The sequence below is a fragment of the Candidatus Njordibacter sp. Uisw_056 genome (assembly GCF_047730085.1).
In the GTDB taxonomy this organism is placed as follows: domain Bacteria; phylum Pseudomonadota; class Gammaproteobacteria; order Pseudomonadales; family Balneatricaceae; genus Njordibacter.
This window is the reverse complement of record NZ_CP159830.1, coordinates 2,369,509-2,426,149: the sequence shown is the minus strand read 5'-3', so window position 1 is coordinate 2,426,149 and position 56,641 is coordinate 2,369,509. Positions and strand designations below refer to the sequence as shown.

Annotated in this window: 58 protein-coding genes and 1 pseudogene (2 of these 59 running past the window's edge); 42 read left to right on the top strand and 17 right to left on the bottom strand. The window is 45.5% G+C overall.

What is annotated here, in order from left to right; all coding sequences use genetic code 11:
• From ABXT60_RS11645 to ABXT60_RS11595, 11 genes and pseudogenes are all read left to right on the top strand, one after another.
• Positions 1–455 carry the 3' portion of an adenosylcobinamide-GDP ribazoletransferase gene (locus ABXT60_RS11645; protein WP_443630308.1) on the top strand. The gene continues 349 nt to the left of window position 1, outside the view, so 455 of the gene's 804 nt are visible here — the last part of the coding sequence; its start codon lies off the left edge, out of view; the stop codon is at positions 453–455.
• A 129-nt stretch (positions 456–584) separates the two neighbouring features.
• A complete protein-coding gene (locus tag ABXT60_RS11640) occupies positions 585–1,430 on the top strand; it encodes a methylenetetrahydrofolate reductase (RefSeq protein ID WP_443630307.1) in 846 nt (281 codons plus the stop codon).
• A gap of 47 nt (positions 1,431–1,477) precedes the next feature.
• Positions 1,478–2,167, top strand: a pseudogene (gene queC / locus ABXT60_RS11635) (7-cyano-7-deazaguanine synthase QueC); the annotation flags it as partial.
• Complete coding sequence (gene queE, locus ABXT60_RS11630; RefSeq protein WP_443630306.1) at positions 2,167–2,817, top strand: 7-carboxy-7-deazaguanine synthase; 651 nt, start codon at positions 2,167–2,169, stop codon at positions 2,815–2,817. The pseudogene queC and the gene queE, both read left to right, overlap by 1 nt.
• Positions 2,817–3,173 (top strand): 6-carboxytetrahydropterin synthase QueD, encoded by a 357-nt coding sequence (gene queD, locus ABXT60_RS11625; RefSeq protein WP_046483914.1) that lies wholly within the window; start codon positions 2,817–2,819, stop codon positions 3,171–3,173. The genes queE and queD overlap by 1 nt, the downstream gene beginning before the upstream one ends.
• Before the next feature lie 3 nt (positions 3,174–3,176).
• Positions 3,177–3,590 (top strand): CoA-binding protein, encoded by a 414-nt coding sequence (locus tag ABXT60_RS11620; protein WP_443630305.1) that lies wholly within the window; start codon positions 3,177–3,179, stop codon positions 3,588–3,590.
• Between the two features lie 312 nt (positions 3,591–3,902).
• Positions 3,903–4,292, top strand: coding sequence for an MAPEG family protein (locus ABXT60_RS11615; RefSeq protein WP_443630304.1), 390 nt, complete (start codon positions 3,903–3,905; stop codon positions 4,290–4,292).
• Positions 4,293–4,356: 64 nt separating this feature from the next.
• Positions 4,357–5,163 carry a helix-turn-helix transcriptional regulator gene (locus ABXT60_RS11610; RefSeq protein WP_443630303.1) on the top strand — a complete coding sequence of 269 codons (807 nt, stop codon included), beginning with the start codon at positions 4,357–4,359 and terminating at the stop codon, positions 5,161–5,163.
• Between the two features lie 90 nt (positions 5,164–5,253).
• Positions 5,254–5,808: a YbhB/YbcL family Raf kinase inhibitor-like protein gene (locus ABXT60_RS11605; RefSeq protein WP_443630302.1), complete on the top strand. Its 555-nt coding sequence runs from the start codon at positions 5,254–5,256 to the stop codon at positions 5,806–5,808.
• A gap of 127 nt (positions 5,809–5,935) precedes the next feature.
• Positions 5,936–6,538, top strand: coding sequence for a flavin reductase family protein (locus tag ABXT60_RS11600; protein ID WP_443630301.1), 603 nt, complete (start codon positions 5,936–5,938; stop codon positions 6,536–6,538).
• Positions 6,539–6,643: 105 nt separating this feature from the next.
• Complete coding sequence (locus ABXT60_RS11595; RefSeq protein WP_443630300.1) at positions 6,644–7,018, top strand: hypothetical protein; 375 nt, start codon at positions 6,644–6,646, stop codon at positions 7,016–7,018.
• A gap of 48 nt (positions 7,019–7,066) precedes the next feature.
• On the opposite strand, the gene ABXT60_RS11590 is transcribed toward ABXT60_RS11595, so the two are convergent.
• Together ABXT60_RS11590 and ABXT60_RS11585 are read right to left on the bottom strand one after the other, a co-directional pair.
• Positions 7,067–7,924: a PA4780 family RIO1-like protein kinase gene (locus ABXT60_RS11590; RefSeq protein WP_443630299.1), complete on the bottom strand. Its 858-nt coding sequence runs from the start codon at positions 7,922–7,924 to the stop codon at positions 7,067–7,069.
• A 51-nt stretch (positions 7,925–7,975) separates the two neighbouring features.
• The gene (locus ABXT60_RS11585; protein WP_443630298.1) at positions 7,976–8,671 is read right to left on the bottom strand and encodes a GNAT family N-acetyltransferase; all 696 of its coding nucleotides are present in this window, start codon (positions 8,669–8,671) and stop codon (positions 7,976–7,978) included.
• 211 nt (positions 8,672–8,882) lie between these two features.
• On the opposite strand from ABXT60_RS11585, the gene prfB reads away from it, so the two are divergent.
• From prfB to ABXT60_RS11565, 4 genes are all read left to right on the top strand, one after another.
• Positions 8,883–9,981 (top strand): peptide chain release factor 2 gene (gene prfB, locus ABXT60_RS11580; RefSeq protein ID WP_443630297.1). Its coding sequence is split into 2 segments (ribosomal slippage): positions 8,883–8,957 and positions 8,959–9,981, totalling 1,098 coding nucleotides; the frame shifts between segments, so codons are not numbered across the junction.
• Between the two features lie 61 nt (positions 9,982–10,042).
• Positions 10,043–11,539, top strand: coding sequence for a lysine--tRNA ligase (gene lysS / locus ABXT60_RS11575; protein ID WP_443630296.1), 1,497 nt, complete (start codon positions 10,043–10,045; stop codon positions 11,537–11,539).
• 15 nt (positions 11,540–11,554) lie between these two features.
• Positions 11,555–12,304 (top strand): uracil-DNA glycosylase, encoded by a 750-nt coding sequence (gene ung, locus ABXT60_RS11570; protein ID WP_443630295.1) that lies wholly within the window; start codon positions 11,555–11,557, stop codon positions 12,302–12,304.
• Positions 12,305–12,345: 41 nt separating this feature from the next.
• The gene (locus ABXT60_RS11565; RefSeq protein WP_443630294.1) at positions 12,346–12,717 is read left to right on the top strand and encodes a hypothetical protein; all 372 of its coding nucleotides are present in this window, start codon (positions 12,346–12,348) and stop codon (positions 12,715–12,717) included.
• A gap of 6 nt (positions 12,718–12,723) precedes the next feature.
• On the opposite strand, the gene ygfZ is transcribed toward ABXT60_RS11565, so the two are convergent.
• Positions 12,724–13,680, bottom strand: coding sequence for a CAF17-like 4Fe-4S cluster assembly/insertion protein YgfZ (ygfZ, locus tag ABXT60_RS11560; RefSeq protein ID WP_443630293.1), 957 nt, complete (start codon positions 13,678–13,680; stop codon positions 12,724–12,726).
• Positions 13,681–13,784: 104 nt separating this feature from the next.
• On the opposite strand from ygfZ, the gene ABXT60_RS11555 reads away from it, so the two are divergent.
• Together ABXT60_RS11555 and ABXT60_RS11550 are read left to right on the top strand one after the other, a co-directional pair.
• Positions 13,785–14,051, top strand: a complete 267-nt coding sequence (locus ABXT60_RS11555; RefSeq protein ID WP_443630292.1) for an FAD assembly factor SdhE — start codon at positions 13,785–13,787, stop codon at positions 14,049–14,051.
• Positions 14,023–14,466, top strand: a complete 444-nt coding sequence (locus ABXT60_RS11550) for a hypothetical protein (protein WP_443630291.1) — start codon at positions 14,023–14,025, stop codon at positions 14,464–14,466. The genes ABXT60_RS11555 and ABXT60_RS11550 overlap by 29 nt, the downstream gene beginning before the upstream one ends.
• On the opposite strand, the gene nadB is transcribed toward ABXT60_RS11550, so the two are convergent.
• Positions 14,447–16,051 (bottom strand): L-aspartate oxidase, encoded by a 1,605-nt coding sequence (nadB, locus tag ABXT60_RS11545; RefSeq protein ID WP_443630290.1) that lies wholly within the window; start codon positions 16,049–16,051, stop codon positions 14,447–14,449. The genes ABXT60_RS11550 and nadB overlap by 20 nt on opposite strands.
• Before the next feature lie 213 nt (positions 16,052–16,264).
• Between nadB and rpoE the strand changes: the two genes are divergently transcribed.
• From rpoE to ABXT60_RS11525, 4 genes are all read left to right on the top strand, one after another.
• Positions 16,265–16,867 (top strand): RNA polymerase sigma factor RpoE, encoded by a 603-nt coding sequence (gene rpoE / locus ABXT60_RS11540; RefSeq protein ID WP_443630289.1) that lies wholly within the window; start codon positions 16,265–16,267, stop codon positions 16,865–16,867.
• Positions 16,868–16,956: 89 nt separating this feature from the next.
• Complete coding sequence (locus ABXT60_RS11535; protein ID WP_443630288.1) at positions 16,957–17,814, top strand: MucB/RseB C-terminal domain-containing protein; 858 nt, start codon at positions 16,957–16,959, stop codon at positions 17,812–17,814.
• Positions 17,815–17,842: 28 nt separating this feature from the next.
• A complete protein-coding gene (locus ABXT60_RS11530) occupies positions 17,843–18,343 on the top strand; it encodes a SoxR reducing system RseC family protein (RefSeq protein ID WP_443630287.1) in 501 nt (166 codons plus the stop codon).
• Between the two features lie 136 nt (positions 18,344–18,479).
• A complete protein-coding gene (locus tag ABXT60_RS11525; protein ID WP_443630286.1) occupies positions 18,480–19,904 on the top strand; it encodes a DegQ family serine endoprotease in 1,425 nt (474 codons plus the stop codon).
• A gap of 69 nt (positions 19,905–19,973) precedes the next feature.
• Here ABXT60_RS11525 and pyk read toward each other — a convergent pair whose 3' ends face one another.
• The gene (gene pyk, locus ABXT60_RS11520; protein ID WP_443630285.1) at positions 19,974–21,422 is read right to left on the bottom strand and encodes a pyruvate kinase; all 1,449 of its coding nucleotides are present in this window, start codon (positions 21,420–21,422) and stop codon (positions 19,974–19,976) included.
• A gap of 56 nt (positions 21,423–21,478) precedes the next feature.
• A complete protein-coding gene (gap, locus tag ABXT60_RS11515; RefSeq protein WP_443630284.1) occupies positions 21,479–22,498 on the bottom strand; it encodes a type I glyceraldehyde-3-phosphate dehydrogenase in 1,020 nt (339 codons plus the stop codon).
• 140 nt (positions 22,499–22,638) lie between these two features.
• On the opposite strand from gap, the gene edd reads away from it, so the two are divergent.
• From edd to pgi, 3 genes are read left to right on the top strand one after another with little or no spacing between them, the layout of a single operon-like run.
• Positions 22,639–24,441 carry a phosphogluconate dehydratase gene (gene edd / locus ABXT60_RS11510; RefSeq protein ID WP_443630283.1) on the top strand — a complete coding sequence of 601 codons (1,803 nt, stop codon included), beginning with the start codon at positions 22,639–22,641 and terminating at the stop codon, positions 24,439–24,441.
• Positions 24,442–24,453: 12 nt separating this feature from the next.
• Entirely contained in the window at positions 24,454–25,455 is a 1,002-nt protein-coding gene (gene glk / locus ABXT60_RS11505) for a glucokinase (RefSeq protein WP_443630282.1), read from the top strand.
• Complete coding sequence (gene pgi / locus ABXT60_RS11500; protein ID WP_443630281.1) at positions 25,442–27,082, top strand: glucose-6-phosphate isomerase; 1,641 nt, start codon at positions 25,442–25,444, stop codon at positions 27,080–27,082. Before glk ends, pgi begins: the two co-directional genes overlap by 14 nt.
• 71 nt (positions 27,083–27,153) lie before the next feature.
• Here the strand turns inward: pgi and ABXT60_RS11495 are convergent, their stop codons facing one another.
• Genes ABXT60_RS11495 through zwf form a run of 3 tightly spaced genes read right to left on the bottom strand, consistent with a single transcriptional unit; the run spans position 27,154 to position 30,037 of the window.
• Positions 27,154–27,819, bottom strand: a complete 666-nt coding sequence (locus ABXT60_RS11495; protein ID WP_443630280.1) for a bifunctional 4-hydroxy-2-oxoglutarate aldolase/2-dehydro-3-deoxy-phosphogluconate aldolase — start codon at positions 27,817–27,819, stop codon at positions 27,154–27,156.
• The gene (gene pgl, locus ABXT60_RS11490) at positions 27,820–28,533 is read right to left on the bottom strand and encodes a 6-phosphogluconolactonase (protein WP_443630279.1); all 714 of its coding nucleotides are present in this window, start codon (positions 28,531–28,533) and stop codon (positions 27,820–27,822) included.
• Positions 28,523–30,037, bottom strand: a complete 1,515-nt coding sequence (gene zwf, locus ABXT60_RS11485) for a glucose-6-phosphate dehydrogenase (protein ID WP_443630278.1) — start codon at positions 30,035–30,037, stop codon at positions 28,523–28,525. The genes pgl and zwf overlap by 11 nt, the downstream gene beginning before the upstream one ends.
• Positions 30,038–30,176: 139 nt before the next feature.
• Between zwf and hexR the strand changes: the two genes are divergently transcribed.
• Positions 30,177–31,040, top strand: a complete 864-nt coding sequence (gene hexR / locus ABXT60_RS11480) for a transcriptional regulator HexR (RefSeq protein WP_443630277.1) — start codon at positions 30,177–30,179, stop codon at positions 31,038–31,040.
• Positions 31,037–31,225, top strand: a complete 189-nt coding sequence (locus ABXT60_RS11475; protein ID WP_443630276.1) for a DUF6726 family protein — start codon at positions 31,037–31,039, stop codon at positions 31,223–31,225. The genes hexR and ABXT60_RS11475 overlap by 4 nt, the downstream gene beginning before the upstream one ends.
• 97 nt (positions 31,226–31,322) lie before the next feature.
• Here the strand turns inward: ABXT60_RS11475 and ABXT60_RS11470 are convergent, their stop codons facing one another.
• On the bottom strand, positions 31,323–31,706 hold the full coding sequence (locus ABXT60_RS11470; protein WP_443630275.1) for a DUF3461 family protein: 384 nt from the start codon (positions 31,704–31,706) through the stop codon (positions 31,323–31,325).
• A 364-nt stretch (positions 31,707–32,070) separates the two neighbouring features.
• Here ABXT60_RS11470 and parC point away from each other — a divergent pair, with 364 nt between their 5' ends.
• Complete coding sequence (gene parC, locus ABXT60_RS11465; RefSeq protein WP_443630274.1) at positions 32,071–34,365, top strand: DNA topoisomerase IV subunit A; 2,295 nt, start codon at positions 32,071–32,073, stop codon at positions 34,363–34,365.
• Between the two features lie 8 nt (positions 34,366–34,373).
• On the opposite strand, the gene ABXT60_RS11460 is transcribed toward parC, so the two are convergent.
• A complete protein-coding gene (locus ABXT60_RS11460; RefSeq protein WP_443630273.1) occupies positions 34,374–35,969 on the bottom strand; it encodes a hypothetical protein in 1,596 nt (531 codons plus the stop codon).
• 127 nt (positions 35,970–36,096) lie between these two features.
• On the opposite strand from ABXT60_RS11460, the gene serB reads away from it, so the two are divergent.
• Entirely contained in the window at positions 36,097–36,999 is a 903-nt protein-coding gene (gene serB / locus ABXT60_RS11455; RefSeq protein ID WP_443630272.1) for a phosphoserine phosphatase SerB, read from the top strand.
• Here the strand turns inward: serB and epmB are convergent.
• Positions 36,996–38,039, bottom strand: a complete 1,044-nt coding sequence (gene epmB, locus ABXT60_RS11450; protein WP_443630271.1) for an EF-P beta-lysylation protein EpmB — start codon at positions 38,037–38,039, stop codon at positions 36,996–36,998. The two genes, serB and epmB, sit on opposite strands and share 4 nt — an antisense overlap.
• A gap of 42 nt (positions 38,040–38,081) precedes the next feature.
• On the opposite strand from epmB, the gene efp reads away from it, so the two are divergent.
• A complete protein-coding gene (gene efp / locus ABXT60_RS11445) occupies positions 38,082–38,648 on the top strand; it encodes an elongation factor P (protein ID WP_046486158.1) in 567 nt (188 codons plus the stop codon).
• Between the two features lie 14 nt (positions 38,649–38,662).
• Positions 38,663–39,643 carry an EF-P lysine aminoacylase EpmA gene (gene epmA / locus ABXT60_RS11440; protein WP_443630270.1) on the top strand — a complete coding sequence of 327 codons (981 nt, stop codon included), beginning with the start codon at positions 38,663–38,665 and terminating at the stop codon, positions 39,641–39,643.
• A 12-nt stretch (positions 39,644–39,655) separates the two neighbouring features.
• On the opposite strand, the gene asd is transcribed toward epmA, so the two are convergent.
• A complete protein-coding gene (gene asd / locus ABXT60_RS11435) occupies positions 39,656–40,507 on the bottom strand; it encodes an archaetidylserine decarboxylase (protein WP_443630269.1) in 852 nt (283 codons plus the stop codon).
• Between the two features lie 9 nt (positions 40,508–40,516).
• Positions 40,517–41,554 (bottom strand): small ribosomal subunit biogenesis GTPase RsgA, encoded by a 1,038-nt coding sequence (rsgA, locus tag ABXT60_RS11430; protein WP_443630268.1) that lies wholly within the window; start codon positions 41,552–41,554, stop codon positions 40,517–40,519.
• 95 nt (positions 41,555–41,649) lie between these two features.
• Here rsgA and orn point away from each other — a divergent pair, with 95 nt between their 5' ends.
• Complete coding sequence (gene orn, locus ABXT60_RS11425) at positions 41,650–42,198, top strand: oligoribonuclease (RefSeq protein ID WP_443630267.1); 549 nt, start codon at positions 41,650–41,652, stop codon at positions 42,196–42,198.
• A gap of 42 nt (positions 42,199–42,240) precedes the next feature.
• Here orn and nudC read toward each other — a convergent pair whose 3' ends face one another.
• The 3 genes from nudC to queG form a co-directional block, all read right to left on the bottom strand.
• The gene (nudC, locus tag ABXT60_RS11420; RefSeq protein WP_443630266.1) at positions 42,241–43,092 is read right to left on the bottom strand and encodes an NAD(+) diphosphatase; all 852 of its coding nucleotides are present in this window, start codon (positions 43,090–43,092) and stop codon (positions 42,241–42,243) included.
• Between the two features lie 166 nt (positions 43,093–43,258).
• Complete coding sequence (locus ABXT60_RS11415; protein ID WP_443630265.1) at positions 43,259–43,711, bottom strand: GNAT family N-acetyltransferase; 453 nt, start codon at positions 43,709–43,711, stop codon at positions 43,259–43,261.
• Positions 43,712–44,023: 312 nt separating this feature from the next.
• Positions 44,024–45,196 (bottom strand): tRNA epoxyqueuosine(34) reductase QueG, encoded by a 1,173-nt coding sequence (gene queG, locus ABXT60_RS11410; protein ID WP_443630264.1) that lies wholly within the window; start codon positions 45,194–45,196, stop codon positions 44,024–44,026.
• A 147-nt stretch (positions 45,197–45,343) separates the two neighbouring features.
• Between queG and tsaE the strand changes: the two genes are divergently transcribed.
• From tsaE to ABXT60_RS11355, 11 genes are all read left to right on the top strand, one after another.
• Positions 45,344–45,817, top strand: coding sequence for a tRNA (adenosine(37)-N6)-threonylcarbamoyltransferase complex ATPase subunit type 1 TsaE (tsaE, locus tag ABXT60_RS11405; RefSeq protein WP_443630263.1), 474 nt, complete (start codon positions 45,344–45,346; stop codon positions 45,815–45,817).
• Positions 45,814–47,184 (top strand): N-acetylmuramoyl-L-alanine amidase, encoded by a 1,371-nt coding sequence (locus ABXT60_RS11400; protein WP_443630262.1) that lies wholly within the window; start codon positions 45,814–45,816, stop codon positions 47,182–47,184. Before tsaE ends, ABXT60_RS11400 begins: the two co-directional genes overlap by 4 nt.
• A 32-nt stretch (positions 47,185–47,216) precedes the next feature.
• Entirely contained in the window at positions 47,217–49,091 is a 1,875-nt protein-coding gene (gene mutL / locus ABXT60_RS11395) for a DNA mismatch repair endonuclease MutL (protein ID WP_443630261.1), read from the top strand.
• A 3-nt stretch (positions 49,092–49,094) separates the two neighbouring features.
• Entirely contained in the window at positions 49,095–50,051 is a 957-nt protein-coding gene (gene miaA / locus ABXT60_RS11390; RefSeq protein ID WP_443630260.1) for a tRNA (adenosine(37)-N6)-dimethylallyltransferase MiaA, read from the top strand.
• Between the two features lie 100 nt (positions 50,052–50,151).
• Entirely contained in the window at positions 50,152–50,385 is a 234-nt protein-coding gene (gene hfq, locus ABXT60_RS11385; protein WP_046482115.1) for an RNA chaperone Hfq, read from the top strand.
• A gap of 65 nt (positions 50,386–50,450) precedes the next feature.
• Positions 50,451–51,761, top strand: a complete 1,311-nt coding sequence (gene hflX, locus ABXT60_RS11380) for a ribosome rescue GTPase HflX (RefSeq protein WP_443630259.1) — start codon at positions 50,451–50,453, stop codon at positions 51,759–51,761.
• Between the two features lie 33 nt (positions 51,762–51,794).
• On the top strand, positions 51,795–52,973 hold the full coding sequence (gene hflK / locus ABXT60_RS11375; protein ID WP_443630258.1) for an FtsH protease activity modulator HflK: 1,179 nt from the start codon (positions 51,795–51,797) through the stop codon (positions 52,971–52,973).
• 1 nt (position 52,974) lies between these two features.
• A complete protein-coding gene (gene hflC / locus ABXT60_RS11370) occupies positions 52,975–53,847 on the top strand; it encodes a protease modulator HflC (RefSeq protein ID WP_443630257.1) in 873 nt (290 codons plus the stop codon).
• Between the two features lie 186 nt (positions 53,848–54,033).
• The gene (locus tag ABXT60_RS11365) at positions 54,034–54,228 is read left to right on the top strand and encodes a DUF2065 domain-containing protein (RefSeq protein ID WP_046482060.1); all 195 of its coding nucleotides are present in this window, start codon (positions 54,034–54,036) and stop codon (positions 54,226–54,228) included.
• A 33-nt stretch (positions 54,229–54,261) separates the two neighbouring features.
• Positions 54,262–55,458 carry an ATP phosphoribosyltransferase regulatory subunit gene (locus ABXT60_RS11360; protein ID WP_443630256.1) on the top strand — a complete coding sequence of 399 codons (1,197 nt, stop codon included), beginning with the start codon at positions 54,262–54,264 and terminating at the stop codon, positions 55,456–55,458.
• Positions 55,459–55,542: 84 nt separating this feature from the next.
• Positions 55,543–56,641 carry the 5' portion of an adenylosuccinate synthase gene (locus ABXT60_RS11355; RefSeq protein ID WP_443630255.1) on the top strand. It continues 197 nt past the right edge of the window, so only the first 1,099 of its 1,296 coding nucleotides appear in the window; it begins with the start codon at positions 55,543–55,545; its stop codon lies off the right edge, out of view.

The following is a 56,641-nucleotide window of genomic DNA, read 5'->3' as shown; positions in this document are numbered from 1 at the left end:
ACCCCACCTGTGGCCCAAGTGCCGTAGTCGTTTTAGTGTTAACGTTATTGCTAAAGTGGCTGGCGTTAAGCGAGGTGATTGCTCAGGGCCAAGGGGCAAACACATACTGGTGGATACTACTGGTGTTGGTGCCTGTTTTGGCACGTTTTCAAGTGATGCTTTTAGTAGCGCATACGCCCTACGTTAGAGGCAAAGGTTTGGGTACGCAGCTTAAGAGGCAAGCGCAGGCCAAGTGGGTTTGGTTTTGGCTGTTATCATTAATTGCATTCATGCTATACCAAAATCTGTGGTTGTCATTTTCTTTGGTGTTAACGGTGGGTCTAGGTTACTACTTTATGCGCCGTTTAATGTTGCAGCGTATAAATGGTTGGACTGGCGATACGGCAGGTGCAAGCATTGAGGTAACCGAATTACTGGTATTATTAGTCATGGCTATGGCTGTTTCAATGGGTTAACAAACCTTAGTTAATAGCACCGTAACTTGAATTTTATTCATCTTTAGTATAAATCTCTCACCCAGCAGTCTATTCTAAACTGGCATAATAGTGGCCCCCTGATGTGTTATATCAATGCTGGAGCCTGCTTTGACTGGTCGTTATTCTTTTGAATTTTTCCCACCTAAATCTAGTGTCAGTAGCTTGGCCTTAGACACTTGCCTTGCGCACTTAGAGCCTTGGCAACCACAATTTTGTTCAATGACATACGGTGCCGGCGGTTCAAGCCAGACCGAAAGCTTTAGCGCTATTCAACGCTTACAAAAACGTGGCCATGTTGCTGCCGCGCACATTACCGCCGTGGGTGCGAGTAGAGGCCAAGTAAATCAGGCCGCTAAAGCCTTTATTGAAGCTGGCGTAGATCACTTGGTGGCCTTGCGTGGTGATAGCCCAAGTGGAGAGTTTATTTCCCACCCACAGGGCTATGCCTATGGTGCCGATTTAGTGGCAGGGCTGCGACACTGGTTTAATGGCACTATTTCTGTGGCTGCCTACCCAGAAACACACCCAGAGGCCAGCAGTGCTGCTGCAGACATGGGGCATTTGGCCGCTAAGGTAGCAGCTGGGGCTAGCCAGGTAATGACCCAGTATTGTTATAACACAGACGCCTTACTAAGGTTTGCCGAGCGTATGCGTGGGCACGCTATTAATGTGCCCATAGTGGTTGGCGTAATGCCTATTCATGATATACAGGCCATTCAACGTTTCTCAGCACGCTGTGGCGCTTCGGTGCCAAACAAAATTGTAGCCCAGTTTGAAAAGCTAAGTGACTCTGATGACCAATTTCAACTGGCTGTAGAAATTGCCTTAAAGCAAATCGATCAATTAGCCGAGCATGGGCTTGATCAAGTGCATTTGTATACTTTAAATAGACCCCAGTGGGTGCAAGGAATTTTGTGCGGCCTAGGCGGACCTAGGTTAGCTAAAAGTGCGTAAACACCCTGCATAAGGTATACTGCGCGGCTTAATTATTTGCATTACAGACTAGCCGCACCATGACCTTAAAAGCCAAACCCAAAGCCGTTGTCATTTATTCTGGTGGCATGGACTCCTACACCGTATTGCACCTTGCTTTGCAGCAGGGGTACGATGTTTTTGCGGTGTCTTTTAACTATGGTCAGCGCCACAGTAAAGAGCTAGATGTGGCAGCAAAAGTGTGTGCCAGCTTAGGGGTGCCTCATAAGTTAGTAGATATTACCGCCATTAATCAGTTGTTGCAGGGCTCTTCGCTTACGTCTACAGACATTGATATACCCACAGGCGAATACGAAGAAGACAACATGAAGTCTACTGTGGTACCCAACCGCAATATGATCTTGTTGTCATTAGCCATTGGTTACGCTGTGTCTTTAGGCTCTACCGAAGTATTTTATGGTGCCCATTCTGGTGACCACGACATTTACCCCGACTGCCGGCCAGAATTTGTAGACGCCATGAACATTGTGTCTGCCATTGCCAACTACGATGATGTACAAATTATTAGCCCCTTTTTACACCAAAGTAAGTTAGCTATTTTGCAGGCAGGTTTAAACATGGGCCTAGACTACGGCCAAACTTGGACTTGCTACCTAGGCCAAGAAAAAGCCTGTGGTAAGTGTGGCTCTTGTGTAGAACGTTTAGAAGCGTTTGCTAAAGCGGGCCTCACAGACCCCGTGCCCTACGTGGCCTTATAATGTTGTATTCCGTTAAAGAAATTTTCTACACCTTACAAGGTGAAGGCAAACAAGCAGGGCGACCTGCGGTGTTTTGTCGTTTTGCGGGCTGCAACTTGTGGACAGGCAGTGAAGCACGCCGTGGCACAAGTATTTGCGATTTTTGTGACACAGATTTTGTAGGCGTAGATGGCACCTTAGGGGGCCGTTATAAGGCGCAAGAGTTGGCTCAGCTAATTGCTAGCTGCTGGCCAGAAGGTTTGCCGGGCCACCCACTTGTGGTGCTTACAGGTGGTGAGCCCATGCTGCAGGTAAACGAGACCTTAGTGCATGAATTACATGACCAAGGGTTTGAAATAGCCATAGAAACTAACGGCACCTTGCCCGTACCTGCTAGTATAGACTGGATTTGTGTAAGCCCTAAGGGCAGCTCTAAAATTGTACAACTAACTGGCCACGAACTTAAGCTGGTATACCCACAGCGTTTGGCCATGCCAGAACAGTTTATAGATTTAGATTTTGAAAACCACTACCTACAACCGTTAGATAAGTCGTATATTGCAACCTCTAACGACGACGACAACTACGTGCAACAAACCATCGATTATTGCATGCAACACCCCCAATGGCGTTTGAGTTTGCAAACCCATAAAATTACAGGCATTCGTTAATGGAAATCTATAAAGACTTTAGTTTTGATTCAGCCCACTTTTTACCCAATGTGCCAGCAGGGCATAAGTGTGGTCGCTTGCATGGCCACACCTTTCAATTACGCATTGTTGTTTCTGGCCCAGTGGGTGAGACAACAGGTTGGATTATGGATTTTGGTGACATTAAAAAGGTATTTAAGCCACTTTACGAACAGTTAGACCATAACTATTTAAACGATATTAAAGGTCTGGAAAACCCTACCAGTGAGGTAATGGTGCAGTGGATCTGGCAGCAACTTAAGCCGCTATTACCCCAGCTTTCGCGCTTAGAGCTAAAAGAAACCTGCACTTCTGGCTGTGTTTATATAGGTTCCTAACCCATGGCTATTGATGGTTTAACCAATGACGACATTAAGCATATTCGTGATGAAGTAAAAACTATCGCTGTGGTTGGCTTGTCTCCCAAGCCCCACCGTGCCAGCCATCAGGTGGCCTTGTATTTGCAACAGCAGGGCTACCAAATTATTCCTGTTCACCCGCAGCATAAAATTATTTTGGGTTTAACCTGTTATGCAACCCTTGCTGCCATCCCTATAAATGTAGACATGGTAGATTGTTTTCGTGCCGCTGAAGCCATGCCGGCCTTAGCAGATGAAGTGATTGCCATAGGCGCCAAGGTTATGTGGATGCAGCTAGACATTTACCATGCCGATGCTGCAGCCAAGGCAAGAGACGCTGGTATTATGGTAGTCATGGATCGCTGCCCTAAAATTGAGTTCCCTAAGCTTAATTAACCCCTATCCATTAGTCTGCACTATCGCCTTTTTATCCTTGCCTTTAGTACCTATTAAACAGAAACACTGCCCTTAGCTGCTCAAAAATAACACACATTAAGGAAGTGGTGCTCCTGTATCAACATGTTATATTGTTTATCTTGGCCCCTAATTATATGTATAATTTCAACGCATGAGATTAAAATTTTTGTGCAAGCCGTTTTATAACAAAATAATGAAGAATTGTGCAGGAAAAGAAAAGGCATGGACTGGGTCCGCTGACAGCCGCCTTTAATCAAGCGCCTAAACCCCTACATTAAATAAGGAAAAATGATGACCATTGCATATTGGTGCATACTTTTAGCATGTTTATTACCCTGGTTCTCTATTGGCTATGCTAAATTTTTAGCACCTAAGGCTGCGTTCAGTGAGTTTGATAATGAAGCCCCAAGAGACTTCTTATCACAGCTTGAAAATGACCGTAAGCGAGCAGTTTGGGCGGAAAAAAACACCTATGAAGCACTGCCACTATTTATTGCAGCTGTTTTGGTGGCTCACCAAGCTGGGGCTGATCAATATTTAATTAATGTCTTAGCGGCGCTTTTTGTTGTGCTACGGGTCATTTATATTGGCCTTTACATAGCTAATTTAGCGACTCTAAGAACTGTGGTTTGGGTGTCTGCAATAGGGTGTTCTGTTGGCATGTTCTTAATAAGCATATAAGGCTTAGTAGGGCGCTAAACTTACATAAAAATATAGGCTATATAGCGGCACTGCAGGTTAAAGCATGAACAATTTAAGCACTAGTATTAAGCAAATATTTTCTGAATCTAAGGTGCTACCCTTTTCGGTGTATACCTCTGTACATGTGCAAAAGCTGTTGAATGTGCCTATTTTAAAGCCACTGTTAATTGTTGTCATTAGTGGCGACAAAATGCTGGGAAAAAATAACGAGATTATCTGTCATTCAGGCCAGTTTATTTTTTTGTCAGATAGCACATCTATCAACATGCGCAACATCCCTAAACACAATTCATATTTTGCGATGTTAATTGAGTTTAATTATGAAGACTTTGAAGGCATTCCAAATCATCATGCAAACAAACCAGACTATTTTATAGGCAACACCACGCTAGCACTTAAGCACTGTTTACAGCAGTTTGTAGAAAGTTCAGCCTGGGCGCCAGAAGAAATAATAGCCATAAGAAAAAGAGAAATTCTAACCCTGCTTTATCATCTGGGTTATACAGAAGTGGTGTCAATGAAGGGCCAGCAAAAAATCAGCCAGCGCCTGCATGACTTGTTCTATGAGAAAAATTTCCACAAGGTTACTATGGACTATATCTGTCAACAGTTAGCGATGAGTGAATCTACCTTGCGCCGCAAGCTGGCCGCAGAAGGGACCAGCGTAAAAGCTATTAAAGGCAGGGCAAGGTTGGGGCTAAGTTTGCACCTGCTGCAAACCACAAGTGATGGCATAGGCCTAATTGCAGAAAAGTGTGGTTATCACTCGCAGTCTCGCTTCACCCAAAGGTTTAAAGCGCATTTTGGGTTAACCCCCTCTGAACTAAGGAAAACTAAAGTGACGGATTAAGGCGAATAGTTGAACGTTTTTGCTCTAAACGAAGCCGCAAGTTGGTATTAAACTGGGGCTTCAATTAATAACGCATTTACAAGGCTCGTCATGAAAAACATGTTAAAACTCTTTTCAGCTGCAACACTTATGGTCTCTTTGCCTGCTTTAGCAGGCTCTTTCACTTTGTCTAGTAATGATATTGCTCAGGGCGAATTTATGGACAAACAACAAGAATTTGGTGGTTTTGGTTGTTCTGGTGAAGATCTGTCGCCTCACCTTAAGTGGTCTAATGCACCCGAAGGTACCAAAAGCTTCGCAATCACAGCGTATGACCCAGATGCACCTACAGGCAGCGGCTGGTGGCACTGGCAGGTTGTTAACATCGCTGCAAATGTAACCGAGACAGCAACCAACGCTGGCAGCGCAATGGAAGATCTAGCGCCTGCTGGCAGCACACAAATACAAAATGATTATGGTGTAGCTGCTTTTGGTGGCGCTTGCCCACCAGAGGGGCATGGCGTGCATCATTACCGCTTTACTGTACATGCGCTTTCTGCCGAAACACTTGAATTACCAGAAAATGCTTCTGGAGCATTGGCAGGCTATATGATTAATGCCTACACCATCGAATCCAGCACTATTGAATCTCTTTACGAACGATAATCTAGCTATCTATTAGCCAAAAACGGGACCTAAAGCGCTGCTTTGGGTACCGTTTAGTTCGGGATTAGCTGTAAACTAAGCGGCAAGAAAAATGTCCTTAAATTGCAGTACCACGAGAAAAAAGAAAATGATTTTTGATGTTTCTGAACTAGCCGCCCAAGAAAAATACCGCCTATTAAATGGTGGCGTAACACCTAGGCCTATTGCGTGGATTAGCACGCGTTCAAGCGATAACATTGATAATTTGGCACCTTATTCTTTCTTTACTGTTGCCAGTTGCAACCCGCCTGTACTTTTGTACACCCAAGTAACGCAACGAAGTGGTGTGGATAAAGACACTCTGCAAAATTTAATAGCAACAGGTGAGTGTGTTATTAATATAGTAAACGCTCCGCTGTTAGAGAAAATGAACATGACCAGTGCAGGCCTGGCTATTGATAAAAGCGAATTTAATTTTGCTAACGTCCAAAGCTGTTCTAGTCACAACGTTCTGCCTTTGTCTGTCAAAGACTCACCTATTCGTTATGAGTGCTCCTTAAGGGACATTATTACCATTAGTGATTTACCAGCGGGTGGACAAGTGATACTCCTGGATGTGAAATGTATCTATGTACACGACACCTTGTATGAAAACGGCACTATAAACCAAGCTTTAGTAAATTCTGTAGGAAAAATGGGTGGTGACTACTTTAGTCTAACCACTGAACGTGCAGAGCTTACACGGCCTTAACTATTTTAGTGAGTAGTGCACTAAGTAGCGGCTAAACATCCCACGGTTCAGTTTTAGTTTATGTTAATACGCGATAGTATTAAAAAAATATGATTAAGGGGTTATATGGCGTTATATAAATCAACATTCTCAGTAATAGGTACGCTTGCAATTTTAGCACTAGTGCTTGGGCTGTTTATGGATGTAAAAAATGTAGATAATACACAAGGTGGATACGAGTATCCCTTTCAAGGATGGAGTGGAACACCAATAGATTTTTCGGTCATGTATCAAACCAAAGAAGGCCTGTTTAAAAAAGGCTATGTTGTTGATCAACTATTTAACTGTAATACTGGACTAATTACTTGGGAAGTATTCGGGGTTATCAAAGGCCAATTTAGATTGTTTTCTGAAAGAGCTATTGTCGTTCATAAACCCCAGGATGAGTGCAAAGCTAGAGGCTTTAATCCTAACTCTTGGGCCAAAAGCGACCTACTTTAAGGTATGTTTTTACATGCCTTAATAGTATACGCATACTCTAGGTTAACTCTAACCTGCAGATTCGGCGTCTTTAATGCGCTCCAGCCTGCTTTGCTCTTCAAGAAACGCCTGTTTAATTTCTTCTAGCACAGTATCCACATCTGCAGACGCAGTGTCTTCTTCAAAGTACCCAGTGAGCTGCGTGTCTGGTTGCAGTTCGCCTGCTTCAAACAAGGCCCACATTTCTGGGCCATAGCGGGTGTGGCTTAGTTGGGGTGCATATTGGGCATAGTAGTTAGTAATGTTTTCTACATCGCGCTGGTGCATGCTTTGTGCATTATTATTCGCGGCGGCATCCACCGCTTGTGGCAGGTCTATAATCACTGGGCCATGGTCGTCTACCAGCACATTAAATGGTGAAAGGTCTCCATGCACTAACCCTGCGCACAGCATGCGCATAACATCGTGCATAAGGGTTTCATGGTCTGTTAATGCTTGTTCTTGGGTCATAGACACATCGTTTAAACGAGGGGCAACATCGCCATCGCCATAGGTGATCAGCTCCATTAACAACACGCCATCAAAACAACCGTAGGGTTTGGGTACACGAACCCCAATGTCGGCCAGCTTGTAAAGTGCAGTTACCTCAGCAGATTGCCACACTTCTTCTTGTTGTTCGCGGCCAAATTTTGAGCCTTTGCCCATCGCCCGGGTTCTGCGGCTGTTGCGAACTTTTCGCCCTTCTTGGTAGGTTACAGCCTGTTTAAATGCACGTTTTTCAGGTGCTTTATAAATTTTTGCACAACGGATTTCTGACCCACAGCGCACCACAAAAACATCGGCTTCTTTGCCACTCATTAAAGCTCGGATCACTTCATCTACTAAGCCGTTTTCAACAAGTGGAAGTATTCGTTTTGGAATTTTCATAGTGCTATTGTACATTAGTTAAATAGGGATGGAATACAGAAGTTGTGCCCCTTATATACTTAATTTGCTTAGCTGCATGCCATCAGCAGAAAAGTTTTCTGTGGCCAACCAACGCTCATACTCTGCCTGTATGGCAGGCCAATGCGTATCAAGGACAGAGAACCACGCGGTATCTCTATTGCGGCCTTTGTACACTGCTGCTTGTTTAAACAGGCCGTCAAAGCTAAAACCAAGGCGTTGGGCGGCTTTTTTAGAGCCTGAGTTTAAATTATCACACTTCCATTCATAGCGGCGGTAGCCTAAGTTAAAGGCGTTTTTCATCATTAAGTACATGGCTTCTGTTGCTGCTGTGGTGGCCTGCAGGGCGGGGGAGTAGTTAATGTGGCCCACCTCAATAACCCCTGCTGCTGGCTGAATACGCAAATAGGTTGCTATACCCACCGCTTTGCCATTAGAGGCGCTCACTATGGCGTAAAATAGAGGGTCTTGGGTTTCACTATGGCCAGTTAACCACTGTTTAAGTTCGGCTTGTGTGGTGAAGGGGCCATAGGGTAGGTAAGTCCAAATGCGGTCTTGCGTGTCTGCACTATAGGCCTGCCATAAATCTTCGCCATGGCATGTTGCATCAAGCGGTTCTAGGCGGCAATAGGCCCCTACCATGATTTTTTTGGCTGGCTCTGGGCAGGTGTTCCAAGTAGGCAACATACAGCCAATTTCTTGGCCTAAAGAATTGAGACGAGCAGACATAAACACACCTAAATAATGGAAACTTAGGTCATATTAGGTGATCTTAAGATAAAAACAAATGACTTTAATGGTCATCTAATATGTTGGTGAAAAATGCCCTCTCAGAGCAGCTTATAAAGGCACAGGGAAACGGTGCCAAAAATGGCCACTATCGGGTATAATGCTGTGATTATTTTGCACTCACTTGTGCCACCGCTTTTCGGTAACTTTAATGTTTGAAATCAATCCTTACATCCTGTCCATGAAAGACCTAGCTGAGCGCACCCATGTGCTTAGGGGGTACCTTTGACTATGTTGGCAAACAAGAACGCTTAGTTGAAGTAGAGCGAGAACTAGAGCAGCCGGACGTATGGAACGACGCAGAGCGAGCGCAAGCCTTAGGTAAAGAACGCAGTTTGCTTGAAGGCGTAGTCAACACCATAGACACCATGGACAGTGGTTTGATAGATGCCCGTGAATTACTAGACCTTGCCGTAGAAGAAAACGACGAAGACACCCTAAACGAAGTGCAGCCAGAACTTGATGCCCTAACGGATAGTTTAGAAAAGCTTGAGTTTAGGCGCATGTTCTCTGGGGAAATGGATCCCAACGCGGCCTTCCTAGACATTCAATCAGGGTCTGGTGGCACAGAAGCACAAGACTGGGCCAGTATTATTTTACGCATGTACCTGCGCTGGGGTGAGCAAAAAGGCTTTAAAGTAGAGCTGATGGAAGTCAGTGACGGTGACGTAGCTGGTATAAAAAGTGCCACTATTCGGTTTGAAGGTGACTATGCATTTGGTTGGTTACGCACAGAAACAGGCGTGCATCGTTTGGTGCGTAAGTCGCCGTTTGATTCCAGCAGCCGCCGCCATACCTCCTTTGCTTCGGTATTTGTGTCGCCAGAAATTGACGATGATATTGATATAGAAATTAACCCATCCGACGTGCGAGTAGACACCTACCGTGCTAGTGGTGCTGGTGGTCAACACGTTAACAAAACAGATTCTGCAGTGCGCTTAACCCATGGGCCATCTGGTATTGTGGTGCAGTGCCAAAACCAGCGTTCGCAACATCAAAACCGTGATTCGGCTATGAAACAGTTGCGTGCTAAATTGTATGAGCAAGAAATACATAAGCGCCAGGAAGCCTCTCAAGCCCTAGAAGACACTAAATCTGACATTGGTTGGGGTAGCCAAATACGCTCCTATGTTTTAGATGATCAGCGCATTAAAGACCTGCGCACCAACGTGCAAACTGGTGGTTGTGATAAGGTGTTAGATGGAGACTTAGATCAATTTATTGTAGCCAGCTTAAAAGCGGGTTTGTAAGCACTAACTTAAACTTAACGACTCAGTAAAAAAACATTACCCAATTGTAGAACCCACACCTATGAATGATACAAACGACAGTTTAATCCAAGACGACAACAAGCTTATTGCCGAGCGTCGTGCCAAATTGGCCAAGCGCAGAGAAGCAGGAAACGCGTTTCCTAATGATTTTCGCCGAGACAGCTACGCCCAAGATCTTCAAGATACCCATGGCGAAAAAGATAAACCAGAGTTAGAAATCTTGGCCCTTCCGGTGAAAGTGGCAGGTCGTATTATCCGTAATCGCGGTGCGTTTATGGAGATTCAGGATGTGTCTGGTCGTATTCAGCTTTATGTTAATCGTAAAGGTTTAGCACCAGAGCAATTGGCCGAAATTAAAACCTGGGACCTAGGTGACATTGTAGGTGTGGTGGGTGTGTTACAGAAATCGGGTAAAGGCGATTTGTTTGTGGACATGACGGATCCACAGTTGTTAACTAAAGCGTTGCGCCCGTTACCTGACAAGCACCATGGCCTTGCAGACCAAGAGATGCGCTATCGCCAGCGTTATGTAGACCTCATTGTTAACGAAGAGTCTCGTAAAACGTTTATTATTCGTACCCGTGTTGTAGAAGCGATTAGGCAGTACTTAATTGCCCGTGAGTTCATGGAAGTAGAAACCCCCATGATGCAGGTGATCCCTGGTGGTGCATCTGCGCGCCCCTTTATTACCCATCACAATGCCTTAGACCGTGACATGTACTTGCGTGTTGCTCCAGAACTTTACCTAAAGCGTTTGGTGGTAGGTGGTTTTGAGCGAGTGTTTGAAATTAACCGTAACTTCCGTAACGAAGGTTTGTCTACTCGCCATAATCCAGAATTTACCATGTTAGAGTTCTACTGGTCTTATGCCGACTTCCGCGACCTAATGGACTTAACAGAAGGCATGTTGCGCCACATTGCAGAGTCTGTATTGGGCAATAGCAAAGTAACTTACCAAGGAAGTGAGTATGACTTTGCTCAGCCATTTACCCGTATATCTGTATTTGATTCTATCTTGCATTATAACCCCAGCATTACAGCCCAGCAGTTGGCTGATGAGGCCGGTGCGCGCGCTATTGCTGAAGGCCTTGGCATTCCACTTAAGCCCTACTATGGTTTGGGCAAGGTGCAAATTGAAATCTTCGAAAAAACGGTAGAAGATCGCTTAGACCAGCCCACTTTTATTACTCAATACCCAGCAGAAGTGTCTCCTTTGGCGCGCCGTAATGACCTAGATCCATTTGTCACAGACCGTTTTGAATTCTTTGTTGGTGGCCGTGAAATTGCTAATGGTTTCTCAGAGCTTAACGATGCTGAAGACCAAGCCGAACGTTTCTTAGCCCAGGTGGCTGAGAAAGACGCTGGTGATGACGAAGCCATGCATTATGATGCAGACTACATCGCAGCTCTAGAGTACGGCATGCCGCCTACCGCTGGTGAAGGTATTGGTATTGATCGCTTGGTGATGTTGTTTACCGACGCTGCTTCTATTCGAGACGTGTTGTTGTTCCCACACATGCGCCCTGAAACTAAATAGCACCGCTATATAATAATGGCCCATCCCATTTGGCAAAATGCACACCTAAACCAGCTTGATGAAGGCTGGCGCAAGGTGTTGCAGCCTTGTTTCAGATGCCCACAAGTTGAAAATTTAGCCATATTCCTTCAAGGTAAACTCGATCAGCAGGTTATTCTGCTACCACTTCAAAAAGATTGGTTTAATGCGTTTAAATTAACCCCTTTTAACGAGGTTAAAGTGGTTATTTTGGGTCAAGATCCATACCATGGGTTCGACCAAGGGGAGCCCCAGGCCCATGGCCTAAGTTTTTCCGTTAACAAAGGCACTAAAACGCCGCCCTCATTGCGTAATATTCTTAAAGAACTAAGCACAGACTTAGCTATACAGCCGGCTGCCCATGGTGATTTGTCCCAGTGGGCAAAGCAGGGCGTATTGCTGTTAAATACGGTGCTCACTGTAGAGCAAAGCCAAGCAGGTGCTCACCAAGGTAAAGGTTGGGAAAGCCTCACTAATGAAGTGATCAAAGCGCTCAGCGAACAACGTTCGGGGCTAGTTTTTATGCTATGGGGTAAGCCTGCGCTAGCAAAGGCTGCGCTGATCGATGCAAACAAACACTACGTGCTTGAGGCGGTTCACCCGTCGCCTTTATCAGCGTATAGAGGTTTTTTTGGATGTGGCCATTTTTCTAAAGCTAATGACTATATAGTGCGCCAGGGTGGCCATGTTATTAACTGGCAGCGCACACCTCTGCTAGCAGAGGCTAACCAAATCCAATTATTGTAAAATCTGCTAAGCTAATAGTAGTGAAAATACAGGGCTTAAACATGGCAGACACACCAGAATATCGCGGTTGGCTCTATTCCGTGCTCATTGCAATTGATCAGTTAGGTAATGCCTTGGCTGGTGGTTATGCAGATTCAACCATTTCTGCACGGGTGGGCTACAATGCGCGGCATTCAGCTTCTGTGAGGAAAAATTACTGGCGTTTATTAGAATGGGTTATAGATTATACCTTCTTGCCCTTGGATGGCCCGAACCACTGCTATCAAGCTTATTTGGCGGGTAATAAAACCCACTACAGAGACGGCAGCGATGCTATGCGAGTTGTTTTAAGTACCTTAATCTTATTTTGGGCTATGCCTATTGCCTTAGCTACTCGCATTTTGGCACAGCGCAAACACGCAAATAAGCCCTAATGCTATTTATAGCTTAATACGTTCGAACACTTGGGGATCTATTTCATAAGGTAACGGCAAAAGGGAAATGCTAGCGTCCTCTTGCTCGTTTAGGTGCAGCTGATCTTCTTGTGCCTCTGTGCAATTAATCACTGCGGTAAAGGCATAAGCATTTTTGCCTGTGCACGCAATGCTGGTAATTTTGCCGACATTTTTTCGTTTGCTGGCATTAATTTGTTGGCCTACTTCTAAGGCCTCAAGGGAGGTCACTTGGCCAATAAATATGTGGCGTTTGAGTTTTCCTAGGTATTGCATCCGTGCCACAACTTCTTGGCCGGTGTAGCACCCCTTTTTAAAGTTAATGGCCCCAGTGGCCTGTAAATTAAGCATTTGAGGTACGTAGCTATCGCTTATGTCGGGGGTCACATAAATTAACCCCTGATTAATTTGCCTAGCGTCCCAAGCAGATATTTTGGCTAAACTAGCCCCATGTTTTAGGCTGGCTATTACACCTTCTTTTGCAGTGGCGCGGCAATAAACAATAAATTCATTATTTTCGGCATTATTACTCCAAACTAAGCACTCTTCGTTTTGAATGGCACCAAGACGGGTATCGGGCACAAAACCAAACGTCGCCTTAATGCAGGCTGCGGCGTGGTCACCCCATACTACAAAACGGCACCAATCACTGCTGGCATCGTAGAGCTTAGCTTTAGAAAAAACAATGTACTTAGCCATGGCCTGTTGCATAGTAGCTACCATACTCAGGGGCATGTGCAGCAGCAAAGTGTCTTTATGGGACACTAGGTCAAAATTGGCAATAACGTTACCTTTTGGGGTGCAGTAAGCTCCTGCTTGCCCTTGGCTCTTTGTAACTTCATTAACGTCGCAGGTTATCTGGCCTTGCAGGAATTTTTGAGCGTCTTGGCCAGTTAAGCCTAGACTACCAAAATGATCTAATGGGCAAAAATAAGTGTGTTTCATGGTGTTAAATGATCTAAATGTGAATGCCTAGCAGGCATATGTTGATAGTTTGCGCTAAAATTAAACCCTAGTATATAGGGTATGGGTTAAGACAGAGGAATTCAATGTTGAATGAAACAGAATTAAAACGACAGGTTTGGCATAGTCGCCGTGGCATGCTGGAATTAGACGTTTTATTAGGGCCATTTGCCCTGCATGCGTTGCCATTAATTAGTGCTGATGAGCAGCAAGTATATGTGCGCTTACTAAGTCAGCAAGACCCAGACTTGTTTGCTTGGTTTATGGGCCATGGCGTTAGTGATGACCAAACCATGGTGGCTATGGTTAAAAAAATAAAAGACTATGCTCAGTCGAGCCAAATTCCAGCTTAAGGCCTCTGCACACCTTAGTTATGTATGTGCTGTGGTTTGGTCGGTATTAAGCCTATGTGGCTTGGGCATAACGGGTTGGTCTTGGTTTTGTCTTGCTTATGTGGTGTTTGCAGCTGCGGTGCTAGGTCATTGGGTTTGGCGTTGGGCTTGGCTTAAGTCTAGCACTAGTATGGTCGCTATAAGCTGGACACCCAACGAAGTGTGTTGCTATTTAAAAAATGGTGACCAGGTAAATGGCGTTATTATGGCGAAGTCAGCCTTTAACCCCTACTTTATTACGTTGCACATTAAAACCACACAGGGGCATATATTCTGGTGGCCACTTATGGCGGACAGTGGGCCTGCAGATATGCTGCGTAAATTAAGAGTCTTTGGCCGTTGGCACAGCCAATCCCTTACTGCCAATCAAAATTAGACGGTGTCATAATAGTGTTGCGCGCTATTTGCAGTGTTTCAGGATAATCTAACGTGTAGTGCAGCCCTCGGCTTTCTTTGCGTTGCTGAGCGCTGTGAATAATAATAGATGCCACAAGAGCTAAGTTTCGCAGCTCTATTAGGTCTGCACTTACGCGATAGTTACTATAAAACTCATTAATTTCACTGAGCAATAGCTCTACTCGGTGCTGCGCACGAGTGAGGCGTTTGTCTGTGCGCACAATGCCTACGTAATCCCACATAAAGCGGCGTAATTCGTCCCAGTTGTGGGAAATAATAACGTCTTCATCAGAATCCTTTACCTGGCTTTCATCCCACGCTGGAATAGCGATGTTTGGTGAGGCTTGGGCCCAGTGGGTTTCAATGTGTCTTGCTGCAGCATGGCCATACACAAAGCATTCTAGCAATGAATTGCTCGCCAAGCGGTTAGCTCCATGCAAACCTGTGAAGGCTGTTTCGCCTACAGCATAAAGGCCTTCTATATCCGTCATGCCATCTTGGTTAGTAATAATGCCACCGCAGGTATAATGGGCGGCAGGAACAACGGGAATAGGATCTTTGGCAATGTCTATGCCAAGGTTCATGCAGCGTTGATAAATATTAGGAAAGTGAGACTGAATAAACTCGCGGCCACGATGGCTTATGTCTAGGTACACACAGTCATCACCGAGGCGTTTCATTTCGTGGTCTATAGCGCGTGCCACTATGTCTCTTGGAGCTAGCTCTAGGCGCTCATCAAAACGCTGCATAAATGGTTCGCCATTAGCTAATACTAGCTTGCCACCTTCACCACGTATGGCTTCAGTGATCAAAAACGATTTAGCTTCTGAATGATAAAGGCAGGTGGGGTGGAATTGGTTAAATTCCATATTTGCTACTCTACAACCTGCTCGCCAAGCCATGGCAATACCATCGCCAGATGAACCGTCTGGGTTGCTGGTATAGAGGTAAACCTTGCTGGCTCCACCGGTTGCTAAAATGACACATTGAGCCTTAAATGCGTTCACGTGTCCCGTTTCTTGGTCTAATACATACGCGCCTACGCAGCGGTTGCCCGGCAAGCCTAATTTTGCATTAGTAATTAGGTCTACAGCCACCTGATGGTGCAATAGATGTAGATTTGGGGCTTCTGTGGCGCGTTCGAGTAGGGTGGTAGTTACCGCAAGGCCTGTCCAGTCTGACGCGTGAATAATACGCCTGTGGCTATGGCCTCCCTCTTTAGTAAGGTGGTAGCCGGTAGGGTCTTCGTGGTCTTGGGTAAAAGGCACTTTCTGTTCAATAAGCCAGTCTACACTAGCCTTAGCTTGCTCTACTGTAAACTGTATGGCTTCTGGGTCACCAAGGTGAGCGCCTGCAATAAGGGTGTCCTGGATATGGTTGTCTATACGGTCTTGTTGATCTAACACCGCAGCAATGCCACCTTGCGCCCAAGCCGAGGAGCCAGCATCTAATTCATCTTTGCTGATAACAGCTACTTTTTTGGTCGTTGCTAAGCGTAAACCCAAACTAAGCCCAGCCGCGCCTGAACCGATAATAAGCACATCGTATTGAAAGTCTTGTTGCATAGGGAAGTTGTAACACGTCACTTTGATAATTTATTATAGCTTGTACAGACACTAAGGTGAAACGCTAATTACAGTGCGATATGTGTTTTAACTGACTAGATTTGGTCTGAACTTAGTGCCAGTTGAGTTAATCTGCTGTACTCTTATTATATTATTTAATTGGAGGTGTATTGTTAATTGTATACCTACAGCAGTCTAGATAAGGAAATCTAAGTGCCTAATGAAAAGGCCTTGCCGACACCTGCCCCATCTGATCAACAGCTTGTTGAGCGAGTTCAAGCTGGGGATAAGCGTGCATTTGATTTGCTAGTGCTTAAATATCAGCACAAAATTATTAGCTTAGTGGGCCGCTACGTTAAGGATCATCATGAGGCCATGGATGTAAGCCAAGAGGCCTTCATAAAAGCCTACCGTGCGCTGGCAAATTTCCGAGGTGATAGCCAGTTTTACACATGGCTTTACCGTATTTCCATTAATACGGCAAAAAACTATTTGGTAGCGCGTAATAGAAGGCCACCTGATGTAGATGTAGAGGCTAATGAGTATGGCGACTACGGCAGTGCAGATGTTATGGCAGACATTGATACCCCCGAAAATCTAATGGCGCGGGACCAATTACAAGACAAGGTATTTGCTACCCTAGAAAAATTGCCAGATGACTTAAGAACTGCCCTAACCCTAAGAGAATTTGAAGGCATGAGCTATGAGGAAATTGCTCAAGTGATGGATTGCCCTGTGGGCACGGTTCGGTCACGTATATTTCGTGCCCGAGACGCCATAGACAAAGAAGTGGCTAAGCTTATGGACCGTGATTAGTGAGCTAGCTTAAGCCTCTAAAAATAAAATTGAACCAAATGGCCCTGTTGACGTCCAACTTGGGTAAGTTAAATTTAGGAAACTACATTTTGGCATCTACTCATACTAACGCCCAGTCGATACGCGAATCATTATCTGCAGTAATGGATGATGCTGCCCAGCCACTAGAGCTGGAGCGTGTGCTTAAAGCGAGTCAAGGCGACGAGCAAGTCAGGTTGCAATGGGCTCGCTATCAGCTTGCCAGTGCTGCCCTAAAGCGCGAAGCAACCCAAGCCTCGTTAGGCATGGAATTAGCTCAGCGGGTGCGCAAAGCTGTTGATGCAGAGCGGACCCACTCCTACTCTGCCCCTGGCGCTAACGCTGGTTCAAACTTTAGCTATCTGAACCGCTTTTGGCAACCTATTGCGGGCTTAGCAGTAGCTGCAAGTGTAACTATGGTGATGGTTTTGGGTGCCCAACAAATGGGTGTGTCATTGCAGCCACAAGTTATTATCGCACAGCAAGGTGTGGTTTTATTAGAACCAAGAAATAGCAACAATAGTATTGCCTTAGTTAGTGCAGGTGCATCTAGCACTGTGATGGCTAACACTAATGATATTATTCGTTTACCTGCGCCTGTAGAAGCAATTAATGCAGCAGAAGCCGGTTGGTTGGTAGCAACTTTGCCTGTGGGGTTTGTATTAACTCAGCGTAGTTTAGATGTGTCCAGTCCAGTACCCAGAGAAATTCTCACCTACAGCGATGGTGAGGCTAGTTTTACGCTTTATGTTGAAGCGTTGAACGGGCGTACCATTGCTGAAGGCTATGCTTTTGCAGGTTCTAATTTAGTGTTGGGTCAGTCTATGGTTCATGATGGTGAACAGATGTTTGTGACCTTAGTTGGGCAATTAAGTTTAGCGCAAGGCGAGCAAGTGGCCAGCTCTGTGGTATCCTTAGCCATTAAATAAACGCCTAGTAAGATCCTAAGGCTGCATCATGTCTAATACACAAGACTCTATGATTGAGCAAGCTGCTCATGTCCACTCTATTGATCAAACCACGGTTTGGCTAGACACCCTGCGCCTGAGCACCTGTAATTCTTGCAGTATGAAAAGTGGTTGTGGCCAGCGTTTAATGAACCAAGCCACAGACTGCAAGCGTTCGCGTATAGCATTGCCAGTACCCAGTACTATGTCGCTAAGTGTGGGCGATGAAGTGGTATTGGGTATCCCTCAAAAAGCCTTTATTAAAGCCAGTTTGTTAACCTTTGCCATGCCGTTAATAGTGATGCTGGCATTTGCTTTACTGGCCCAGTGGGGGGCTCTGTCTGAGCCACTAACCGTAGTGACTGCATTGGCTGGATTAGGCTTTGGTTTGTTAGTGTTACGGTGGTACAGCCAAAGTGATGCGATGTTAAGCTCTAATCAATGGCAGCCTGTTATTTTGCGTCAGCAATATATAGACCAAGCAGAGGTGCTTCACTTTACGCCAGAATAAGTGTTTTGCTAACAAATCCTGTAAAAAGGCTGTATTAACTGCAAAACTTTGTAAAGGGCGGCTAGTATTGAATCTGAATCGTCCAAACTACCGTATGCTTTAGCACTATCCAATTTGGTTGTAGAGGAACTACGTCATGATCAAGCTAGTATCATTTAACTATAAACTCATCTCCCTAGTGCTGCTGACCTTGCTTTGGTCGAATGTTGCTCGGGCTGCACAATTACCAGATTTTACCGTGCTAGTTGAGAAGGCATCCCCGGCTGTGGTTAACATAAGCACGTCTCGCGTGGTGTCAAAAAAGCAAGCAGGTAGTCAGTTTCAGATGCCTGGGCAAGAGCAGTTGCCAGAGGTTTTTAAACATTTCTTTGAGCGGCAGTTTCCAAAACAGAAGCCCCCTCAGCAGGGACAAGCACCTAGGGCTCAGTCCTCTGGCTCTGGTTTTTTGATTAGTGATGACGGTTACATACTCACCAACCATCATGTGGTGAAAGGCGCCAACAAAATTATTGTGGCTTTAAGCGACCGCCGTGAAATGGAAGCAGAATTGGTGGGATCTGACCCACGCTCTGACTTGGCATTATTAAAAATTGAAGCGCAAGACCTGCCATTCCTTAAAATGGCAGACTCTGACCTGCTGAAAGTGGGGGAGTGGGTGCTGGCTATAGGCTCTCCATTTGGTTTTGATTATTCGGTTACTGCGGGTATTGTTAGTGCCAAAGGCCGAAGTCTGCGTTCGGAAACCTATGTGCCTTTTATCCAAACAGATGTGGCTATAAACCCTGGCAATTCAGGTGGCCCGTTGTTTAATTTAGACGGCGAAGTAGTCGGTATTAATTCCCAAATCTATACTCGTTCGGGCGGCTTTATGGGGCTAAGTTTTGCTATCCCTAGTAATACTGCCATCTCTGTAGTTGCTCAATTAAGAGCAACAGGCCAGGTGTCGAGGGGATGGTTGGGTGTTCAAATTCAAGAAGTAAGCCAAGACCTAGCAGAATCATTTGGCTTAGATCAAGCGTCAGGGGCCTTAATTGCTCAGGTTTTTGACAAAAGCCCCGCTAGCGATGCCGGTCTGCAAGCAGGTGATGTGATCACTCACGTAGATGGTAACGAAATTATTATGTCTGCCCAAGTGGCGCACTTTATTGGCGCCATCTCGCCTGAAGAGTCGGTGATTATTCAATTAGTGAGAGACGGTAAAAGTGTAGACATTGAAGTGCTCATTGGGAATCTGCCCCAAAATGTGTCTGCGGCCATGGGTACAGAAGAAAAGGGCCAATATGTTGAGCGAATTGGTTTGCGCGTTGTAGCCTTGGCGCCAGAAAAGGCGCAGGAATGGCGCGTCCGTAATGGTATAGATATTATGGAAGTAGACGCAGGCGTAGCTAAGGAGATAGGCTTGAAGCCTGGGGATGTGATTACTAGCATGGCCAATCATAGCATTGCCAGTGTGCAGGAGTTTGTTGAGTTGGCGGCAGCCTTGCCCACGCAACGGCCCATTTCGTTGCGCATTGTTCGCGACGGCAGGCCTCTATTTGTAGCCTTTCGGTTAAACCAATAGACTGTTCTGTATCAGGCCAAGCGCTTAGTAGAAGTTAAGCACTTAGCCTGATGTAACCTAAGGGTTTAGCTACTGAATTAAATCGCCTACACGAACTACTTTTAGCGTGTTAGTGCCGCCATGGGCCTTCACATAATCGCCCTTAGAAATAAGCACAATGTCGCCATCTTGCACTATGCCTAATTCCCTTAGTTGCTCTACAGCCACGTGGTTCACTTGGTCGTTATTAATAACCTTTGAATCGAATGGGTGAGTAATTACTCCACGGTAAAGGCACACTCGGCGCTGAGTTGCTGCGTGAGAAGTAAACGCAAATATAGGTATACCAGAGCTAATACGAGACATTAGCAATGGTGTCTTGCCCCTTTGTGTCATACAAATAATAGCCTTTACGCCATCCAAATGATTGGCTGCATACATAGCGCTTAGGGCCACACTTTCGTAAATGCTGTGTACTGCAATATCTAGCCTGTGAGAAGACTTATGGGCATTTCTGTGCTGCTCTGCACCTAGGCAAACTCGTGCCATGGCCTCTACTGTTTGAGAAGGATAATCGCCTACTGCAGTTTCGGCCGACAGCATTACAGCATCGGTGCCATCCATAACTGCATTGGCCACATCTGACACTTCAGCACGTGTAGGCATAGGGCTTGTGATCATAGATTCCATCATTTGTGTTGCAGTGATCACAATGCGATTTAGTTTTCGTGTGTGCTCGATGATGTCTTTTTGCACACCCACTAACATGGCATCACCAATTTCTACAGCCAAATCTCCCCGGGCCACCATAATACCTTCAGACGCTTCGATGATGCCTTTGAGCGTTTCGGTCTCAATGGCCTCTGCGCGTTCAATTTTAGCAATCAAGCCAGCCTTGCTGTTGGCTTGCTCTAGTAAAGCGCGGGCTTCGTTCATGTCGCTGGCATTTCTAACAAACGAAATAGCAATGTAGTCTGCACCAATTTCGGCAGCAGTAATAAGGTCTGCACGGTCTTTGTCTGTCAGCGCAGGTGCGGATAATCCACCACCTTGAAGGTTGATGCCCTTATTGTTAGAAAGAGGGCCGCCCACTTGCACTATAGTGTGCACTTTGTCTTGATCTACGTGATCAACTTTAAGCACTATGCGGCCATCGTCCAGAAGCAATATATCATCTTGGTGAAGGTCTTTGCCTAGTTCTGGGAAATCTAAACCCACGGCTTGGTCTGTGCCGGATTCCAAATCCATATTCGGGTCAAGCACGAAGCTTTGGCCATTTGTAAGCTGAACTTTATTATTAATGAAGCGGGCAATACGTACTTTAGGCCCTTGCAAATCTGCCAGTATGGCTACGTGGCGGCCTACAGATGAGGCAGCTCTAAGCACTGTTTCTGCGCGTTGTTTGTGGTCTTCAGCACTGCCATGTGAGAAGTTAAGGCGCACGACATCAGCACCTGCGGCGATGATTTGTTCAAGTGCTTCAGGGCTGCTTGTAGCAGGGCCTAGAGTTGCAACAATTTTCGTGCGTCGTAAAGTCATGATGTGTAGGTCTTATCCTTAATAGTATAAACGTAGGTGGTCATTGAGGGTTTAGGTTAATGGTTCATTAGGGCTAGGCTAGTGTCTAGCATTCTATTACAAAAGCCCCACTCGTTATCATACCACGACATTACTTTAACCAGCCTGCCTTGTACGCAGGTTTGGTTACTGTCAAAGCACGAGGATTTAGCACTGTGATTGAAATCAACTGACACTAAGGGTTTATCGACATATTCCATAATATGCGCCAAATGTGGGTTGCTAGTCATCGCCTTGAGCATAGCCTTGTTAACAGCCTGTGCATCAGTTTCAACGCTAGCAATAAAGGTTAGATCAACCACAGAAACATTAATTGTGGGCACTCGCATTGCCATGCCATTTAGGCGCCCAGCTAGATCTGGCAATACTAAGCCCACTGCAGCTGCCGCGCCAGTTTTAGTTGGAATCATGGATTGAGTGGCAGAGCGAGCGCGATATAGGTCTGAATGCAACCCGTCAGTGAGTAGCTGATCATTAGTATAAGAGTGAATAGTTGTCATTTGGCCCTGGTCAATGCCAAACGCGTCATTAAGTATTTTGGCCATGGGGGCCAAGCAATTAGTGGTGCAAGAGGCGTTTGAAATAATGCGCTCATTGCCGGTTAGGGTCTCATGGTTCACTCCGTATACTATAGTGGCATCTAAACTGGTGCCCGGTGCCGAAATAATTACTTTGCCTGCGCCAGCATTAATATGTGCTTCAGACTGCTCTCGTTTAGTGAATAAGCCAGTGCACTCAAGTACTAGATCAATGTTTAGTTCGCCCCAAGGTAGTTTACTTGGGTCACGCTGTTGGAGTAGTTTAATGCTGTCGCCGTTTACGAAAAGGTGTTCATCGTCATGGGCAACGGTGCCGTTAAAGCGGCCATGAACGCTGTCAAATTCGAGTAAGTGGGCATTAGTGTTAGCAGGGCCTAGGTCGTTGATAGCTACAATTTCTAGTGCTGAATATGGGTTTGATTGCCTTTGCTGATATAAAGCGCGAACAATATTGCGTCCGATGCGGCCGAACCCATTTATGGCGATGCGTATACTCATTGAAGCTTTCCTGTAAAGTCGATTATGTTAGTAATATTACATACATAATGTTGGTATATCAAATATTTATCAGGCTAATAGGTTTTAAAAAACGCATTTATTTGTTAATATTACTTAAATAGATGTAGAAAGGTGTTGTTATGAAGCAGGTTGTCACTCAGGTCACTGAAACCATTATTGAGCGCAGTAAAAAAACTAGGCGAGGCTATTTGGGTAATATAGACGCCGCCAAAGGTGGAAGAGTGAGCCGTTCAACTTTGTCTTGTGGCAACTTGGCCCATGGGTTTGCCGCGTGTTCTCAAGATGACAAAGATCGATTAACTATGATGGACAGTGCTGATGTGGCCATTATTTCGTCTTATAACGACATGCTTTCAGCTCACCAGCCGTTTGAAAACTACCCTCAACTAATTAAGCAAGCAGTTAGAGATATGGGCAGTGTGGCACAATTTGCAGGTGGCGTTCCCGCCATGTGCGATGGTGTTACTCAGGGCCAGCCTGGTATGGAATTAAGCTTATTTAGTCGTGATGTGATCTCAATGTCTACGGCCGTTGCCTTGTCACATAACATGTTTGATGCAGTGCTGTGTTTAGGGGTATGTGACAAAATTATTCCCGGCCTGTTAATTGGTGCCTTAAGCTTTGGCCATTTGCCAGTGGTATTTGTGCCTGCGGGGCCTATGCCTTCCGGTTTGCCGAACGTAGAAAAAGCACGTATTCGCCAATTATACGCAGAAGGCAAAGTAGGTCGTGATGAATTATTAGCGTGTGAGTCAGCCTCTTACCATAGCGCCGGCACCTGTACGTTTTATGGCACAGCTAATAGCAACCAGCTACTGATGGAAATTATGGGCCTGCACATGCCAGGGTCATCATTTGTGTCGCCAGATGGAACCTTGCGAGATACGCTTACCATAGCGGCAGCCCAACAAGCGGTAAAGCTTACTCACGTATCAGCAAAACAAAATCTAGCTCAGATTGTGTCAGAAAAAACCATAGTTAATGCCATTGTGGCATTACTCACCACCGGTGGGTCCACTAACCACACCATTCACTTGATCGCAATAGCAAGGGCTGCGGGCATTATTATCAATTGGGATGATTTTGCTAAGCTGTCTACAGTCGTCCCTAGTTTGACCCGCATCTATCCCAATGGTGAAGCAGACATTAACGTTTTTCACGCTGCCGGTGGTGTGCCTTACTTAGTGCAAACGTTATTGCAGCATGGCTTGCTTCATGAAGATGTTGAAACAATTATGGGCCATGGTCTAAGTCGCTACTGCCAGGAACCTAAGTTGCAAGGTGGCAAGTTAGTTTGGCAAGCTGCGCCAGAGGTGAGTGCCGATATGGATGTGTTAAGGCCAGTAGATGAGCCTTTTTCTGCCACGGGCGGTTTGGTAACATTACAAGGTAATGTTGGCCGCGGCGTAGCTAAGGTGTCAGCGGTAAAAACTGAACATTGGCTAGTGCAAGCACCAGCTAAGGTGTTTGATAGTCAGTTTGAATTTGAAGATGCGTTTAAACAAGGCCTGCTTGAAGAAGACTTTATTGCTGTGCTGCGATTCCAAGGCCCCCAAGCTTGTGGGATGCCAGAATTACACAAACTAACGCCTTATTTAGGAGTGCTCCAAGATCGGGGGTTTAAGGTGGCGTTGGTGACTGATGGGCGAATGTCTGGGGCGTCTGGCAAGGTGCCAGCTGCTATACACGTTTACCCAGAAGCTAAAGCTGGCGGCGCTATTGGCAAAATAGAAAATGGAGATTTACTCAAGCTAGACTGTCATAATGGTAGCCTAGAGCTACTGGTAGATGCCGCAACTCTAGCTCAGCGAACTCAAGCAGTGCATAAAGGCGGCGTAACTGTGGGCATGGGCCGAGAGATGTTTGCCGGTATGCGCATGCAGGTTAGTGCTGCTGAATTAGGGGCCAGTACGTGTGTGTAATTGAATGCTGTTATGACAGAGTACCGTATACCTATGCCTAATTTTAATTTAGTTGCCGATGTTGGGGCTACCAATGCTCGCTTTGCTTTAACCCTGAGCAACGCTCCAGAATTACTGCATACCAAGGTGCTTTCCTGTGCAGATTACCCTAGTTTAGAAGCAGCAGTGTCTGCGTATCTTTCTAGTACAGGTGCGTTGGGTTTAATCACTCAAGCCTGTATTGCCATTGCCGGCACAGTGCATTTAGCAGAATTCTCCTTAGCCAATAACCATTGGCGTGTTAATAAATCTAAAGTAAATACAGTACTTCAGGTTGAGGCCTTGTGGATTAATGATTTTGCTGCCCAAGCTTGGGCCATGTCCGAAATTACGGATGCAGACCTATTGTCAGTAAAGCAAGGGCAAGCAATAGAACGAGGCAATCGTTTGGTCATGGGGCCTGGCACTGGTATGGGTGTGGCAGGATTGATTGCCCATAATAAGGGCTGGTTGCCAGTAATGGGAGAAGGTGGTCATGTAGGTTTTGCGCCCACTAATACACTGCAGATGAAAATACTGGCGTATATGTGGACTAGCTACGAACATGTCTCTACTGAGCGCCTGTTATCGGGTTCTGGCATGATGGATCTTTACAAGGCTGTCGCTCACGTTAAGGCTATGCAACCAGACTTAACCAGCCCTTCTGATATTTTGCAGCAAGCTCAGCTAAGTACTCCTGATGAATTAGCCTATCAAACACTTTGCATTTTCTGTGACATGCTAGGAAATGCAGTGGCCAATGAAGCCCTAGCGTTTGGTGCGGTGGGTGGTGTTTATCTGACTGGTGGGATTTTACCGCGGATGCAAGAATTTTTACTGGCTAGCGATTTTGGCCGTTGTTTTAGCAATAAGGGTCGAAGCTCTGCGTACCTTAAGCAGATTCCAATTTATCTCTGTATTGCCCAGCAACCTGGCCTGCAAGGCGCAGTTATAGCACTAGACCATAAGTCTCGGAGACATAATGTTACATCTTGAAAAATCTAAACACTGGCAGAAATTGCAGCAATTAGCAGTGCAGTACCGCAGCACTCACTTGCGTGAGCTCTTTGCTAATGAAGGTAACCGCTTTGACACCTATTCTATTGAATTACCTAACCTATTATTAGACTACTCAAAAAACTGCCTGACACCTGAAATAATGGATGCGCTGTTTGGTTTGTCACAAGATATGGGCCTAAGTTCTGCTATAGAACGGATGTACAGAGGCGCAAAAATCAATATAACTGAAGACCGTGCGGTGTTGCATACGGCTTTGCGTAACCGCAGTAATTCACCCGTCTACGTAGACCAAACCAATGTGATGGAAATGATCAACGATGAGCTGTCGCATATGCGGGAGTTTGTGGAAAAAGTGCGTAGTGGTGAGTGGCTTGGATATTCTGGAAAGCGTATTACTGACGTGGTGAACATTGGCATTGGTGGCTCTAACTTGGGACCAAAAATGGTTACTCAGGCACTGCGCTCATATGCAGATTCCACCATCCGAGTGCACTTTATTTCCAATATAGATGGCGTAGAAATTGCGGAAATTTTACGTCCTTTAAAAGCGGAGCAAGTATTGTTTGTGGTGGCGTCTAAAACGTTCACTACCAGCGAAACTATGACCAATGCACAAACGGCGCGCAACTGGCTAATGGCTTCGGCATTTGATGAACGTGCGGTACAGCAGCACTTTGTGGCTGTGTCATCTAACACTGAAGCAGTACAAGAATTTGGTATTGATAAAGAATTTATGTTCTCTATGTGGGACTGGGTGGGGGGGCGATACTCTATCTGGTCTGCCATTGGCTTACCTATTGCGCTATACCTTGGCTTTGACAAGTTTGAACAGTTACTCACTGGCGCCCATGACATGGATCGCCACTTTAGAGATGCGCCAGCGGCAGAAAATATGCCCACTATTATGGCGTTAGTGAGTATTTGGAATGGTTTGTTACATGGGGCACAAAGTCACGTGATATTGCCCTATGACCAACCTTTAGAAAGCTTTACTGCATATATTCAGCAGGCAGATATGGAGAGTAATGGTAAGCATGTGGACCGCCAAGGTAATCAAGTAGCTTACCCTACAGCATCTGTTGTTTGGGGACAGTTGGGTATTGATGGGCAACATGCATTCTATCAATTACTGCATCAAGGTAACGTTATAGTGCCAGCAGATTTTATAGGTTCGCTAGCGAGCTCTACCCCAGTTAAAGGTCACCATGAAAACCTTATGGCTAATTTTTTCGCCCAGACTGAGGCACTAATGAATGGTATCAGTGCTGAAGAAGTAAGGAGCCAATTAGAGGCTCAGGGATTAGATTCAAAGCAGCTTGAAAAACTGTTACCGCATAAAGTGCACCAAGGTAACCGGCCTAGCAATACCTTGCTACTTAAGCAGATAGACCCAAGGAATTTGGGTGCACTCATTGCCCTTTATGAGCACAAAATATTTGCCCAAGGTGTCATCTGGGATTTATGCTCTTTTGATCAATGGGGTGTTGAATTAGGTAAGACTCTAGCTAAGGGTATATTGCAGGAAATTGAAGGTGACGCAGGGCATCAGCATGATGATTCTACTAACGCGTTAATTGACTACTTTAAGTGCTCTCGCGTTTAGAGCCTTTATTATAAGCGGTAGCAGTTTTGCCCTTTAAATTTAAAGGGCTTTTTTCGTTATATACCTCGATTTTAAGGCCCAGCGAGTGCGCAAGCTTGCTTAGCTAACTCTTCTATGGCTTGCCAGTTTTTCTGCTGTACTAGGTCTGTGGGAGTTAGCCAGGTTCCACCTACACACATCACATTATGTAACGCTAAATAGTCTGTTGCATTGGTAGGCTTGATGCCGCCAGTTGGGCAAAACTTAAGTTCGCTAATGGGGCCTCCAATAGCTTTTAGGAAACCCACTCCACCCACTACAGCTGCAGGAAAAAGTTTAAACCTTCGGTAACCTAACGCCATGGCTTGCATGGCTTCGCTAACACTGCCAATACCCGGCAACAACGGTACTGAGCTTTGGCTACCGTGGTGTAAAAGTTCTGTAGTGAACCCTGGGCTAACAATAAAATCGGCCCCTGCTTCAACGCAAGATTCATACTGCTGGGGCGTCATGACTGTGCCCGCACCAATAATAGCATTTGGGAGAGCCTGCTTTAACTGTTTAATGGCGGTTAAACCATAGGCGCTGCGTAGGGTGATTTCTAGCACAATTAAGCCACCGTCTACTAATGCTTTACCAATGCCAATAGCTTGCTCAGCGTTCTCTAAAGTAAGTACTGGGATAACAGGGGCAGAGTTACATATTAGGTCTAATTTCTGGGTGTTTTTGTGTATTTGTGTAGTACTGGAAGAGTTCATTTAAGGGCACCAATGTATAGCAAGGGAATGTTGGAGAAAGGTATAAATAGGCGTCTGCGAAGGGTCTTTTAAGTCAATTGAGTGCACTAATACTTGACATTTTTTGTCACCTTCAATGTGTAAGTGTGTATGTGTTGCAAGTTTCAGTGTAGTGGCAGAAAGAGTCATGCGGTCAGTGGGTGCTACTGGTGCGCAGGTAGCGATACAGAGGGCATCGGTAGAAAGTGCGTCATGCAAATAGGGGCATAAAGGAAACAAAGACGCTGTATGTCCATCGTTACCCATGCCAAGCACTAACACATCAAGTGGCCAGTGCATGGCGTCAAGTCTTTGCTGGCAGTATTGCTGGCCTTCTAGTGCGCTTTTTTGGCCAGTATACATAGGGAAAAAAGTAGCCTCAGCAGCATGATTTTGTAGCAACCAAGCCCTGACTAACGCAGCGTTGCTAGCACTATCGTCTTCAGGTACCCAGCGCTCATCTACAAGGGTAATGTCTATCCGATGCCAGTCTAATTGTTGCTGGCTTAATTGCTGCAGCATTACTTTTGGCGTGCGGCCTCCACTCACAGCTAAGCTGGCTTTGGGCCTAACTAACAGTGCATTACGTAATTGGTCAGCAATGTTTATTGCTAGCGTGCGAGCTAGTTGCTCTGGAGTAGGGCTTGCTAACCATTGGCTTTGCTCAGGTAAAGTTTCAGGTCTATTAAATTTCATCACAGTCTTCATACCAAAGGTGTCCGTGCATTTGGATCATGTCATTAGCTTCTTTGGGGCCATTACTGCCCACCGGGTAAGGTCTTAGTGGTTGGTCTGTAGACTGAAAGCTATGCCTTACTTGATCACACCATTGCCAAGCTATTTCTACTTCGTCGCGCCTTACAAATAGGCTTTGATTACCCTTTAATGCTTCCAGTAATAAACGCTCATAGGCGTCTGGAATGCGAGCGTTAGACTGGCTTTGAGCAAGGTCTAACTGCAATGGGTCGCGTCTAAGTTGCATCCCTTTGTCCATACCCTGTTCTTTAGTGAGCACTTGTAAAGAAATGCTTTCTGAAGGTTGTAGACGAATGACTAATCTATTTTTCGCAAGTGAGGCTTGATCTGGACTGAAGATGTAATGACTGTTAGGTTTATAGTGAATGACAATTTCAGTCACCTTGCTGGCCATGCGTTTGCCCGTGCGTAAGTAAAATGGTGTGCCAGTCCAGCGCCAGTTGGCTATTTCTGCTCGCAGGGCAATAAAGGTTTCTGTATTACTGCTAGTGTTTGCGTCGGATTCATTTAGGTAACCTGGCGCAGGTGCTTGTTTAAACTGGCCATCAGCATATTGGCCCAATACCAAGTGATGTCTTATTTCATCTGGCTTAATGGGTTTCAGCGAGCGCAATACCTTTACCTTTTCATCTCTTATGCTGCTGGCATCAAGCTGTGATGGTGGGTCCATAGCAACCAAACATAAGAGCTGCATTAAATGATTTTGCACCATGTCACGCATTTGCCCAGCTTTGTCAAAGTATCCCCATCGCCCTTCAATACCAACATCTTCTGCCACACTAATTTCTACATAGTCAATGTATTGGTTGTTCCACTGGCTCTCAAATAGAGGGTTAGCAAAGCGCAGTGCTATTAAGTTTTGAACTGTTTCCTTCCCTAGGTAGTGATCAATGCGAAAGATTTGGCTTTCGTCAAAATATAACGCCAGCGCATCATTAATTACTTTTGAGGAAGCTAGATCATGGCCAATGGGCTTTTCTACCACAATGCGGCTAAAGCTATTAACGCCGCCTGCACTGTGTAAATGCTGACAAATGTCGCTGTATAGGTTTGGTGGGGTGGCTAGGTAGAATGTCACCTGTGGTTGCCAAGACGACAAAGCTTGCACTAGGGTAATATAATCATGCGCTTGGGTAAGGTCTACTTGGCAATAGCATAGGCGCTGTAATAAGCGTGATAAGGTGCTAGGGTTTAATTGATCTGCGCCAATGTATTGATTTAGTGTATGCTCAACTCGCTGCTTGAGTTCGGCGGTGCTAATCGCGCTGCGCGCCACAGCCATAATTTCTAGCTCTTGGCTTAGTAGTTGAGCATGTTCGAGTTGGTATAGCGCAGGCATGAGTTTGCGAAGTGATAGATCACCTAATGCGCCAAACAAGACAAAACTATGGCTTAATATGCCTGTAGCTGTTGTATGCTCGTCTGATGAAGAACTGTCCGACATAGCTAGTGTGACCTTATGGGTAAGTTAATAATGTAATAATACTCTTAAATTTACAAAAAAGTCACAAAAATATCAAAAATGTTGGTAATATTACGTACATAAATGAACAAATGAGCTAAATTAAAAAGAACTGATGACTATGAACAATAATTTACTGCAGCGCCTGTCCACCCAGCAAGATCAGCTTAACCGATCTGAACGCAAAGTGGTGCAAGTGATTGTTGCTGACCCGCAATCGGCAACTCGCATGAGTATTGCTGCTTTGGCAGAGTTGGCTCAAGTCAGTGAGCCTACGGTCAATCGCATGTGTCGTAGCTTTGGCCTAAAGGGTTACCCGGACTTTAAGTTGGAATTGGCTCAAAGTATGGCGCGGGGCACACCCTACGTAAGCCAAAGTGTTAATCAAAATGATACGGCCACTCAATATACGGATAAAATATTTACTAGCACCATGGCTAGTTTAGATGCTGCAAGGCAACAGATTGACAGTAAGGTTATTGAAAGAGCGGTAGATTATTTAAGCCAAGCTCAGCAGATTTGTTTTTTTGGCATGGGCGCCTCAGGCGCTGTGGCTCAAGACGCTCTGCACAAGTTTTTCCGTTTCAATATTCCCGTAGTGGCCCACAATGATTCATTGATGATGCGCATGATGGCAGCAGCGTGCAAGCGCGGTGACGTGATGGTGCTGTTGTCGTTCACTGGCCGAACCAAAGAGATGGTGGAGGTGGCGCGCATTGGCCGAGCTTCTGGTGCACTAGTTATTGCGATTACCGCTGCTGATTCACCCTTGGCTCAAGAGGCAAGTTTGGTGTTAGCTATAGAGGCACCTGAAGACAATGATGTGTATGTGCCCATGCAGTCTCGTATGATACAGCTAACCTTAATAGATGTGTTGGCTACTGGCGTTATATTGCGGCGTGGTGAAGATTTTCATGGCCACTTAAAGACCATTAAACAAAGTTTAACGGGTACTCGTTTAGCTGCATTTCAGGATTCAGAATGATCGCTTATAAGTGGGTAATAATGGCATTTTTGTGTGTGAGTTTAAGTGGCTGTGTTTTAACCAAGATCGTCACTGTACCCATGCGGATTGTTGGCGCGGTAGCTTCTGCGGTGCCAGTAGTAGGTGATGCTGTGGATGAAAGTATAGAAACTATAGCCGACGCTGTGGACGACATTCCTTTGTAATATAACGCCCAAAGATAGTTAGAATGTTGCCAATGATGCACAAACAAAAAAACCGCAACTAGGGACCCTAGAGCGGTTTTTTATAGCCAAGAAAAGTTTATAACTGGTCTATTTTAGCTCGAATCTCAGCTAGTTTTTCAGCCATAATGCGCTCTAGATGCACAAGATCCTCTAAGATAGATTCTTTATTATCGGCAGCTTTGTTTTCTTCATGAGCTAGCTTGTTTAATTCTGTAAGCGCACGCAGCAAAAAGGGTGAGATTTCGCTCACTTCTTGCCATTGTTGGCGACCCGAGTCGACCATTACAGTACGGGTAGCACGACCAAAACGAAACTTTTTGCTACGAGGTAAAAAAGAGCCTTTCTCGCGCTTGTAGTAGATTTTAAGAATATCAAAATCACCTTCTTGGCGAAGGGTATATTTGCTGATGGATTCAAAGCTAGTAATGCCCATTTCCGTTAGCGTAGGGTGTTGAGACATAATTGTTCTCCTTAGAGATTAAAAGTTAAAGTTTTCCTATGAAAATCAATGACTCAACAAATTTTTGTAAGGTGGGCTCTGGCGGCTCTGCCTTGCTGGTCTGAAGGTTTGTGATTAAAAATGTAATTGCTTACACAAACCGCCATGGGGGTAGTTTTCAGTGGTTTTATTATACCGGATTGTTGGTTAAAAAGTAACCACAATAGCCACTATATTCGATGGAATATAGCATAGGTCGCATTCATCTAATAAATAGTTGTGAGGTCTTCACCCGATCATTTTTTGCGGTATACTCTGGCTTAAATTATCAATTTACCCATGAGTGCGGTGGTCTAAGCCCCACTCAATAAGGATGTTTCTTCTTATGTCTGGTGTCATCCCAATTGATGAAGGCGTTGAGCGTCTACCCCTCAAAGAATATACCGAAAAAGCGTACTTAGATTACTCTATGTATGTCATTTTAGACCGTGCATTACCGCATATTGGTGATGGTTTAAAACCAGTACAAAGGCGCATTATTTATGCTATGTCTGAACTGGGGCTTAAAACATCGTCTAAGTATAAAAAGTCTGCTCGTACCATTGGTGACGTGTTGGGTAAATTCCATCCCCATGGCGACAGTGCTTGTTATGAAGCCATGGTACACATGGCGCAGACCTTCTCTTACCGCTATACCCTTGTAGATGGTCAAGGTAACTGGGGTTCAGCAGATGATCCTAAATCTTTTGCTGCTATGCGATACACAGAAGCTAAACTTACAGGTTATGCTGATGTGTTGTTAGGAGAGCTGGGTCAGGGCACTGTAGATTGGGGTAATAACTTTGACGGTACCCTGCAAGAACCACTAGTGTTGCCGGCTCGGGTACCCAACGTACTGTTGAATGGCGCCACTGGAATTGCTGTGGGCATGGCAACAGATATCCCCCCCCATAATTTACGTGAAGTTGTATCAGCTTGCATCCATCTATTGGAGAATCCTGCTGCAAGCATAGAGGAGCTATTTGAATTTGTACAAGGGCCTGATATGCCCACTACGGCAGAGATCATCAGCCCTCGAAGTGATTTGTTGGAAATGTACAAAACTGGCCGTGGTAGTATTCGCATGCGTGCAGTAGTAGATCACGAAGACGGCGATATTGTCATCACCGCCTTACCATACCAAGTGTCTGGGGCACGAATTTTAGAACAAATCGCTGCACAAATGCAGGCTAAAAAACTGCCTATGGTGGCCGACTTGCGTGATGAGTCAGATCATGAAAAGCCGACGCGTTTGGTCATTGTGCCGCGCTCAAACCGAGTGGATACCCAGCAGTTATTAAACCACCTGTTTGCCACCACAGATTTAGAACGTTCTTACCGAGTTAACTTAAACCTCATTGGCGTGGACGGTAAACCTCAAGTTAAAGGTTTGAGCACTATTTTAAAAGAGTGGCTGTCTTTCCGTATGGAGACAGTAACTCGCCGCTTGCAGCACCGTTTAGATAAAGTGTTAGAGCGTTTGCACCTTTTAGAAGGCCTGTTAGTTGCATACCTTAATATTGATGAAATTATTGCCATTATTCGTGAAGAAGAAAAACCTAAATCAATACTTATGCAACGCTTTACGTTATCTGACCGCCAAGCAGATGCCATACTAGATTTAAAACTTCGCCACTTAGCAAAATTAGAACAGCACCGTATCCAAGCCGAGCAAGAGGAGCTCACTGCAGAGCGCGAAAAACTAGAATTGTTGTTGGGTTCTAAAGCCCGTTTAAAAACTCTTATAAAGCGTGAATTGATTGCCGACGCTGAAGCCTTTGGTGATGATCGTCGTTCACCTATCGTTGTTCGCCAAGAAGCCAAAGCTCTTTCCGAACGTGATTTACTCACCACTGAACCTGTGACTGTGGTTTTGTCTAAGCAAGGCTGGGTTCGTGGTGCTAAAGGTCATGATATAGATCCAGCTAACATGAGCTATAAATCGGGTGATGACTTCTTGCTTATGGTTCAAGCTCGAAGTAACCAAAGTGTGGCTTTTCTTGATGAGGGTGGCCGCAGCTACTCTCTAGAAGCGCATACCTTGCCGTCTGCTCGCGGGCAGGGGGAGCCATTAAGTGGCAGATTTAATGCGCCCAGTGGTGTGCAATTTTCAGCGGCGGTCAGTGCTAAGGTAGATCAGCTATTGCTGATGAGTACCGATGCAGGTTATGGCTTCGTGTCTACTTTTGAAGATTTGTTAAGTAAAAATAAGGCGGGTAAAACGGCTATGTCGGTGCCCAAGGGGGCTAAAATTATTGTGCCACAGCATATCACCAGGATAGCCGAAACCTGGCTGGTGGCAGTGAGTAATGAAGGGCGTATGTTGGTATTCCCATTGCAAGATTTGCCGCAGCTAGCGCGCGGTAAGGGTAATAAGATTATTAGTATATCGCCTAGCCGTGTAGCAAGCCGCGAAGAGTTTATGGTGGCTTGTGCGCTTGTCACTGAGGACTGCGAGTTATTAGTACATTCGGGCAAGCGCTACCTACGTTTGAAAGCCTCCGATCTGGTTCACTATCGTGGTGAACGTGGGCGTAGAGGAAACAAACTACCAAGAGGCTTCCAAAAAGTTGATAGTTTGGCTGTTGAGAGTCAAGCTGAAAATGAGATAGACGCCGGGTCTATCGATGTAGACACTTAGTCAAGTGCCTAAAGCGTTTGGCTAAAGTGGCTGATCTGCATATCCAACAGATCTTGGTAATCGCTACTTAAGCGCGCCAAACTTACAGCCCCACTAGCAAGTGGGGTGCAGTTGTCTGCTTGTAACACTCTTTGTTGGAGCTCTGGGTGGTAAGCAACGTGGCGGCTTATTACCATATGGTCTTGCCGTTCTCGCCGAGACAATTCTGCCACCTCTACCGTGAGCTTGCTTAACTCTTCTAAGTCCCCAGTATGCACCACAATTTGAATATTTAAACTGGGCCTGCTGTTAGCTGCCCGCTGGGTGTTGAAGGACTTGTACAAACCAAAGAAAAACTGGGCTGCACACAAGGCATTTACACAGTGGGTCATGTGCTCATGGGGTTTATCAAAGGTGACGAGCACATCATTATTTTCTTCTATTTCAATCGTACCCCCATAAATAGCACACACTTGATCCACCAGTTGTTGATAAGACCTAAGTAGTAAGTGTTTTTCTGCGGCGGCCATGGGCCCCTGGTCTCTGGTATTAACATTAATGTATAACAAGCTCACCAATGGGTCATCAGATAACTGCGCAGGGATTGGCTCAATAGGATGCGTATCACTGTCTTGATACAGAGGGTGCGCACTGTACTGAGCGGGTTCTGCAGAATTTATAGACATAGGGCTAGGACGCAAGGGCGAAGAATTTTCGCCGTTACGTAAATCATCCATGGTAAATATAGGTAAATGATGTTCGCTAGGCACCATAGGTTCTGCTAGTTTCGGCGCAAATAAAGGGTCACCAAGTTCGCTTAATTGAGGATCCAAGGATAACTCACGGGCCAAATCGTGCAGCTCATGATTAAAAGGTTCTTGTTGGTTTGGCACTTCTAGTTCTGGTTGGTTGTCGTGTTGAGCATAATCAGCTGCAGCAACTAAACCCTTGCCAGCAGGCATTTCCAGCTCGTATTGATGGTCGGTTTGGGTGTGCAGTAGCCGTTCTTCGTTTATTGAGTTGAAACCCAAGTTAATGATCCCCCACTCATCGAGCCGAGTGTCATCCAGTGGCGGTGCTTTGCCGTATTCCAGTAATTGTTCTTGAGCTTCGTGCAAGTGGTGCAGTGGCTGTACCAATCTAGCACCGAACCACCAACCAAGAACAATGCAGGCTAATAAGGTAAGACCCACAGTAGGCCACAGCAAGAGGGCTAATTGATTCAGACTTGGATGTAAATCTAAATTAGAGTGGCGTAAGTGCAAGCTACCAATGTTTTCTTCATCTAATTTTATCGGTAAAACAAGGTAGTCGGCATCGTTAAGAAAGCCAGTTTTTGCAAGCATTCTGTCGTCTGCGTCGTATACAGCTGCACCTACAATAGCACCCTGTTGTCTAAGTTCGGCCAAGGTAACATTAAGGCTAATGTAATCTTTTTTTACTAGAAGAGGGGCGCTTAAGTTAGCCAGCTGTTGGCCCATTTTCTGACCTAGTAAAGCATTTTGCTGACCCGCAACTTGGCTTAAGTGTTGGTAGGTCATCAGCCCTAAAGAAGCTCCAGCAAGGACAAAAGTAGCGATGAGTAAACATACCGTCTTTTGAACTAAAGTAAGACGGGATTGCATTAAGTGTCTAAAGGAAAGGATTTTATTGGGCATTAGGCGTTAATCAGCACTGTATCAAAGAGGTAAAAACAACCCCATTCTAACCCACTAATGGTAAAATGCTAAGCCCACCTAAGGAGTTGTGTCTATGTTTCATCGTCTAACCTTATTTGATAGCAGCAATAAGCTTGATGTGGGGGCCATCGATAAGGCATTTTATGCCCTGCAAGCGCCCATAGAATGCTACCGCCACAGTTCTAGTGACCACTGTGCTGTGCATCAATGGCAATGGGCGAGTTCTGATGGCACTAAACTATTAGCAAATAATCCATCTGAATGTGTATTGACGCTCGAGGAGATGCTTACACAACTGCCTAAACAAAACCAACTCGATTATGTGATCCAGTCTTCTAAACTGCCCATAGAAAAAATTAAGTTAGCCGTGTTCGACATGGACTCCACCTTAATTCAGGCCGAAGTAATGGACGAATTGGCCTATGCTATGGGTATTGGCCCGCAAGTGGCACTCATTACTGCTAGGTCTATGGCTGGAGAATTAGATTTTGAGCAGAGCTTTCGCCAACGGTTGGCGCTGCTGACAGGCTTTGATACTGCCCAACTTTCGGCTATTAATGACGCTATTGAATTAATGCCTGGTGCCCAAAAGCTAATGGAAGGCCTCCAACAACAAGGGATATACTGTGCCATATTGTCTGGCGGGTTTAGCTATTTTGCAGATCTCTTAGCCCATAAATTGGGTATGCAAGATGCCTTCTCTAACCCTTTAGAAGAAGTTGATGGCAAACTCACTGGGAAAGTGAAGGGGGTGATACTAGATGCTGCCCGAAAAGTAGAGTTGATGGAACAGTTACGAAAAACCCTTGGGCTGTCGCTAAATCAATGCCTTGCTGTGGGTGATGGTGCTAATGATTTACCCATGCTTAATAAAGCGGGGTTAGGTGTTGCCTTCCATGGCAAACCCTTAGTCAGGCAGCAAGCCCCCCACCAGCTTAATAACGTTAATTTAGATGCGCTATTACACCTAGTTTAACGGGGTGAGTATAGCGTCTTACTGAGTTTTCCTGGTTCCTCACGCACCAGCTTAGGCACCAAATAGCCGGACATACAGGCCTGCATTTGTGCCACTATGGATTGGCTGCGGGCTAAGCTAACAAAAAAGTGAGTGGTGCCCGCTACATGGTCTGGTAAATGGAGGTAATAAGGCATTACACCTATTTCAAAGAGGCGTTCACTGAGGTGTTTTAGGCTTGTTAAATTGTCGTTCACTTGGGCTAGTAAAACACTTTGGTTAAGAAGTTTTACCTTGTGTTGGTGCAAACGGTCACAGGCTAGTGCTACGTCTGCGGCTAACTCATTGGCATGATTAGCGTGCACCACCATGACACAGGTTAGTCGAGAGCGTTCTAGCCTCTGACACAGTTCCAAGGTGATACGTTGAGGCAGCACAATGGGTAAACGGCTATGAATACGCAAGCGTTTTATATGCGCAATGCCTTCAATAGCCTCTATTAAGCTGAATAATTGAGGGTCTGTTAAGGCGAGTGGGTCGCCACCGCTAAGAATGATTTCTTCTATATCTGGATGCTGTTCAATATAACCAAGGCTTTGTTGCCACTGCGTACGTTCGAGCTTCTGCTCGTTATAGGGGTAGTGGCGACGGAAGCAATAACGGCAATTAATAGCGCAATGGCCTGCAGCAATTAATAAAGCGCGCCCTTTATATTTGTGTACTACTCCTGGCACAGGGTTAAAGTGTGCCTCTTGTAACGGATCATTATTGAACTCTAGGTGGTGTATTGCTTCTTGAGATTGGGGCAATACTTGCAATAGCAGTGGGTCTTTGGGGTCTTGTGGCTGCATTTTTTGTACAAACGCTTTTGGAACAAGAGTAGTAAATCCTTGGTCATCAGCTAATAGTGCTTTTTGTTGTGTGTTGCTAAAACCTAAGGCTGTGAGCAGCGCTTGGGGCGTCCGGTAGGCCTCACGCAGCTGAGTGCGCCAGTCTTCTGGCAAGCTTGTGGACTTAATCAAGCTTAAAGGTTCAACTTGCGCAGTGCTTTGCGGTATCATGAGTGACGAATTTCCCGATGTTTATTTCATTAGAGCGACAAAATGGCTAATTATAGCAGCAACGAATTTAAATCTGGCCTTAAAGTTATGTTAGAAGGTGATCCTTGTGCCATGGTTGATGTGGAATTTGTTAAACCAGGCAAAGGCCAAGCATTTACCCGTGTGCGCATGAAGAACTTGAAGTCTGGCCGCGTGTGGGACCGCACCTTTAAGTCAGGTGAATCTATCGAAGCCGCTGACGTGATGGATCGCAACATGGAGTACCTTTATACCGACGGTGAGTTTTGGCACTTTATGATGGCAGACGGAACGTTTGAGCAATATGGTGCAGATGTCCATGCCGTAGGAGATTGTGTTAAGTGGCTTAAGGAACAAGAGATCTATGTGGTGACTTTATGGAATGATGCCCCACTAGCGGTTGCTGCACCTAATTTTGTAGAGCTAGAAGTGACAGAAACTGATCCAGGCCTTAAAGGGGATACGGCTCAAGGGGGCAGTAAGCCTGCAACCTTGGCAACAGGCGCCACGGTGCGCGTGCCGTTATTTATTGAGGAAGGTGAAGTGTTAAAGATTGACACCCGCACTGGCGACTATGTAAGTCGCGCCTAAGCTTAGGACATACCATGCCATGGCAACCTAGTGCTGACATAGGGCAGCTTAAGCAGCGTGCCAAGGTTATTAGGCAAATACGGGCATTCTTTGAAGCCCGACATCTGCTAGAAGTTGATACGCCCGTAATGTCCCATTATGGGGTATCTGACCCGCATATCGATTCTATTCCAGTAGCCTTTACCCAAGACGGTGCTTCCAAACGTGCGGATATGGCGACTCACATGAACTTAATGTCCTCACCAGAATATGCCATGAAGCGTTTGTTAGCAGCAGGTAGTGGTGATATCTATCAAATTGCTAAAGCCTTTCGTAATGGCGAAGTAGGGCACAGGCACAACCCAGAATTTACCCTTTTAGAGTGGTATAGGGTCAATTTTGACCTAAAAGCGTTGATGCAAGAAGTGGCATGCCTTGTTGATAGCCTGCTCATAAATGAAACCCTAGAGTGGCACTTTTGGACCTACCGCCATGCGTTTGAAGAAGTGCTTTGTATTGATCCATTAACAGCAAGTAATGACGTGATTAGGTCTACTGCTTTAGCCCATGTAGATATTCAAATGGACCCCTCTGCGCCTCGCGACACTTGGTTAGACTTACTAATGAGTCATTGTATTGAGCCAAAACTTCCCAAGGCGTGCTTCATTTTTGATTATCCTGCCAGCCAGGCAGCGTTAGCACAAACAGGCATTGACGAGTTGGGTAATGCCGTGGCACGTCGTTTTGAAGTGTATATTCATGGCGTTGAACTAGCTAATGGCTACCAAGAGCTAACCGATGCAAAAGAACAAAAGAGGCGCTTCGACGTAGATAATACAATCAGAGCAACCATGGGTAAAACAACCATGGCTGGGGATATTAGGCTTATTAGTGCACTTAAGGCAGGCTTACCAGAGTGTTGTGGTGTGGCTTTAGGTATAGAGCGTTTACTAATGCTGGTATTAGGCGAAAAAGACATTGCAAAGGTGATGGCCTTTAACCACCACCTTGCCTAGTTGAACGCAATATTAATGAAGTTCAGCTAACATTTGCCCTAAACGTGTAGTGGTGCCTGCGCTAAGTTCCTTTGGCCATTTGCTTACGCCTTTTGGCAAACACATAACCACTGTGGAACCTAATTTAAAGCGGCCCATTTCTTCACCCTTTTTCAATAAAATAGGGTCTTGGTTAGTGTAGTTAAACTGGCTCACTGCCTTACCTTTCGGGCAGACCAAGCCAGCCCATACCGTTTCTACACTGGCCACAATCATAGCGCCTACAAGGACCATGGCTATAGGCCCAAACTCAGTATCAAATATGGCGACTACCCTTTCGTTACGCGCAAATAAACTGGGCACTTTCGCCGCCGTGGCTTGGTTCACAGAAAATAATTGACCGGGTACATGGACCATATGGGTAAGGGTGCCGTCACAGGGCATGTGTATACGATGGTAATCTTTGGGTGCTAAATAAATAGTTGCAAAGTCGCCATCTATAAAAGCACTGGCAAGCGCACTATTGCCACCTAACAAACTGGTAAGGCTAAACTCGTGGCCTTTGGCCTGAAATAGATGGTCGCCATCTATTTTGCCCAACTGGCTGATAGCGCCATCTACTGGGCAAGCTAAATGTTTTGGGTGATGATCTATGAGGCGTGCATCAGCTTTAAGGCTGCGGGTAAAAAAGTCATTAAAACTATTAAATTCACTTGCATGCTCCCGTTCAGCTTCATCCATATTTACTTTAAAGTGCTTTATAAAAGTGCGAATAAAAGGATCTTTAATCGCTGGAATGGAGCTATGGGCTAGCACGCCAACAAGTCGCGAGATCAAGTGTTGTGGTAACAGGTATTGCATCAATACAAATAAACGGTCGCCCATAGGAAATCCTTAATTGTGTGTGGTGAAGTCGTCTAAAGACGCTTTAATATGTTGAAAACTCGACATGCGCACAGGGTCTATATGACCCTCTTCTAAAGCCTTTAATAAAGCGCAGGCTGGCTCGTGTTCATGGCTGCAGTCGCTAAATTTGCAGTAGCCTAGATAAGGTCTAAATTCCACAAAACCCTCAAGTAGAGTTGCTGTGTCCATATGCCAGAGCCCAAACTCACGGATGCCTGGAGAGTCAATTAATTGGCCACCATTAGGGATGTGAAATAGCTTAGCCGTGGTGGTGGTGTGAACGCCTTTATTTGTTTGCTCAGACAGGGCGCTAGTTTTAATATCTACTCCTGGAAGCAGCACATTCACTAAGCTAGATTTGCCAACGCCAGACTGTCCTACAAACACACTCACTTTATTATTTAACTCAGCGTAAAGTGCTTCAAGCCCGGTTAAGGTTTGAGTGGAAGCGCGAATAATACGGTAACCTAAAGCTTGGTAGCGAGCTAACATGGGTTCAAGGTGGTCTTGTGCTTCTTCATCTAATAGATCAGTTTTATTGAGCAGCAGAATAGGTTCGATATCACTGGCCTCTGCGGCTACTAGGTAGCGGTCTATTAAATTGGCATGGGCGTATGGTTTGGGCGCAAAAGTGACAATGATTTGATCAATGTTGGCGGCTACTGGCTTAAGGTCACCATACTTGTTGGGGCGGTTGAGGATGCTATTACGGTCATCACGGGCCACAATGACACCACTTTGATCTGCTGCTTGGCGCCAGGACACTTGGTCACCCGTAACGAGGAAACCTAAGTTAGAGCGTATCTTGCACCGAAACACTTCGCCTTGGTGTTGGCCGTGTAACGCTTCTACGTCAATTAAAGAGCCATAATGTGCAATTATCAAACCCTGCTGCTCGGCAGATAGGTCCCCATGCTCTATGGCCTGCTCTATTGCGCCGTCCTGTTTATTGGCGCGCGCACGGCGCTCTTCTTGAACTTTATCAATTTGCCACTGCTGGTGGCGGGTGAGTTTACGTTTGGCCATTGAGAATTAATGTACTGGGTTGTCAGTAAAGGCTTTATTCTACCCCGAAGTGAGGCATAATTCAGTGTATCAATATCACCTAGAGCACTTTTCTTGTGAAACACACACAAAATCTAATTTGGTTAGACCTTGAGATGACTGGTCTCGACCCAGAACAAGACGTTATTATTGAGATTGCCACTATTGTGACTGACGCCCACTTAAATGTGCTGGCTGAAGGTCCCTCCATCGTCATACACCAAAGTGATGCTGTTTTGGAAGCTATGAATGCTTGGTGTATTAAACAGCATGGTCAATCAGGCCTAACACAGCGGGTACGAGACAGTAAGGTAAGCTGTGCGAAAGCGGAAGAGCAAACTATTGCCTTTGTTAAAACCCTAGTAGACGGCGGTCACTCGCCAATGTGTGGCAATACCATCGGGCAAGATAGGCGTTTTTTAGTGAAATACATGCCTCAGCTTGAAGCCTATTTTCATTACCGCAACGTGGATGTAAGCACGTTAAAAGAGTTGGCACGTCGCTGGCGTCCAGAACTGCTTGAAGGCCTCAAAAAAGGTGGCAGCCATCTAGCGCTAGATGACGTACGCGATTCAATTGCTGAAATGGCCTATTACCGAGACTATTTTTTGAACACAGACCCATGAAGGCTTAGTGTAGGCATAAGTTAGGGGCACACTAAAACTGCGTTATCCATAGACTAAGGTCGCCTGGTCTACAAATTGCTTGATCAGGGCGCCAGCCATAATTCCTGGTGGTGCCATTGACCCAGGTAATTGGTCGTAGCGGAACCAGTTTGCCTCAGCAATCTCAATACCGTCCACTTTAATATTTTGAGTAACTGCATCGGCAATAAAACCAAGCATTAGCTGCCCAGGGTACGGCCAGGACTGGCTACCAATATAACAAATATTATTTATTTCTACGCTCACCTCTTCGAACACTTCACGATGCAGAGCCTGCTCTGCACTCTCGCCAGCCTCAAGGAACCCAGCTAAAGCGCTAAATCGGTTAGGGGCCCAACTGGCATTACGCGCCAATAGGCATTGGTCTCCATGGGTCACCAGCACAATGACACAAGGAGAAATTCGTGGGTAATTATTGATCTTGCAATCACTACAGGTCATGGCGTGTTCTTTGCCAGTAGTGTGGTTAGGTTTACCACAACTGCCACAAAAGCGATGAGTATCTTGCCAGCCTAATAATTGCACAGCTCTGCAGGCCAAGGAAAAAACCTCTTCACCAGCCACGGCTAACAAGTCACGTAAAACCATTAAGCTAACCCCATCAATTACCGCCGCCTCTGGCTTTAGTTCCCAAACCTCACAGTCACGTGAAAGCCACTGGCCCAGGGTTATTTTTCGTTGGCAAAAAGGTTCCAATAAGTGGGCTCTGCCACTGTCAATAAAAGGGTTGTTGGTCATACTAGAACCTTCAGCCACTAAAACATCCCGCCCAATTACGGCAATAATCCATGTTGAGTTGGTATTAATAGCTAAGGAATTAGCATAAAAGCCGTTTAGGCTTGTAGGGATAGTCACAGGAGGGTTTACCTTTGGTGGAGGGTATAAAATCAGCGAAAACACCTGTTTAAGCCCCAAAATGTCAGGTTATACAGATTAATATATTTGCTGCAATAGCATGATTCTAACATGAATAAATGTGGCTTTGGGGCGCTCTAACAGCTTAGCAAATAACTGGATAAATTTAGAGAATTAACTTCATTTCAACCAAGCAAGGTGCGAACCCTACTTTTTCATAGGCTCGGATAGCTGATGAGTTTTGAGAATATACGTCTAGATAAAGAGCCTCGGCTCCATTATCACGGCTCCATTGCGTCAACAATCCCAAGATATGCCGATTAACGCCTTGGCCTCGTATGTGAGGTGATACGTACATAAAGCCGAGGTAAGCATGAATTGTATGGTTATGAGCTGGCTTAGACGTTCGGATTTTTGCATAGCCCACAGCAACAATGTTGGCGTCGTGCTCCAATACAACTAAGTGGACATTACGGCTATTAATCTGCTCTGTTATATCATAATAAAACGTCTTATCCGCTTTAATGGATGCGTCAAACGGACGTTCAGCGGCTACTAATAACTGCTCTATTTCTAGTAAGCGTGGCAAATCATCTAACACCGCTTCTCGGTAGATCACAGTTGAGTTTCCTTTTATTTTCTGGGGCTAAAAACGTGATGCAATAGTGCCTCAGGCAAGCCGTAAATTAGTACCAGTTTAATCTTTTGCCAACCTAATGCCGTGCGTAGCTGACGGGTTCAATGCCGGCCGCCACTGCTAGCGTGTTGTTGTAGCCGCAGCGCTGTAACACCATAGTATTAGTGCGTCTAGTCTGGGCCATTGGTAAGTTTGAGAGTGGTCTTATGTTAACCGCGAATCATCTTTAAGTCTTTGCCCCCATAATAAAAATAAATGTAATAAAGGCAGCCAAGTGCAAAGTTACTCTAAAATTTAAGACAGATGCTTTAACTTATGCCCTAAATGATAGGCCAGAGGTAGTGGCGTTATTGGGATATGTTGGGCTTGTCGTTGTGTTAATTGCCCCATTGCCCAGTCGATATGTTCGCTCACCATGGGAGTAGCTTTAGCGCGTTGGGATTGCAGTGCGTTTAACGTGGTTTTTGTAGCTGGGCCATTACCTAAGCCAATGGCTAAATTTCGTTGCCAGCCTTCAAAACCAGCTCGCCTAATAGGAGACCCTTCGGTGCGCTTAAGAAATTCTTCTTCAGTCCACATAAATAGCTCTGTTAATTTTGCTTGGTCTAAACCGTGGCGAGGTTTAAAGTCATCTTCCTTTGTAGCGCCAGGAGCACGGTTCCACGGGCAGGCTAGCTGGCAGTCGTCACAGCCAAATACTTTATTACCCATTAGTGGCCGTAATTCAGGTGCAATGCTACCCTTGTGTTCGATCGTTAAGTAGGCAATACAGCGGTTTGCATCCAGTACGTAAGGCTGTGGAAATGCTGATGTTGGGCAAACGGTAATGCAAGATTCGCAGCGACTGCAGTGGTCTTTTTGGTAAGGTTCATCTATGGGTAGTGGTAGATCAACAAAGATTTCACCAAGCACAAACCACGAGCCTTGTTTGCGGTTAATAATTAGAGTGTGTTTTCCTTGCCAGCCTAAGCCTGCTTTTTGGGCTAGGGGTTTTTCCAGCACGGGGGCGCTATCAACAAATACCCGGTGACCGAAGGGACCAATTAATGCTGCAATGGCTTTACTAAGTTGTGCTAGGCGTTTTCGTACTAATTTGTGGTAATCCCTGCCTAGGGCATAACGGGCAATGTATGCCTGCTCACCATCTTCTAAGGTACTTAAGGTGGTTAATTTGGGGTCTAAATAATCCATACGCAAACATATAATACGTTGGGTGCCCGGCACTAGCTCTTGTGCACGATAGCGTTTGCTGCCGTGTTTGCTCATGTAGTTCATGTCGGCTTGATAACCAAGAGCTAGCCATTGCTCTAATTGCTCGCCTGCAACTTCGTTGTCAGTGTCAGTAATACCGCAATCAGCAAAACCAAACTGGCTGGCAAGTTGTTTGATACTCATGGCTAGGTCTGCAAGTTGTTGCACCGTTAGCGACATGGGTTTGGTGGGTAAAGAAGCGTTTAATGTTGGCATAGCCCTTATTCTAACCTAGTCGAATAACACGAATCTCTAAAAATGAAATAAAACCAATAAAATACCTACTAGATAGGCGGTTTTTATTCTACTTTTAAGCTATATTGCACTTTGTCATTTTATCCATTGAGTCGGGTTATTGAGTCCATGTTCCTAGAGTACCAACTACAAGCCCACGGTGAAGATGCAATGGTGGCTCTAGGCAGGAAGTTTGGACAGGCTCTAGGTGCTGTTGGGGAAGGTGCAACAATATTTTTAAAGGGTGATTTGGGTATGGGAAAAACCACCTTTACGCGCGGAGTTATGAGCTATTTTGGACACCTAGGGGCAACTAAAAGCCCGACCTACACCCTAGTGGAACCCTATCAATTTGCACAACAAAAGCTAAACCACTTTGATTTATATCGCTTGGGAAACCCAGAAGAATTGGACTATCTAGGTATTCGGGATTACTTTGATGGGAAGGCTATTAATGTGATCGAATGGCCAGAGAAAGGCTTGGGTTATCTACCCCACGCTGATGTGGTTGTTACAATTCATACCTTGGAGCGCGGTCGTACACTCACCTTTTTGGCCAAAACTAGTAGGGCTGAGGCTATTTTGCAAGGTATGCAACAATGAGACTGTTGCTGCTGCTTTCCTTGGTCTGTTTGTCATCGTTTACTTATGCTGCAAAAATAGAAAATATACGTATCTGGCCAGCACCAGATAATACCCGATTAGTACTGGATACCTCTGCAGCTGTAACTTTTGACGAAATCACCTTAACCAACCCACACCGTCTTGTCATTGATATTGATCGCAGCTTTTTGTCTACCTCTTTGGCTAAGTTAGACTTTACTAACAGCCCTATACGTAGCATTCGCTCTAGCCAGCGCAGTGATAATAAATTGCGATTAGTGTTGGATTTAGCTTACAAAACCAGCCACAAAATTTTCACACTGCCGCCTAATGCAAGTTATGGTGATCGTTTAGTTGTGGATTTGTCTAACTATAAACAAACGCCACCAACACCAATAAAAGGTGCAGTAATAAAACCGTCTCAACCTCAAACCACGACCCTAAGTAGCCTGGCGCTGTTGGACAGCCAAAGGGATGTTTTGATTGCTATTGATGCGGGTCATGGTGGAGAAGACCCCGGTGCTTTGGGTCCCAGATTTGGTGGTAAAAGATTACGAGAAAAGCATGTGGTTTTAGGCATTGCTAAAGAACTACAATTGTTGATCAAAAATGAGCCAGGCTTTGAACCTCTGCTGACACGCAGTGGTGATTACTATATAAGCTTAAGGGGACGAACTAAAAAAGCTCGTAAAGCCAATGCAGACTTATTTATTTCTATACACGCAGATGCCTTTAAAAACAGTAAAGCTAGGGGTGCGTCTGTATGGATATTGTCTTCTCGTGGTGCGTCTAGCGAAATGGGACGATTACTAGCGCAAAAACAAAACGACGCTGACTTAATTGGTGGTATTGGCGGTATCAGCTTAGAAGATAAAGAAGACGATGTGGCGATGACCTTGCTGGATATGTCTATGAACTATAGTCAAACAACTGGTCAGCGTGTGGCTCAAGAGGTTCTTAGAAATATAGGAAAAATTGCTAAGCTTCATAAAGGACACGTTGAAAGGGCAGGTTTTGTGGTGCTAAAGTCACCCGACGTGCCGTCTATCCTGGTAGAAACTGGGTTTATTTCTAACCCCGGTGAGGCAGCAAAATTACGCACTAAGCAATATCAAAAAAAAATGGCTAACGCTATTTTTAAAGGTTTAAAAAGTTATTTTTATAGCTACCCTGTAGCTAATACGTACATCGCCTCTGTTGTAGAAGCTAAACGTAAACTTCGTTCCTACAAAGTAGTGTCTGGAGATACGTTATCGGGCATTGCCCAGCGGTTTAGTACCAGTGTAAAGCGCTTACAGACGGCTAACAAAATGACGAGTAAATCTGTATTATTAGTTGGTAAAACACTTATTATTCCAGCAAGTTAAATGACTTGTCTATTATTGATTGTGAGCCTTTAATGACTTCAAAAATCCATCAACTCACGCCACGCTTGGCTAACCAAATTGCAGCGGGCGAAGTGGTAGAACGCCCGGCATCGGTGATCAAAGAATTGCTGGAGAACTGCCTTGATGCTCAAGCCACCAAAGTTGAAGTGGACGTAGAACAAGGTGGTGTAAAGCTAATGCGTGTGCGTGACAATGGCACTGGCATTGGTGAGCAAGACTTGGCATTAGCGTTAAGCCGCCATGCCACCAGTAAAATTGCCAGCTTAGAAGATCTAGAATCGGTCCAAAGCTTGGGTTTTCGTGGAGAGGCCCTGGCGAGTGTGAGCTCTGTATCACGTTTAACGCTCACATCAAATACACAGGGCCAGGAGAGCGCCTGGCAAGTTATAACCCAAGGCCGCGATATGGAAGCTCAATTACAACCTGCTGCCCACCCGATTGGCACCAGCGTTGAAGTGAGAGATTTGTTTTTTAATACACCTGCTAGGCGTAAGTTTTTACGCACCGAAAAGACAGAATTTGGCCACTTAGAAGAAGTAATAAAGCGGCTAGCGTTAAGCCGATTTGATGTGGCTTTTAGCCTCAAGCATAACCAGAAAGTGATTCACAATCTGCGCCCAGCAGATACTCAAACCGCTCAAGAAAAGCGTGTGGCTAGTGTATGTGGCCCAGCTTTTATGCAACAAGCCCTGCATATAGAAATGGAGGCGCCAGGTTTAAGGTTGTGGGGATGGGTTGGCCTGCCGACATTTTCTCGTAGTCAAATGGATCTGCAATATTTTTTTGTTAATGGCCGCGTGGTGAAAGATAAGTTGGTAGGCCATGCTGTGCGCCAAGCTTATCGCGATGTTTTGTACCACGGACGCCATCCAGCTTTTGTGTTGTATTTAGAGTTAGATCCTTCAAATGTGGATGTAAACGTGCACCCCACTAAAAACGAAGTGCGGTTTCGCGACGGTCGACTAGTGCATGATTTTATCTTTCGCAGCTTACACAAAACCTTGGCTCAAGTGCGCCCAGAAACACCTACAGGTGGGGGTATTGAGCAGCTTGGTGTAATGCAGGATCAGTTTCAGGTGCAGCCTCAAGGGCTTGAGGCAGGTGTTTTTTCAGGCCAGACACAGGTGGACTTAGGTCAGGTTGCAGGTAATCCTACTTCATCAAGCACGCAGCAAATGCCTTGGCTTGGCGGGTCCTTAGGCCAGTCCTCACCTTTTCAAATGCAAGAACAAGCCAAAGTGTATGGCCACTTACACGGTGATTCAGCGCCATTAATGGGTTCCACATTAGAGGCTGGTCAGGTCCCACCGCTGGGTTACGCAGTGGCACAACTTCATGGCATTTATATTATCTCTGAAAATGCTAAAGGCCTAGTGCTTGTAGATATGCATGCAGCCCATGAGCGCATTGTGTACGAAAAAATGAAAACATCATGGGCAGAACAGGGCATTAAGGCCCAACCTTTGTTGGTGCCTATCGCTATGGCGGTGAGTTCCCGTGAAGCAGATCAAGTTGAGGTAGAGAAAGAGTTGTTTAATGAGTTAGGCTTCGTGATTGATAGGTCTGGTACAGAAAGTTTGGTGGTAAGACAAGTGCCTAGTTTGTTGCAACACGCCAACGTTGAGCAATTAGTTCGCGATGTATTGGCAGATGTAGTTACCTATGGCAGCAGTGATCGCATTAGAGCGGCCCATAACGAGTTGCTAGGCACCATGGCTTGCCACGGTGCGGTGCGAGCTAACCGACGGTTAAACCATGTGGAAATGAACGCACTATTGCGAGATATGGAAATTACTGAGCGTAGTGGACAGTGTAATCATGGGCGTCCAACATGGACTCAGCTGAGTTTATCTGAGCTAGATAAGCTATTTATGCGAGGGCAATAGTAGGTGCCTTCTATCCAGTTACCAGCAGTTCAATTACCCCCAGCTATTTTTCTTATGGGCCCAACTGCCGCAGGTAAAACTGATTTAGCGGTAGAGCTCGTTCAGCAGCGTGCTTGTGAAATTATTTCTGTCGACTCGGCACAAATTTACCAAGACATGAATATTGGTAGCGCCAAACCAGACGCTCAGACTTTAATAGCGGCGCCGCATCATTTGATCAATATCTGTGACCCTCTCGAAGCGTATTCAGCGGCTAGGTTTCGCATGGATGCTCTAGCGCTAATGGCAGAAATTACTGCTCGGGGAAAGGTTCCCCTGCTAGTGGGTGGCACCATGATGTACTATAAAGCCCTTGTGGATGGTTTAGCACTGTTGCCTGTATCAGACCCTGAGATGCGTGGGCAGCTAGAGCAACAGATACATGACCAAGGGCTAGCAGCGATGCACGTCCGCTTGTGTAAAATAGATCCCATAGCTGGGGCACGTATTAACGCTGCTGATTCACAGCGAATAACGAGGGCCATGGAAGTGTTCTTGCTTAGTGGAGAAACCTTAACCGATCATTGGTCCAGACAAGAGCAGCAACGGTTACCCTATGAGGTTACTTCGCTTGGTGTATGGCCACCTGACAGAGCCGTATTACACCAGCGCATAGAGCAGCGTTTCGAGTTAATGCTGCAGCAAGGGTTTAGGCATGAAGTTGAATCCTTAATGGCTCGTGGAGACTTACATTTAGACCTGCCATCCATGCGTTGTGTTGGCTATCGTCAAATGTGGCAGCACTTAACGGGTGAGTATGATGATGCTACAATGCAGTTCAAAGGCATCGTAGCAACTAGGCAACTGGCTAAAAGACAGTTAACTTGGCTGCGAAGTTGGCCAGAATTACAGATGTTTGACAGTTTAGATACAAAATTAACATTTAAAGTTTTGCAATTATTCGATAAGATAAGTAATTAGCGTAAAGGCAGCGTAAAACGGCTTGCATCTGTTAGCGCATTTACGCATCATTAACTACTAACTTTAAAATGAGGTTAGGTTAATGACACAAGGAGCTATCATGTCAAAAGGGCAAACCCTACAAGACCCTTATTTAAACGTACTGCGCAAGGAGCGAGTACCTGTTTCTATATTCTTGGTAAACGGTATTAAATTACAGGGTCAAATTGAGTCTTTTGACCAGTTTGTAATCTTGTTAAAAAACACTGTTTCTCAAATGGTGTACAAGCATGCTATATCAACTGTGGTACCATCACGCCCTGTCAAAATGCCAGCCGAAGACGAGCTGGACTAACTTTATTGACTTTGTGAAACCCCAACGAGCACCTCATGGTGCTCGCTTTGATTTAGGTTATTGTTTTGTTTTTTGAACGTCATCAATCAGGCGAACGTGCGATCCTTGTCCATCTACAAATGGGCCAAGAAGGAGAGCGCGAAGATGCCAACGAATTAAAAGAGCTGGTTTATTCAGCTGGTGCGGATCCCCTAGAAACAATAGGTGGTTCACGCGCAACCCCTCACCCAAAAACCTATGTTGGTTCTGGCAAAGTAGAAGAGATTAAGCTAGCTTTGGAACAACACGGCGCTGAAATTGTCATCTTCAACCATGCTCTGACCCCCGGCCAAGAACGAAACTTAGAACTTGAACTGCAGTGCAGAGTTTTAGATCGTACTGGTTTGATTCTGGATATTTTTGCTCAACGCGCGCGTACCCATGAGGGTAAGCTCCAAGTTGAGCTTGCTCAGCTAGAGCATATGTCTACTCGATTGGTTCGAGGCTGGACCCACCTCGAGCGTCAAAAAGGGGGTATTGGTTTAAGAGGCCCAGGTGAAACTCAGTTAGAAACGGACCGTCGCCTACTGCGCGTGCGTATTAATACCATATTGAAACGCTTGGGTAAGGTGCGTAAGCAACGTGAGCAGGGGCGCCGTGCACGGCGCCGTGCAGAAGTGCCTACTATTTCTTTGGTGGGGTATACTAACGCGGGCAAGTCTAGTTTGTTTAATCGGATTACCATTGCAGATGTTTACGCCGCAGACCAACTGTTCGCAACCTTAGATCCAACTTTTAGGCGTCTTGAAATTAAAGATGTTGGCCCCACTATATTGGTAGACACGGTAGGGTTTATTCGTCACTTGCCTCATAAGCTGGTTGATGCGTTTCGGGCTACGCTGCAAGAAACAGCTGAAGCCACGTTATTGCTCCACTTAATTGATGCAAATGATGAAAAACGTGACGATAACATAAAAGAAGTTGAGTCGGTGCTCGCAGAGATTGGTGCTGATGATTTACCCCACTTGCTGGTGTACAACAAGATTGATATGTTAGAAGATTGCCCTGCACGTATCGACCGTGATGGTTATGGCGTACCCAGAAGGGTTTGGTTAAGTGCGCTAACAGGTGAGGGTGCAGACCTTTTGGTGCAAGCTATCAGCGAGCGCTTGGGTGGTGAGATTTTTGCTCAACAAATTGTGCTGGAGCCTCAGTATGGTAACCTTAGGGCTCAACTTTATGCCCTTGACGCCGTAGAAAAAGAAGACATCAACGACCAAGGTCATATGGTGTTGGACGTACGCTTACAAAAGCGAGATTTTTTACAAGTATTGAGTCGTGTAGGAATGGATGCAACGCCTTTTGTAGGTAAGCCAGCCAACCCGTGGGACTCGTAACTATTTAATAATTGCAATAATCAGGAGAAGTTTATGGCCTGGAATGAACCGGGTAATAACGGTAAAGACCAAGATCCATGGGGTGGCAATCGTCGCCCAAACGGACAAGATCAGGGGCCACCTGATCTAGATGAGGCGTTAGGTAAGCTGGTTGAGAAATTCAGTGGCTTGTTTGGCGGATCTGGCAACAAAGATAACTCTGGTTCAGGGGGTGGTAATACCCCAGCTCCTACCGGTAAAATTATTGGTTTTGGTGCCGCAATCGTTCTAGTGTTGTGGGCGGGTATGGGCCTCTACACTGTCGACCAGCAGGAGCGTGCAGTGGTTTTGCGGCTTGGTAAGTTTAGTGAAACCGTGCAGCCTGGTTTGCATTGGAACCCGCCGTTATTTGACAACGTGACCAAGGTTAATGTGACTGCGGTTCGTAACGTTGACCACCGAGCTTTAATGCTGACAGAAGATGAAAACATTGTTGAAGTTGGCTTATCAGTTCAATATATTGTGTCTAGTCCTAAAGATTTCTTGTTAGAAGTTAGGAATCCAGAGAATAGCTTATTACAGGCTACACAAAGCGCTTTGCGCCATGTGGTAGGCGGTTCGGAAATGCACTCTGTACTTACTGAAGGCCGTGCGCTTTTGGCGTTAGACATTGAAAGCCGATTACAAGCTTTGTTGGATGACTACAAAACTGGCTTAGAGGTGATTAAGGTCAACATAGAAAACACGGCTGCACCATCACAAGTGCAAGATGCGTTTGATGACGTGATCAAGGCTCGTGAAGATGAACAGCGAGTTAAGAACGAAGCCCAAGCCTATGCTAATGGTATCGTGCCAGAATCTCGTGGTCGCGCCCAGCGTGTAAGCGAAGAAGCCCAAGCTTATCGTGCACAGGTAGTAGCGCGTGCTGAAGGTGAGGCGACTCGTTTTACTAAGTTGTTGACGGAATACCAAAAGGCTCCAGAAGTGACTCGGGAGCGTCTTTATATCGTTGCCATGGAAGATGTACTTTCCAATGCTTCTAAGGTAATGGTAGACGTCGAAGGTGGTAACAACATGATGGTGTTACCTTTAGATCAAATCATGCAGAATCAGTCTTTGCGTGCTGCAACGGGTACCGGTGGTAAAATGTCTTCCAGTATGGTTGACGAAATCACTAACCGGGTCATCCAGCAGCTAACTCAAGGTGGTTCAGCTTCAAGGGAGTCTCGTTAATATGGCTACTCGTACTTTAGTGACCTTAATTGGCCTATTTGTGGCGCTCCTAGTTGCCTCTTCATCTTTGTTTGTAGTGAAGGAAACAGAGCGAGCAATTATGCTTCAGTTTGGTGAGGTGGTGCAGTTTGATATCCAGCCTGGCCTGCATGCAAAAGTTCCGTTTGTGAACACCGTGCGTGTTTTTGATGCTCGGGTGCTTACTTTGGATGCTCGTCCTCAGCGCTACCTGACCCTAGAAAAGAAAGCATTGATTGTAGATTCATTTGTAAAATGGCGTATTTTCAATGTAGCTGACTTTTATACCGCGACTTCGGGTGATGAGTTCACTGCAGCGAAGCTATTAGCCTCTCGGGTAGACACTGGTTTACGTAACCAGTTTGGTGAGCGCACCTTAACCGAAGTTGTTTCTGGGGAGCGTGATGACCTTATGTCTGAGTTGCTTATTGAGCTTAACCAAGTGGTTAAGTCTGATATGGGCATCGAAGTAGTGGACGTGCGTGTGAAGCGTATTGATCTGCCTCAAGAAGTAAGCGAGTCGGTGTATGGACGTATGCGCACAGAGCGTGAACGTGAAGCCCGCGAGCTGCGCTCCAAGGGTAAGGAGCTTGCTGAAGGTATTCGTGCTGACGCGGACCGTCAAGAGACCATCATTGAGGCTAACGCCTACCGTGATTCTGAACTTGTGCGTGGTGATGGTGATGCCGTTGCAGCTGCAACCTATGCTGAGGCGTTCAATAAAGACCCAGAATTCTATAGTTTTTACCGTAGCTTAGATGCCTACCGTAAAACCTTTGGAGCTGGTGGCGACGTGATGCTTATTGAGCCTGATAGTGAGTTCTTTAAGTACATGAATCAGTCTACTTTGAAGTAAGCCTTTGGCCTGCCTTAAGTAAGACAACAAAAGGGCCCTTTAGGGCCCTTTTTAGTGGCGGCCTTTTAAGCGCTAGAGGTGGTCATTTGTGCCCAAAAGAAGTACAATTGAGTAACCGAGAAGTAGGGTCCGAGACGGGCTGTATGATGCTCGGTTTTTTTGTGTTTGAAGCATTAGTAAAAAATCATGAATGAATTGACCCAACACCTACTGGTGGCTTTTTGCTTGATGCTGATATTGGAAGGTATTTTGCCCTTCTTATACCCACAAAGGTGGCGTAAATTAGTGGTTCAATTAGCCCAGATAAATGACCGCCATATGCGCTTTTTAGGCTTAGCAAGCATGCTCTTGGGGCTTGTTATTTTACTTTTAGTAAATTGATTTAAATAAGTTTTTTGGGAAACAGGAACTCACATGAGTCGTGCGAATCGTTGGTTATTGCCAGATGGTGTAAAAGAAGTGTTACCGCCTGAAGCTTCGCGTATAGAGGGCCTTCGCCGCACGGTGGTGGACTTATATCAAGCGTGGGGCTATGACTTAGTTATGCCACCGCTTATTGAATATATTGATTCATTACTCATTGGTACTGGTGATGACTTAGATTTAGCGACGTTTAAGGTGATTGATCAAAAAACGGGTCGCACCATGGGGATTCGTGCAGACATTACTCCCCAGGTAGCTCGTATTGATGCCCACAGTATTGATTGCGATGGCATTAACCGCATGTGTTACTCCAATACGGTATTGCATACCAGTGCAGCTAATCCATTGGCCTCTCGTAGCCCATTGCAGGTGGGTGCGGAGCTTTATGGCCACGCTGGTATTGAGAGTGACCTTGAGGTTATTAGCTTGATGCTAGAAACCCTCACGAGTGTTGGCATTAAACATCCCATTACCTTAGATTTAGGTCATGTAGGTATTTATCGTGGCTTAATTGAGGCCATAGGCTTAGCTGCTGAGGATGAACGAGAATTATTTAATCTGCTGCAAAGTAAAGCTGTAGCAGATATTGACGCCCTGGTCTGTGCAATGGACTTGACCGATGAGGCAAAAACCGTATTGTCGCAGTTGCCCCGCTTATATGGTGAGGTTTCGGTGTTAAAGCAGGCAGAGCAGGTGTTTGGCAATGTGTCGGCAAAGGTTTCCGTTGCCATCAGGTACCTAAGTGAATTAGCCGAAGCAGTTAAGGCACGCTTCCCGCAGGTGACTTTGTACTTTGACCTGGCTGAACTACGGGGTTACGAATACCATACGGGGGTTGTTTTTGCCGCCCTCACACCGGCCTTTGGGCAGGCTATTGCTAAAGGGGGTCGTTATGATGATATTGGCAAGGTGTTTGGCCGAGCGCGCCCAGCAACAGGATTTAGTGCTGACTTAAAGGTGCTGTCAGAGCTGTCTGAAGTGCCTTTAGTTAAGGCGCATGGCATTGCCACGCCAGCTGAAGTAGGTTTGAGCAGTGAGCAGCGTCAAAGCCTATGGCTCATGCAGTCTCAGCTTCGCTTACAGGGTGAGTGTTTGGTTGCACAGTTATCTGATAGCCCTACGCCACAAGAGTGTTCTCGCCAATTAGTATGGCAAAATGATGCTTGGAAAATTGTCCCAGCACACTAAGTTTAGATCGATTTTTATTATCAACTTCAAATTTTAAATGTGCGTGAATTTACACGTAGTAGCAACAAACTAGAGCAAAATATTATGGGTAAGAATGTCGTCGTTTTAGGCACCCAATGGGGTGATGAAGGCAAAGGTAAGATCGTAGATTTACTCACCGATCAGGCCACGGCAGTGGTACGTTTCCAGGGGGGCCATAATGCTGGCCATACTTTAGTTATCGAAGGTGAAAAAACGGTTTTGCATTTGATTCCTTCAGGTATTTTACGTGACACGGTGACCTGCTTTATTGGCAATGGTGTTGTTGTGGCTATGGATGCGTTACTAAAGGAGATGGCAGAACTAGAGGAGCGTGGTATTCCAGTGCGTGATCGTTTGCGGATTAGCACTGCTTGCCCACTAATATTGCCTTACCACGTTGCCCTAGATCAAGCGCGTGAATTGGCTCGTGGGGACGAAAAAATTGGCACCACAGGGCGTGGTATTGGCCCTGCCTACGAGGACAAGGTGGCCCGTCGTGGTTTGCGTTTAGGTGATTTGCTAGATCCACAACGGTTTGCAGTAAAGCTTAAAGAAGTGATGACTTATCACAACTTTGTATTACAAAACTTTTACCGTGTTAAGCCATTAGATTATAACCAAGTATTAGAAACTGCCCTTGCTCAAGCTGAGCAAATTAAAGCCATGTTTACCGACGTGACAGCAGAGATTCATGACTTGCGCCGCGCCAGTGAAGATATTTTGTTTGAAGGTGCCCAAGGTACATTGCTAGATATCGACCATGGTACATATCCTTACGTAACCTCCTCAAATACCACTGCCGGTGGCACAGCCACAGGTTCTGGCTTTGGCCCAATGTACCTAGATTATATTTTAGGCATTACTAAGGCGTACACTACTCGTGTGGGTAGTGGTCCATTCCCAACAGAATTATTCTGTGATGTGGGTCTAGGCCTTGCCAACCGTGGCCATGAATTAGGTGCAACTACAGGACGACCACGTCGTTGTGGTTGGTTTGATGCTGTTGCACTTAAGCATGCGATTCAAATTAACAGTGTGTCAGGTATTTGCCTAACTAAGCTGGACGTATTGGATGGTATGGACGAAATTAAAATGTGTGTGGCTTACCATGATGCGCAGGGTAATAACGTATCTTGCCCGAGCGATGCTGAAGGTTTTGCGG

What these genes read in the sequence shown, in the direction of transcription:
- ygfZ (WP_443630293.1), bottom strand. Translation starts at nt 13,680, where the DNA reads ATGAAACACACTTATTTTTGCCCATTAGATCATTTTGGTAGTCTAGGC.
- epmB (WP_443630271.1), bottom strand. Translation starts at nt 38,039, where the DNA reads ATGATACCGCAAAGCACTGCGCAAGTTGAACCTTTAAGCTTGATTAAG.
- lysS (WP_443630296.1), top strand. Translation starts at nt 10,043, where the DNA reads ATGAATGATACAAACGACAGTTTAATCCAAGACGACAACAAGCTTATT.
- efp (WP_046486158.1), top strand. Translation starts at nt 38,082, where the DNA reads ATGGCTAATTATAGCAGCAACGAATTTAAATCTGGCCTTAAAGTTATG.
- ABXT60_RS11470 (WP_443630275.1), bottom strand. Translation starts at nt 31,706, where the DNA reads ATGTCTCAACACCCTACGCTAACGGAAATGGGCATTACTAGCTTTGAA.
- parC (WP_443630274.1), top strand. Translation starts at nt 32,071, where the DNA reads ATGTCTGGTGTCATCCCAATTGATGAAGGCGTTGAGCGTCTACCCCTC.
- pgl (WP_443630279.1), bottom strand. Translation starts at nt 28,533, where the DNA reads ATGAAATTTAATAGACCTGAAACTTTACCTGAGCAAAGCCAATGGTTA.
- zwf (WP_443630278.1), bottom strand. Translation starts at nt 30,037, where the DNA reads ATGTCGGACAGTTCTTCATCAGACGAGCATACAACAGCTACAGGCATA.
- ABXT60_RS11620 (WP_443630305.1), top strand. Translation starts at nt 3,177, where the DNA reads ATGGCTATTGATGGTTTAACCAATGACGACATTAAGCATATTCGTGAT.
- ABXT60_RS11550 (WP_443630291.1), top strand. Translation starts at nt 14,023, where the DNA reads ATGCTCAGTCGAGCCAAATTCCAGCTTAAGGCCTCTGCACACCTTAGT.
- rsgA (WP_443630268.1), bottom strand. Translation starts at nt 41,554, where the DNA reads ATGGCCAAACGTAAACTCACCCGCCACCAGCAGTGGCAAATTGATAAA.
- tsaE (WP_443630263.1), top strand. Translation starts at nt 45,344, where the DNA reads ATGTTCCTAGAGTACCAACTACAAGCCCACGGTGAAGATGCAATGGTG.
- ABXT60_RS11365 (WP_046482060.1), top strand. Translation starts at nt 54,034, where the DNA reads ATGAATGAATTGACCCAACACCTACTGGTGGCTTTTTGCTTGATGCTG.
- glk (WP_443630282.1), top strand. Translation starts at nt 24,454, where the DNA reads ATGACAGAGTACCGTATACCTATGCCTAATTTTAATTTAGTTGCCGAT.
- epmA (WP_443630270.1), top strand. Translation starts at nt 38,663, where the DNA reads ATGCCATGGCAACCTAGTGCTGACATAGGGCAGCTTAAGCAGCGTGCC.
- hexR (WP_443630277.1), top strand. Translation starts at nt 30,177, where the DNA reads ATGAACAATAATTTACTGCAGCGCCTGTCCACCCAGCAAGATCAGCTT.
- pgi (WP_443630281.1), top strand. Translation starts at nt 25,442, where the DNA reads ATGTTACATCTTGAAAAATCTAAACACTGGCAGAAATTGCAGCAATTA.
- ABXT60_RS11590 (WP_443630299.1), bottom strand. Translation starts at nt 7,924, where the DNA reads ATGAAAATTCCAAAACGAATACTTCCACTTGTTGAAAACGGCTTAGTA.
- nadB (WP_443630290.1), bottom strand. Translation starts at nt 16,051, where the DNA reads ATGCAACAAGACTTTCAATACGATGTGCTTATTATCGGTTCAGGCGCG.
- ABXT60_RS11460 (WP_443630273.1), bottom strand. Translation starts at nt 35,969, where the DNA reads ATGCAATCCCGTCTTACTTTAGTTCAAAAGACGGTATGTTTACTCATC.
- ABXT60_RS11595 (WP_443630300.1), top strand. Translation starts at nt 6,644, where the DNA reads ATGGCGTTATATAAATCAACATTCTCAGTAATAGGTACGCTTGCAATT.
- hfq (WP_046482115.1), top strand. Translation starts at nt 50,152, where the DNA reads ATGTCAAAAGGGCAAACCCTACAAGACCCTTATTTAAACGTACTGCGC.
- hflK (WP_443630258.1), top strand. Translation starts at nt 51,795, where the DNA reads ATGGCCTGGAATGAACCGGGTAATAACGGTAAAGACCAAGATCCATGG.
- asd (WP_443630269.1), bottom strand. Translation starts at nt 40,507, where the DNA reads ATGGGCGACCGTTTATTTGTATTGATGCAATACCTGTTACCACAACAC.
- ABXT60_RS11565 (WP_443630294.1), top strand. Translation starts at nt 12,346, where the DNA reads ATGGCAGACACACCAGAATATCGCGGTTGGCTCTATTCCGTGCTCATT.
- mutL (WP_443630261.1), top strand. Translation starts at nt 47,217, where the DNA reads ATGACTTCAAAAATCCATCAACTCACGCCACGCTTGGCTAACCAAATT.
- hflC (WP_443630257.1), top strand. Translation starts at nt 52,975, where the DNA reads ATGGCTACTCGTACTTTAGTGACCTTAATTGGCCTATTTGTGGCGCTC.
- edd (WP_443630283.1), top strand. Translation starts at nt 22,639, where the DNA reads ATGAAGCAGGTTGTCACTCAGGTCACTGAAACCATTATTGAGCGCAGT.
- serB (WP_443630272.1), top strand. Translation starts at nt 36,097, where the DNA reads ATGTTTCATCGTCTAACCTTATTTGATAGCAGCAATAAGCTTGATGTG.
- ABXT60_RS11530 (WP_443630287.1), top strand. Translation starts at nt 17,843, where the DNA reads ATGTCTAATACACAAGACTCTATGATTGAGCAAGCTGCTCATGTCCAC.
- ABXT60_RS11495 (WP_443630280.1), bottom strand. Translation starts at nt 27,819, where the DNA reads ATGAACTCTTCCAGTACTACACAAATACACAAAAACACCCAGAAATTA.
- ABXT60_RS11475 (WP_443630276.1), top strand. Translation starts at nt 31,037, where the DNA reads ATGATCGCTTATAAGTGGGTAATAATGGCATTTTTGTGTGTGAGTTTA.
- ung (WP_443630295.1), top strand. Translation starts at nt 11,555, where the DNA reads ATGGCCCATCCCATTTGGCAAAATGCACACCTAAACCAGCTTGATGAA.
- queG (WP_443630264.1), bottom strand. Translation starts at nt 45,196, where the DNA reads ATGCCAACATTAAACGCTTCTTTACCCACCAAACCCATGTCGCTAACG.
- ABXT60_RS11605 (WP_443630302.1), top strand. Translation starts at nt 5,254, where the DNA reads ATGAAAAACATGTTAAAACTCTTTTCAGCTGCAACACTTATGGTCTCT.
- ABXT60_RS11610 (WP_443630303.1), top strand. Translation starts at nt 4,357, where the DNA reads ATGAACAATTTAAGCACTAGTATTAAGCAAATATTTTCTGAATCTAAG.
- queD (WP_046483914.1), top strand. Translation starts at nt 2,817, where the DNA reads ATGGAAATCTATAAAGACTTTAGTTTTGATTCAGCCCACTTTTTACCC.
- ABXT60_RS11585 (WP_443630298.1), bottom strand. Translation starts at nt 8,671, where the DNA reads ATGTCTGCTCGTCTCAATTCTTTAGGCCAAGAAATTGGCTGTATGTTG.
- ABXT60_RS11615 (WP_443630304.1), top strand. Translation starts at nt 3,903, where the DNA reads ATGACCATTGCATATTGGTGCATACTTTTAGCATGTTTATTACCCTGG.
- ABXT60_RS11525 (WP_443630286.1), top strand. Translation starts at nt 18,480, where the DNA reads ATGATCAAGCTAGTATCATTTAACTATAAACTCATCTCCCTAGTGCTG.
- ABXT60_RS11555 (WP_443630292.1), top strand. Translation starts at nt 13,785, where the DNA reads ATGTTGAATGAAACAGAATTAAAACGACAGGTTTGGCATAGTCGCCGT.
- ABXT60_RS11360 (WP_443630256.1), top strand. Translation starts at nt 54,262, where the DNA reads ATGAGTCGTGCGAATCGTTGGTTATTGCCAGATGGTGTAAAAGAAGTG.
- ABXT60_RS11400 (WP_443630262.1), top strand. Translation starts at nt 45,814, where the DNA reads ATGAGACTGTTGCTGCTGCTTTCCTTGGTCTGTTTGTCATCGTTTACT.
- ABXT60_RS11600 (WP_443630301.1), top strand. Translation starts at nt 5,936, where the DNA reads ATGATTTTTGATGTTTCTGAACTAGCCGCCCAAGAAAAATACCGCCTA.
- pyk (WP_443630285.1), bottom strand. Translation starts at nt 21,422, where the DNA reads ATGACTTTACGACGCACGAAAATTGTTGCAACTCTAGGCCCTGCTACA.
- queE (WP_443630306.1), top strand. Translation starts at nt 2,167, where the DNA reads ATGTTGTATTCCGTTAAAGAAATTTTCTACACCTTACAAGGTGAAGGC.
- gap (WP_443630284.1), bottom strand. Translation starts at nt 22,498, where the DNA reads ATGAGTATACGCATCGCCATAAATGGGTTCGGCCGCATCGGACGCAAT.